This window comes from Coriobacteriia bacterium, from assembly GCA_030652115.1.
Classification (GTDB): Bacteria; Actinomycetota; Coriobacteriia; order Anaerosomatales; family Anaerosomataceae; genus UBA6100.
This window is the reverse complement of the sequence record JAUSBK010000010.1, coordinates 115,344-173,014: the sequence shown is the minus strand read 5'-3', so window position 1 is coordinate 173,014 and position 57,671 is coordinate 115,344. Positions and strand designations below refer to the sequence as shown.

Sequence of the window (57,671 nt, the reverse complement as noted above, 5' to 3'; positions counted from 1 at the left end):
CGTTTCCTCTGTACGTGCGCATCTCAATCTCCTTCTTCTGTTGGTCGTGGCCCCGGGCCGGCATCCAGTCGATTGACCGAGACGAGCAGTACGCCCAGATCACGCACCTTCGTGAGGAGTCCGTGCAGCGCGGCCTGATCGACCACGGCGCCGGTCAAGAGCGTGTCGCCGTCGTCCTCCAGCGCGATCGACAGGCCTTCGAACCAGCCCGTCATCGCGTGCCCGAGATGGCCTTCGACCCTGATCTGATAGACCGCAGGCCAATCCGGGTCTGTCCTCTGGCTTCGCCGCTCCGCCACTGTCCTCGTCGCCCTTTGCCACCGGTTGAGGCGTCTAAGTGCGCCTCCTCTAAGAGCATGGGGGCGTGCGAGGGCACTGACATCGGTCGAAGGGACTAACCGATGGGACTAATCTCAGTGGAGAGGCAGGATGCCAAGCTCCCGGGCCCTGGCGACGGCCTGCGTGCGGCTGTGGGCATCAAGCTTGTCGTAGATGCTGCGCGCATGGGCTTTGACGGTGTACAGCGAGAGATACAGCCGGGCGGCGATCTGCCGGTTCGTGAGTCCAGCTGCGATGTGCTGGAGCACTTCGACTTCGCGCTCGCTGAGGAGCTCCTTGGGTCCGGAGGGGTGGGCATCTCCTGCCTCCCGGAACGCTGCCAACAACCGCCTCGCGCTGTCTGGCGCTATTCCGCGGGAAGCGGCTTCAGTGAGAAGGCGGGCCATCGGCGGGCCCTCGCTCACAAAGACCCGGACGTAGCCCTCCGGTTCGGCCAGGGACAGGGCACGCTCCAGTGGTGCAAGGGCCGAGGACGTGTCGCCTTGCGCTTGGTGGGCGAGCGCCTGAAACGCCAGGATCTCGATCGCGCTCCCCGTCCTGCCGCCTTCTTCGGCCGCATGCAGGAGGCGCTCCAGCAGCCCTATGGCGTCGTGGACGGCACCATCCACGTGCTCGCTCTCGTACTGGGCGACGAGCACTCTCGCAAGGGTGACGTGTTCGAACTCGTGCAGGTAGCTGAGATCGTCGTCGACGGACAGCCCTCTTTCCCGCGCCCACTCCAGTGCTTCGGTCACCCTGCCCTGCGTAGCCCAGATCCGGGCCTTCAGAGCCGCCAGGGGGCGCGCGTCTGGCAGGGGCGTCCTGATAAAGAGGCGCTGGGCCTCGTCCAGCAGACGGAGAGCGCCCTCCGGATCGCCTTGTACCTCGTGGAGTCGAGCCTTCGCGACATGCCATCGCCAACGCCATACCGGCAACTCATCCTGCTCGCCCAGTTCCTTGCTTTTCAGTAGGTGTGCTGCGGCAGCAGTCAGGTCGCCCTGCTCGAGGACCAATTCCCCAAGCCCCCGATACAGATCGGCCGCTTCCGGAGGTAGGGGCTCGCCCTGGTCCACCACGACGTGCAATAACCCCGTGAGTGCGTCGATCGCCTCACGCAGACGACCCAGCGTCGGCTCGATGTCAGGCAGGACGGTCATCGCGCTGATCGCGACCAGGATGTTGCCGGCGGCGATTTGCCTTTGGCTGTAGTCGACAAACACCCGGTCGGCGGCTTGCAGATCGCCGCTGGCCCAACACGTCATCCCCATGAGCGCGATCGCCTGTTCACGCCTGGGGTGGTCTCCTTCGGGCAGGAGCTCGAGTACTCGCTGAGCGTGCTTCACGGTGCCCGGCACATCACCCAGAGAATGGGCACGGTAGGCACGGGCCACCGCTATGGTCGCCAGCAGAGACCGAAGCTGTTCTTGGTCCACGGAGACCGTCGGCTGCCCCGGCCCGGGCTCGAGCCAGCGCTCGGCGTCAGTCAGCCGAGCCTCAGCGGCCTCCAATTCGCCACTGCCCAACAACGCGTAGGCGTGCCAAACGCTAAGCACGGGCCGAGCGCGGATCAGCTCGTCCGGCAGCGACCGCGCCCAGTTGAGCCAGATAGCGGTCTGTGAGCTCGTCACCAGCATCGGACCGGCCCGCTCGATCAGGTCCGCAGCCCACTCGAAGTCCTCGGCGTACAGAGCGTGACGGACTGCGTCGGGCCGCGAGCCGTTCTCCTCGTACCAATCGCTGGCCCGTTTGTGCAGGGCCGCTAGCTGATCGGGCTGTTCCGCGCGCGCGAGCGCCTGCAGGACATCGGCGAAGAGGTGGTGATAGCGATACCATCGACGCTCGTCGTCGAGGGGGACGACGAACAGGTTGTCTCGCTCCAAGCGCTCGAGCATCTCCTTGCCGTGCTTCTGCCCGGTGACGGCATCGCACAGGGCACCGCACAGCGTGTCGAGAAGGGAGGTCTGCAGCAGGAAGCTGCGCGCGGCCTGCGGCTGACGCTGAAGGACCTCCTCGACCAGGTAGTCCAGTACGAAACGGTTGCTGCCCGTGAAGGCCTCGATGAAGCCGACGGCATCCGAATGCCCTTGAATGGAGAGCGCCGCCAACTGCAGGCCGGCGATCCAGCCCTCGGTGCGTGTCTCCAGTGCGCTGATGTCCTCCGCCGAGAGGTCGAGACCCATCGCCTGGTTGAGGAACTCGGCGCCTTCGGAGGCGCTGAAGCGGAGGTCGGCCGCGCGCAACTCGGTCAGTTGCCCGCGAGCTCGCCACCGGGCCAGGGGCAGGCGCGGGTCCTCCCGGGTAGCGATGACCAGGTGCAACTGCGGTGGCAGGTGCTCCAGTAGGAACGCGACAGCTCCATCTACCGGTTCGGAGTCGACGCGGTGGTAGTCGTCGAGAACGAGGACGACCCCGTGGGGGAGAGCAGCTATCTCGTTCAGCAGGGTCGCGAGCATCGTCTCGGTGGGTGGCGTTTGGGGGGACTGGAGCATGCCCAGAACCCCTTGGCCAACGTCCGCCGCAACCGTCTGCAGGGCGGCGACGAGGTAGGTGAGGAAGCGCGCCGGATCGCCGTCGCCTTCGTCCAGTGAGAGCCATGCAGTACGGACTTTCGGCTCAAGACGGCTGCCGCCCGCCGCCCACTCGCTGACTATCGTGGTCTTGCCGAAGCCGGCCGGGGCCGATACGAGGATCAGCCTGCTCCGCAGACCCACGTCCAGCCGTTCGATCAGGCGGGGGCGAAGGACCACGCTGGTCCGAGGCGGCGGGACGTAGAGCTTGGTGGCGAGAATCGGCGTCGACATGAGGCAATCATAGGACACAACCCACGAAAAGCCGCGTATGCGGAAGGGTAGGCGCGAGCGGCAGCGCAACGCCCCGTCTTCCTGCAACAGAAGACGGGGCGCCGATAGCGCGATTCGCCAAGAGCGGTCCGGTCTACGGCAACGTACGCACCTTTGGCTCGCGTGCCCACTGACGCGTTTTCGCGGCTTTGATGAACGCCTTGGGATCGGCGGTGTCGATGACACCTGGGTCGGCTTTGACTCCCGCAGCCTTGAGGAGTGCTGCGGCGCCTTCGTTGGCGGCGATCGCCTTGAGGTGGCCGAATGCGTCCCGAACAAAGTCGACTGCCGCGCCTTCTTTGGCGAGCTGCTTTGCGCCTGCGTCAGACAGGACTACCGCCACTGCGTCGAAGACGACCGAGGGCGTCCCGGCGAGCTGGTTCTCGATGACCTCGTACTTTCCGCCTCCGAGCTTGACCTCGCCGATCTTGGGCGCCACCACCTTGACGGCAGCCCCGGCACCGTGTGCAGCCTTGCGGATCGCGTCGATCGCCGCGCTGTCGGATCCGTCGGCAACCAGGATGCCCACTGTGCGGCCCTTGAGCGTGTCCTTCATCTTGCCGATGAGGCCCAGCGGCGGCGACTTCGGCAAGTCCTGAATGTGGGCGGCTGCATGAGGAGCCGCCGGTAGCTTAGACATGTTCAAGCTGGCGGCGACGCGCTTGGCCAGTGTGTCGTCGATGTTGCGCAGATGTCCGACAATCGCTTCTCGCACGTGTGGGGTCTCCACTTTGGACAGTTCGAACACGTACGCCGAAACGATGTGTGCCTGCTCCGCAGGACTCTGGCTGCGGAAGAACTGGCGGGGTTGGCTGTAGTGATCGGCGAAGCTCGCTGACCGGACGCGGCGCTTGGGTCCGAGATCGATTGAAGCCGCGGCGCTGGTGAATCCGTGAGGAGACTCGAGGGGCCGATCCGGCTCGAGTGATTGCGGCTCATAGTTGGTTCGGCCGTGTGGTACAGCCATCTGCATGTGCCCGTCGCGCTGGTTGTTGTTGACAGGGCACTTGGCTGCGTTGATCGGAATCTGGTGGAAGTTCACGCCCCCGAGACGCGAGAGCTGCGTGTCGGTGTAGGAGAAGAGTCGGCCCTGCAGGAGCGGGTCGTTGCTGAAGTCCATGCCCGGCACGATGTTGGCCGGACAGAAGGCGACCTGTTCGGTCTCGGCGAAGAAGTTGTCGGGCCAGCGATCCAACACCATTCGTCCGACCGGCGTGAGTGGCACGAGCTCCTCCGGAATCAGTTTGGTGGAGTCGAGGTGGTCGAAGGGGAAGTCGTCCGCCTGCTCCTGCGTGAACAGCTGCACGAGCAGCTCCCACTCGGGGTACACGCCGGCCTGGATCGCCTCGAACATGTCCCGGCGATGAAAGTCCGGGTCCGCGCCGGCGAGCTTGACCGCCTCATCCCAGACAGTGGACTGCAGTCCGAGCGAGGGGCGCCAGTGGAACTTGACGAACGTGCTGTGGCCGGAGCGGTCGATGAACCGGAAGCTGTGGACGCCGAATCCCTCGATCATACGCAGAGAGCGGGGAATCGCGCGGTCCGACATCGCCCAGATGACCGCGTGCATCGATTCAGGCGTGAGCGAGATGAAATCCCAGAAATTGTCGTGCGCGCTTGCAGCTTGCGGGAACCCGCGGTCCGGCTCCATCTTCACGGCGTGAACGAAGTCAGGGAACTTGATGGCATCCTGGATGAAGAAGACCGGGATGTTGTTGCCCACGATGTCCAGGTTGCCTTCCTCGGTGTAGAACCTCACGGCGAAGCCACGTACGTCACGAGGGGTGTCTACCGATCCCGATCCGCCGGCGACAGTCGAGAAGCGAGCGAATACCGGGACCTTGACGCCGACATGGGTGAAGATCTTCGCGGTCGTGACCTTGCTCAGGGAGTTGGTGAGCTCGAAGAAGCCATGCACTCCCGTGCCGCGCGCGTGCACGATGCGCTCCGGAATGCGCTCGTGGTCGAAGTGCATGATCTTCTCTCGGAGGACGAAGTCCTCGAGCAAGGTTGGCCCCGAGTCGCCGGCGCGCAGTGAGTTCTGGTCGTCTGAGATCTGCACGCCCTGGTTCGTCGTGAGCGGAGGGTGTTGTCCTCCAGCGTGTTGGTGCAACTCACCGGCATTACCGGTCTCGGGGGCACCTGTCCCGGTCGCCGCGCGCTTGCCCTTGGCGGGCATCCTCTTCTGGGCAGCCATCATGACCTCCTGCGGGTTTCAGTCTGAGCCGGGCCAAGCGACCCTGCCTGTACTGCCTACCCACGAGAGAACTGGAAGAATCGTGGCGAGCAAGCTGCCGTCCCATTCCTAGGGTCACTCTGACGTCAGCCAGTGCACTGAGTGTCCGAGTCGCGGGTTGGGTAGCGGGTACATACGCCCGAGAACCTTCAACCAGCAACTCGACGGGAGATCACAGTGGATCGCGAGTACATTGAGACCGTTCCCGATGTCGCCGGAAGCGCGGGATCCGTGTGGCTCGACGCCGAGGCGGCAGACTACCCATCGCTTGACGGTGAGCGCGACGCCGACATTCTGATTGTCGGCTGCGGCCTGACCGGAGCGTTGCTCGCTCGCAGACTCGTCGGCGAGGGACGAGTCGTCATGATGCTGGAACGGCGACGGATCGCTTCCGGCACCACGGGGCACTCGACTGCGAAGGTCACGGCGCTTCATGGCGACTCATGGCGCGCGTTGCTCGCGAAGAACTCGCGCGAGGATGTGTGTACTTGGGCTGCAGCGAACCTCGCGGCGGTCGAGGAGTTCTCGGCCATAGCGCTCGATCTGGGTACCACGTGCGGGCTACGCCGGGTGCCGGCGTACTTGGTGGCCGGCGACGATGAGGCGAGCGCCAGCATCCCGGAGCACCTCGAAGCGCTGGTCTCGGCCGGGCTGCCCGCTACGCCCGCAGACGCGCCTCGTCCGTTCGGCCGACCAGCGGCGCTTCTTCAAGACCAGGCACTGATCGACCCCGCCGCTTTTGTCCTGGAGCTGCTGGCTTCACTTGGGGCGCAGGTAGAGGTGCACGAACGCACTGCCGTCCGCTCACTGGAGCGCGACGGCGAGTTCTGGAGAGCGCTCTGTGATGGGGCTTCGGTCCGTGCGCCCATTGCCATTCTGGCCGATCACGTTCCCATGCACGATACTGGCGCGTTCTTCACTCGTCTCTTCCCGTATGCGCACTATGCACTTGAGTTCGTGCCGCAACACCCGCTTCCCGACGGCATGTGGATGCAGGTCGGAGGCGAGGCGCTCACGCTGAGACCGACGCTAGACGTTGACGGCACATGGATAGCGGGCGGGGAGCGGGTTCGGGTTGGATCGGAGGCGGACGAGCGAGCCGCCTACGGGAGACTTGCGGCCTCAGTTGCGCGCGTCGTCGGAGATGTGGAGGTTGTGCGCCACTGGTCTGCCCACGATCACGAGACGCCCGATGGCTTGCCATTCATCGGGGAAGCTCCGCTCGGCCGGAATCTGTTCATGGCCACCGGGTTCGCGGGGTGGGGTATGACCAAGAGCGTTGTGGCCGCCTCGGTGATTGCAGATGCAGTCGCCGGGCGCTCGGGTCCGCTCACTGAGATCGTGTCGCCCAGGCGCGGGCCAGGTCTGACGTCAGTTCCTTCCCTGGCCGCCGAGAACGCCACAGTCGCTCGCGAATTCATGGAAGGGCACTTGACGTCGAGGCGCGGGAAGGCGCACGAAGACTCGGCTGCCGGACGGTCGTGCACGCACCTGGGATGCGAGACCAAGTGGAACACCGCGGAAGGCACCGTTGACTGCCCATGCCACGGATCACGCTTCGGTCGTCACGGCGACGTGATCTATGGGCCGGCGTCTCGAGACATCGAATCGGAACCCTGACGCACGTGCGTCTTGCCTTGGTCACTGTCCCTGCGCATCCTCACGTGCGGTTTCGCCCTCGTGACCGTCTGCCTCATGGCCGGCGTGCTGCTCGTGGAAGGACTTGAACCTGTCCTCAAGCTTCTCAAGTGCCCTGTCGTCCATGTTCTCGAGGTCCACGAAGCCCGTCTCGGCGTCCTTGGTAGCCCGGAGAAGCTCGTCCAGCTTGAGCTGGATCGCCTTCTGGTCCCTGTTCTGGGCGTTCTGAATCACGAAGACCATCAAGAAGGTGATGATCGTGGTGCCGGTGTTGATGACCAGCTGCCACCTCTCCGAATAGCCGAAGAACGGCCCCGAGATCGCCCAGACAACGACCAAACCGGCGGCTGTGACGAACGCAAACGGTGAACCTACGGCCGCGGACACCCTCTTGGCCACCGTGGCAAAGAACTCACCCGTGCTGATTCTCCAATACAGCCCGAACTGCTCGGCACAGGCACTCGCAACTCATCCGACATCTTCTCCTGGCGGACGCGTTTGTAACCGCTGCCGAGAGGGAGCACCCGCTTGGTTCTCGAAACGGCTCGAGGCCGATCCTCCGGAGAGGCACCTACTCGCTGATTGCAGGAGAGACTGGGTGGGGAGTAACTTCGTTGACGGCATGGCGATGATTCCCGCCCAAGGGCGTAAGGGGTGTGTTCTTGAGCGACAGTGAACACCGTCAGACTCCGCAAGCCCGGTCGAAGGGCGGCAAGGCGGGCGGGACGGCCAAGGCACCACGTCGTGCGCGCGCGTCCGCCTCTGCGGACGGACCGGGCACGAGGGATGTCCGCTCCTCGTGCCCCATCGCCGGAATCGGCGCGTCCGCCGGGGGTCTTGAAGCGTTCACGAGGCTCCTTCGGGCGTTGCCCGCGCGCGTGGGGATGGCGCTGGTGCTGGTGCAGCACCTCGATCCCACACAGGACAGCATGCTGGCGGACATCCTCGGCCGGGTCAGCGAGATGCCTGTGGCGGAGGCCACCCATGCCATGCGGGTGGAGCCGGACCACATTTACGTGATGCCGCCGGACGTGTCCATCCGCGTCTTGAATGGCGCCTTCGTACTTGAGAAGCGCCCGAAGCCGCCGACTCAAGTCCTGCCGATAGACGTCCTCCTGCGGTCGCTCGCCGAGGAGTGCGAGAACAAGGCGGTGGGAGTCGTGTTGTCCGGCACGGGCTCCGACGGGACGCTCGGGTTGGCGGCGGTGAAGGCGGCCGGCGGGCTGACGATCGCGCAAGAGCCCTCCACCGCGGAGTATGACGGGATGCCGCAAGCGGCAATCGGGGCTGGTGCCGCTGACGCGGTGCTTGACCCCGAACACATCGCCGAGGAACTGGTAAGGCTGGGCCAGCATCCGGGTCTGAGGGAATCGAGACCCCGGAACGAGGCTGCCGAGGTGGTCGATGAGGAGTCCCTCGGGAAGATCCTGTCGCTGGTGCGCGAGACTACCGGCCTCGACCTCAGAAGCTACCGAAGGACGACTCTGGTGCGACGCATATCACGCCGCATGCTTCTCGAGGGCGTCACAACCATGAAGGACTACCTCGGCGCCCTCAAGGAGCGCCCATCTGAAGTTGAAGCTCTGTACCGGGACATCCTCGTCAACATGACGGAGTTCTTCCGTGATCCGGACGCGATCGACGCGCTGCGGCGCGAGGTCTTCCCGGAGTTGCTGAAGCGCAAGGGATCGGGTGAGACCATCAGGATCTGGGTGCCTGGTTGCGCAAAGGGGCAGGAGGCGTACAGCATCCTCATCACGCTGGTCGAGTTGCTCGATGGAACGTCGTCTCATCCCGAGATCCAGATGTTCGCCTCCGATGTGAACGAGTTGGACGTCAATATCGCACGCACGGGTGTTTACCCGCACGGCATCGTGAACGAGGTCTCCGCCGAACGCCTGGCGCGCTTCTTCGTTCAGGTGCCCGACGGCTATCAGATCGACCGCGCGATACGTGAGAAGTGCGTCTTCGCCGTCCACGACATCACGAAGGATCCTCCGTTCTCGAGGCTCGATGTCGTGAGCTTCCGCAACGTGTTGATCTATATGGAGCGCCCATTGCAGCAACGGGTGCTTCAAGTCCTCCACTATTCGCTTGAACCCGGCGGCTTCCTTCTGCTCGGCTCCTCCGAGACGACCGGCACGGAGTCGGCTTTCTTCTCGGTCGTTGACAAGAAGCATCGGATCTATAAGCGAAAGACCGGACCTGGCAAGCTGCTCTCGGCGTTGGCGCCGTCCGCGGGCGCGCTCGGTTTCGCACAGCGCGGCAACGCGGCGCAGCAGGAGGCGGCGTTCGACATCCTCGGCGAGGCGGAGAAGGTCGTACGAGGACGCTATCATCCCGCCGGGATACTCGTCACCGCAGATCTCGACGTCCTCCAGTTCCGCGGTCAAGTCGGCAGGTATCTCGATCCGGCTGAAGGGCCTCCCGAGTTCAAGTTGCCGCGGCTGATCGCTCCGGGCCTGTCCCTGACGGTCGAGGCTGTCATTCGTGAGGCCGCCAAGACGAAAGCCGCAGCGAAGCGGCAAGGGGCTGCGTTGGAAGACGACGGCGAACGGCGAGAGGTCGACGTCGAGGTGGTGCCGATAGCTTCGCCGGCAGGGGAGTACTACTACCTGGTGCTGTTCGAAGAACGACCGAAGGAGATGCCGGACTCCGTACCGCGGACGAAGCAGGGCAAGCAACGCGTCGCCGATGAGGGTGAGGCCCCCGCACTTCGTCAGCAGCTGGACGAGGCCCGCGAGCAGCTTGACGCCGTCGCCTCCGAGAAGGAGGCCGCCAACGCCGACCTGCGGGCGGCGGGCGAGAGATTCCAGTCGAGCAACGAGGAGCTGCGCACGATCAACGAGGAGTTCCAAACGGCGCAGGAGGAGCTGCAGTCGACGAACGAGGAACTCACAACGCTCAACGACGAGTTGAGGAACCGCAACACGGAACTCGGTCGGCTCGCGGACGATCTCAACAACGTCATCGAGGGCGTCGAGATACCCATACTCATCCTCGATGCTGACCTGCGCATCCGCCGATTCACTCCTGAGACGGATGTGATCGTCAGCATCGTCCCTACCGACGTCGGACGGCCTATCACCGACTTGCGCATGAAAGTCGGTGTGCCCGAATTCCAGGACAGGATCTGTGAGGTGCTGCAGGCCGGCGTCCCGCTCGAGACCGAGGTGCACAGCACCGACGGTCGCTGGTATTCCGTTCGCATCCGGCCGTACAAGACGGGCGAGGGAACGGTCGATGGCGTTGTCATCGCTTTCATCGACATCGACGAACTCAAGAAGAGCACGGGCATCGCCGAAGCTGCCCGCGAACACGCCGAAGCGGTCGTGCAGACTGTGCGCGAACCGTTGCTCACACTGGCAGCCGACCTGCGTGTTCGTGAGGCCAACGATGCGTTCTACCGGACCTTCGCCGTCACTCCCGAAGAGACGATCGGTGAGCTCGTGCACGAGCTCGGAGACGGGCAGTGGGACTTCCCCGAGCTGTCCTTCCTGCTCGAGCAGGTCCTTCCGGGTGACCGGGAATTCGCGAACCTCGAGGTGGAGCGGGACTTCCAACGGGTCGGCCACCGCATCATGGTGCTCAATGCCCGGCGCGTGAAAGAGCAGCAGGAAGAACCGTCGATCCTGCTCGCCATCGAGGACGCAACAGAGGTGCGGCACCGTGAGCGGTTGAGCACATCCCTCAACAACATCAGCGTGACGATCGGCTCGACGCTCGAACTCGACCAAGTCCTCGAGCAGATCCTCAAGGAGTCGACCGAAGCGTTGGGCGCTGAGTCTTCGGCTGTCCTCGTCAAGCAGGGCACCAAGCAGGTGGTGAAGAAGGCGTACGGGATGGCCCCTGAGGTAGTCGGGCGCGTCTTTGACGAGCAGGAACTTGCTGTCAGCATCACGCCCCCGAGGACGACAGCGCCCGCGCTGCTCGACCACATCGAGGCCGCGCGTATCGCTTCCAACTTCGACATCCAGCTGCTGGACGGCGGTTCGGTTCTTGTGATTCCGCTGCTGTTGCGCGAGGAGCCGATCGGGTGGATGTTGTTCTACTTCCATTCGGCCAACCTGACGCTGGGAGACAGCGAAACGGACTTTGCGAGGCGCCTCGGCACGCTCATGTCCTTCACGTTCGAGAATGCGATGCTCTACTCGACGCAGCGGGACATAGCCGACACGCTGCAGGCCGCGCTACTTACCGTCCCCCCGCGGATCCCCGGAACCGACTTCGGCTACCTGTATCGCTCGGCGACGGTGTCGGCAGCCGTGGGTGGTGACTTCTACGACGTGTTCGAGCTCGACGGAGACCGCGTTGGCATCGTTCTCGGCGACGTCTCGGGCAAGGGCGTGCAGGCGGCGACACTGACCTCCCTCGTCAAGAACACGATCAGGGCGCTCGCGTACGAGGGCGGGACTCCTGCCACCGTCCTCGGCAAGACCAGCGCGGTCATCTTGAAGGCGACGCACACAGAGACCTTCGTGACGATCGTGTTCTGCGTCCTCGACACTGCTTCGGGACATCTGGTCTACTGCAGCGCCGGTCACACCAAGGGCATCGTGAAAAGGGCAGCGGGCGACGCTGAGCTTTTCGAGGTCGGTTCGCCACTGGCGGGTGCGTTCCCGGACATGAAGTTCAAGAATGGCAAGACCGTGCTAGAGGGGGGTGACCTCCTGGTTCTCTACACCGACGGCGTCACTGAAGCCCGGCGGGACGGGGAGCTGTTCGGACAGAAGCGCCTCGTCGAGTTCATTCGGAGTATGGGTTCGCTACGCCCAAAGAAGGTGCCGCAGGCGATCTTTGATGAAGTCCTACGGTTCGCGGGGGGCACGCTGTCCGATGACGTCGCGATCGTGTCGGTGGCGAGGGCGCCAAAAGGGTAGATGGCATGAGCGGCCGTGGTCGGGCCTCGTCAGCCGCAGCGGTTACTGAGTCGCCCCTCAGTCCGATCACCGTGACTGCCAACTCCGGCTACATCCAGAAGTAGATGAAGGACGCGTTGCCCGACTGATCGCGCGAACGGGTATCGTCCCTGCAGACGCTCCGACAGCTGTTTCAGAAGCTTAGTGCACCACAGTCGAGGGAGGTACGACATGCGAAAGCACGGGAAGACCCTGGCGGTGATGCTCGCTGCAGCGCTGCTGTTCGGCGCGCTCAGCGGATGCGCCTCCTCCGAAGACGGGACTGACGCCGAAGAGCTCAAGGGCCCGGTCGTCATCGGGTCGAAGATCGACACCGAAGGAGAGCTCATCTCCTCGATCGTGAAGGTGACGCTTGAGGAGAACGGATTCGAGGTCCAGGACAAGAGTCAGACCGGCGCGACCGAGGTCGTGCGCAAGGCGCTCATCGCGGGGGAGATCGATATCTACCCTGAGTACACGGGCAGCGGGTTCTGGTTCTACGGCGACACGCTCAGCGATGACGAGAAGACGGCGTTCAAGGACGGCGAGGCCGGCTACGAGCTGGTCGCGTCACTCGACCTCGCAGAGCACGGCATCGTCTGGCTCGAGCCGGCACGCGCGAACAACACCTGGGCGATCGCCGTACGTGAGGACTTCGCCGAAGAGCAGGGGCTCGAGACGATGTCGGACTTCACGGAATACGTGAAAGCCGGCAAGACCACGAAGGTCGCTGCCAGCGACGAGTTCTTCACGAACCTCGACGCGAACCCCGAGTTCGAGCGGGTGTATGGCTACACGCTCACGGCCGACCAGCAGGTGCGTTTGGCCGGGGGCAACACCGCAGCGACTGAGAAGGCGGTGGCCGATGGGACCGACGGCGTTAACTTCGGCATGGCGTACGGGACCGACGGTGCGCTTGCGGACTTCGGCCTCGTCGTACTGGAAGACGACCGCGGGGCGCAGCTGGTCTACTGGCCCACGCCTATCGCCACCGGCGAGATCATGGAGCGGTACCCCGAGATCGCCGGCCTGCTGGAGCCCGTGATGGCATCGCTCACGATGGAGAAGTTGCAGGAGCTGAACGCGCGCATCCAGGTGAACGGTGAGGATGCCGACGAAGTGGCACGCGACTTCCTCATCGCGGGCGGCTTAATCGAGTAGGACGCAATGCCGTCGCGCGCAGCAAACACGGAGGTGCGTTCCGCGCGCAGACCGGGCGTGCACGCCGTCGGGATGACCGGCGCTGTCCTCGGGCTGGTGTCGCTCGTCGCGCTTCCATTCGCCACGTTCCGCTCGAGCCGCATCCAGACCGGCGATGACCTCTCGGCACTTGCATCCCTCGGGCCATGGTGGCTGGGAGCGATCGCGGCGGTATGGGTCGCGCTCGTGGTGCTCTCGCTCGGCAACGACCGGCGAGAGGCGGCATCGGCCGCTCGCGGGTTGCTCGGCGCCGTTGCGCCCCTCGGCACGCTGATGCTATCGGCGGTGGCCGCCGAGCGACTGCTGGCCGATGGCCCGGAGTTCGCGCGTGTCTCGATCGGCATGGGTGCCTGGGCGTGCATGATCGCGGGGTACATGGTCGTGCTGGCATCGCGTCGGGAGCTGGCGGATCGGCGCGCACTCGCCGCGGTGCTCGGCGCGCTCGCGCCAGTGGGCATCGTCGTGTTGCTCGCGAGCGGCACGCTTGCGAACCTCGGCATGCTCAAGGAGTACGCCAGCCAGAGCGAGCGCTTCTGGGCCGAGGTGGGAGCGCATGTGCTCTTCGCGGCGGTATCGATGGCGATCGCGATCGTTGCGGGCGTCTCGCTCGGTGTGCTCGCGTTCCGGCGCCCGCCTCTCAAGCGCCCCGTGTTCGCGGTCGTGAGCGTCTTCCAGACGATTCCCGGCCTGGCGATGGTCGGTCTGCTCTTCGCCCCGCTCTCGTGGCTGGGTGCGAACGTGGCGCTGTTCGAGCGCCTCGGCGTGGGCGGCCTGGGATGGGCGCCCGTGATCCTCGCACTCACGCTGTACGCACTGCTCGCGGTCGTGCGCAACACCTACGCCGGTCTCGAGGGCGTTCCGCCTGCGACGGTGGACGCCGCGCTCGGGATGGGCATGACCGAGTGGCAGGTGATGCGCAGGGTGCGGATCCCGCTCGCGATGCCTGCGCTCCTCGGCGGTGTACGGACGTCGACCGTGCAGACCGTCGGGAACGCGACGCTCGGCGCCTTCGTTGCCGCAGGCACGCTCGGGCTCTTCGTCTTTGGCGGCCTGTCGCAGCAGGCGAGCGACCTGATCATGCTCGCGTCACTCGCGATCGTGGCGATGGCGCTCCTGGCGGACGGCGCTCTGCGCGCCGCACAGCGGTTGCTTCTGCCGGCCCGGACCTCCGCCGAAGGGACGTGCGACCGATGATCCGGCTGGAGCACGTGAGCAAGCGCTACCCGGGCGCGGCAGGAGAGGCCGTGAGCGACGTGACGCTCGAGGTGCCCGAAGGCCTGGTGACTGCGCTCATCGGACCGAGCGGATGCGGTAAGTCGACGACGCTTCGGATGGTGAACCGTCTGGTCGAGCCTGACAGTGGAACCGTCCTCCTCGATGGACGTGACATCGGCGAGCTTCCCTCGGAGGACCTGCGTCGCCACATCGGCTACGCCATCCAGGGCGTGGGACTGTTCCCGCACTGGACGGTGGAGCAGAACATCAGCACCGTGCCGCAGCTGCTGAAATGGGATCGTCCGCGTATCAGCGCGCGTGTGCGCGAGCTCCTCGGCTTGATGGGGCTCGATGCGGATGCCTACGCGTGCAAGTACCCCTCGGAGCTCTCGGGCGGGGAGGCGCAACGGGTGGGCGTAGCTCGAGCGCTTGCGGCTGACCCGCCGGTGCTCCTGATGGACGAGCCGTTCGGCGCGGTCGATCCACTCACGCGCGAGCGACTTCAGTCGGAGTTCCTCCGCATCCAACGTGCGCTGCGCAAGACCGTTCTGTTTGTGACGCACGATATGGACGAGGCGGTCCGGCTTGCTGACTGGATCGTGGTGATGCGGGAGGGGAGGATCGTCCAGCGTGACACACCCGAGAGGGTGCTCGCATATCCGGTCGACGACTTCGTCGGTGGTTTCGTAGGCGCCGAGCGCGCCTTGAAGCGACTCTCGCTCGCGCCGGTGACCGAGGCGCTCGGCCCGGTGGATTCTTCGTGCGGGTCAGCGTGCGCGGTTCGCGCGTCGGCGTCGATGCGGGAGGCGCTCGCCCGGATCCTCGAGCACGGCGTGCCCGCGATCGCCGTGATCGACGACTCCGGCAAGCCGATCGGCAGCGTGAGCCTGGAAACGATCGTCGAGCGCTTCCGGCGGCCCCTCGGATGACGCGATTCAAGCCCTTCATCGCGCCCGTGCTCGGCCTGACGCTCTACCTGGCCATCGCCGCTGCGCCCGCCGTACTTGCGGGTGTCCTCGGCGCGCTGTTCCCGGGCGAGACGCGCGTGCTCTACCCCGACGCCACGCCGCTCGAGCTCGTCTGGCAGCACGTGCGACTCGTCGGCATCTCGAGTGCGCTTTCGGTACTCATCGGGCTGGGCATGGGCGTCTTCGTGACACGCCCCGCCGGGGCGGACTACTTCGACGTGGTCACCGATCTCACCAACCTGGGACAGACGTTTCCGCCGGTCGCGGTATTCACCCTGGCGGTGCCGCTGCTGGGCTTCGGCCTCGAGCCGACCGTGCTCGCGCTCACGCTGTATGGCGTGCTGCCGGTGCTCCGCAATACGGTGGCCGGCCTCACAGGCCTGTCGTCCGAGGTGATCGAGAGCGCGGACGGAATGGGGATGCGCCCCGCGCAGCGCCTGCTGAGAGTCGAGTTGCCGCTCGCCGCCCCGCTCATCATGGCGGGCGTGCGGATCTCGGTGATCGTGAACGTGGCGACCGCCACGATCGGAGCCGTCGCCAACGCCGGCGGACTGGGTGCGCCCATCATCAACGGACTCGTGAACCTCGATCCGGCTGTGACCCTTGAGGGGGCGGTGCTCGTCGCGGGTCTCGCGCTCATCCTCGACGCATTCCTGGTCGCCGCCGAGCGGGTCTGGGATCCAGCGGGGAGACTCCGCGCGGCCTGAGCGCGCACGTCGCGGGCGGTGCACAAGAGAACGCGGCATGGCGGCGCTCGGGCATCGGCCACTCTCTCGCCGTTTGTCAGCAGTCCCATCGCTGCTACACTTTTCGCTGACAATGCTCCGGAAGGCGGCAGATGGCGCGAGAGCGCAGCGCAGGTGACGATCGTCGGCGAGCGACGCGACGGACGTCTTCAGCAGCACGAAGCAACGAATCTGACCGGGCGGGGTCGCGCAGCAGCGGCCGTGCCTCAACGCGCACGCGTGCATCCGGAGACGTTGAGCGGCGAGTCGGGTCGCATTCCGCCGTACCCGAGGTAAGCGACGGGACCACCATGCCCGAGCGTCCGTCGCGAAGTGCGCGGCACGCGCGGGGGCAGTCACGGCGTTCGTCGGTCAGCAGCGGCGGTCGGCAACCGGCTTCATCCCGCGGACGCCACGGTGCGCCCAAGCGCGCCAGTGCTGTGGGCTCCGGAGGTCGGCGCGTGTGGGGCCAAGTGGTGCTCGGGGTGCTTGTCGTCATCGCGCTGCTTGCGGTGGCAGGCGTGGCCGTCGGCCGTTACCTGCTCTACCACCCCGAGACCGAGGTCGCCGCCGGTCAGCCGGTCCACGTGGTCGTCGAGCAGGGAGCCACCACCGCCGAGATCGCGGACATGCTGGCTGCCGCGGGCGTCGTCGACAGCGCGCTCATGTTCCGCTACCAGGCACGCGAGAGCGGTCTCGACGGCAGCCTGAAGCCCGGGGAGTACGATCTGGCGACCGGCATGCCGTACGACCTCGTGCTCGAGCGGCTCTCTGCCGGACCGCCGATCGTCACCATCGACGTGACCATCCCAGAGGGCTTCACAGCCCGGCAGGTGGCCGAGCGATTCGCCGCTCAGGCGGGCGTGCCCGCCGACGAGCTGCTCGCGCTCGTGACGACAGGCGCTCCCGAGTTCGCTGCGGAGCATCCGTACCTTGAGGGTGCGCACGGCGGGTCGCTCGAGGGCTTTCTCTTCCCGGCGACGTACACGGTGAAGCCGGGCGTCACCGCGCGGGATGTCGTCGAGATGATGCTCGATCACTTCGATCGCCAGATGACAGGCATCGACCTCGGCTACGCGCAGTCGCGCGGCCTCGACCTCGGCGATGTCGTCACCATCGCCTCGATCCTTGAGCGGGAGGCGCAGCTGGCCGAGGAGTTCCCGCTTGTCTCCTCGGTGATCTACAACCGCCTTGCCAAGCCGATGCGCCTTCAGCTGTGCGCGACGGTGCTCTACACGCTGCCGGCTGGCACCACGTCGCTCACGAACGACGATCTCGACGAGGACAGCCCGTACAATACGTACCTCCACGACGGTCTGCCCGTCGGCCCCATATCGAACCCCGGGCTTGCGGCGCTTACAGCAGCCGCTGCGCCGGCTGACACTGACTACTACTACTACGTGCTCACCGGCGCCGACGGCTCGCAGACGTTCACCAAGACGTACGACGAGTTCCTCAAAGCAAAGGCCTCGAGCACCGTCATCGGCAACTGACGCTCCGGACTGCGGAAGCGTTATGCTGGTGGCTGACGGCACATTAGTCGGCAGGGGGAGGGGTAGTGGCCAGGATCACGGCTCGTTGGATCGCCGAGGGCGTCTTGCGTTCGGACGGTCTAGACTCGATTCCGGCCGATTTCGTCGGCCCTGTGTGGGTCGACGTGAGCGAACCCGACGAGGCTGCTCTCAAAGCGGTGAGTGCTCGATTCCCACTGCCGACGCTCGCGATGGAGGACTGCCTCCACTTCCCACAGCGTCCCAAGATCGACACGTACCACGAGCAGACGTTCCTCATCTGGCTGTTGCCGCAGATGGTCAAAGGGGATGGCGTGCAGTCGCACGAATTGGACGTCTTCCTCGGCGAGGAGCACCTCGTCACCATCCACAGTGCCGATGTTCCGGCGCTCGATCGCATCCTGCAGCATGCAGACGCGCACCTTGCCCGTGGCGCCGAGTGGACGCTGCACGCGATCCTCGATTCGGCGGTGGACGAGGTCTTCCCTGTGGTCGAGGAGCTCTCTGATGAGCTCGAGCAGCTCGAGGACCTCATGTTGACCGACGGACGTCCCCAGTACCTACAGCGTCTGTACGCCGCAAAGCGCGGTCTCATCCGGCTGCACAAGATCGTGAGCCCCGAACGCGACGTAGTCCGGGGGCTTGCCAGGCTCGAGGCGTTCGTCGAACCGGATGCGTACATGTACTTCCAGGACGTGGGTGACCATCTCGCGCGGCTGGCCGACCAGATCGATACGTACCGAGACGTGGCGAACGGCACCATGGACATCTACCTATCGGTGCAGAGCAATCGCATGAACGGCATCATGAAGCAACTCACCGTGGTGTCGACGATCTTCATGCCCCTTACCCTCATCTCGGGCATATACGGGATGAACGTGCTCAAGGGGATGTGGCCGCCCTCGGAGGCGGGCTGGTCGTTTTCGGCCATCATCGGTTCGATGATCGTCATCTCTGTCTGGATGGTCTTCTTCTTCAGGAGGAGAGAGTGGTGGTAGAGGATCTTGATGCCCAGCCAGTCGTCGAGGAGGTCCACCACACGGTCTACTCGGTGGCGAACCTCATCACTATCATGCGCCTGCTGCTCGTCCCGTTCTTCTTCACAGTGCTTGTGGATGCCGACGGCGAGCGTGGACGCCTGACGGCCTTCTTCATTTACGCGATCGCGGCCTCGACCGACTGGATCGACGGCCAGATAGCGCGCCGGACCAATACGGTCACGCAGTTCGGCAAGATCGTCGATCCGCTGGTCGATCGCCTCCTGCTGGCGTCGGGCGTGTTGGGTCTGTACCTGATCGACGTGCTCCCGCTGTGGGTGCCTATCGTGCTCGTGCTTCGGGACGTGTATCTGTTGTACGGCGCGTACGTGCTGGAGCACTACCACATCATCCTGCCGGTTACCCGCATCGGGAAGCTCACTACGGCGGTGCTGTTCACCGGCTTCAGCTCGCTTATCGCCGGGTGGCCCGAAGTGGGGGGCGCCCGACTGATCGAGTCATCATGGCTTCCCGGGCTCGGGGCAGAGCCCGCGGCGCTCGGTATGTGGTTCGTCTACGTAGGCATCGCCCTGTCGCTGTCGGCGGCAGTTCAGTACACCGTGATCGCGCTCCGAGCTCGGGATGCAGCGATCGCAGCCGGACGGGGGTAGATCGGCGTGAAGGCTGTTGTGATGGCCGGTGGGGAAGGCACGCGCCTTCGTCCGCTCACGAGCATGCGTCCGAAGCCCATGGTCCCCATCGTGAATCAGCCGGTGATGGAGCACATCCTCGGCCTGGTGCAGCATCACGGGATCAACGAGGTCGTTGCGACGCTCGCGTTCATGCCGCAGGTGATCGAGGACTACTTCGGCGATGGCGATGAGTGGGGAATCGACATCAGCTACGCGATCGAGGAGACCCCGCTGGGCACGGCGGGGTCGGTGAAGAACGCCGCCGAGGCGCTCACGGAGACGTTCATCGTGATCTCGGGTGACGCGCTCACCGACATCAATCTCACCGAGGTCATCGACTTCCACAAGGCGCACGGCGGTGCGGTGACGATCGCGCTCAAGCGTGTTCCCAACCCGCTCGAGTTCGGCGTGGTCATCACTGACGACAACGGCAAGATCGAGCGTTTCCTGGAGAAGCCCTCGTGGGGGCAGGTCTTCAGCGACACCATCAACACCGGCATCTACGTGGTCGAGCCGCTGGTCTTCGACTACATCCCGGAGGGCAAGCCGTTCGACTTCTCCTCCGAGCTCTTCCCGCTGCTCATGAAGAACGGCCACGAACTCTACGGTTGCATCGTGGACGGCTACTGGGCCGACGTTGGCAGCCTGGAAGGCTACGTGGAGGTTCACCGCGACATCCTCGACGGCAAGGCGATGATCTACGTGCCGGGCGCCAGGACGAAGGACGACGTCTGGGTGGGACCCGGGGCGGACATCGATCCGTCGGTCCAGATCTCGCCGAAGGTCGTCATCGGCGCGAACACGACGGTCCGGGCAGGCGCGAAGCTCGGTTCATACACGGTGATCGGCGACAACTGCCTGATCGGAAACGATGCCGAGACGGACCACACCATCGTGTGGAACGACGCGTTCGTCGGCAAGCACTCGCAGGTCAAGGGCGCGGTGTTGTGCCGAAGCGTCGACATCCGTGCGGGTGCGCGTGTCGGCAACGGGGCGGTCATCGGCGATGAGAGTGTCGTCGGACATGGAGCGTCCGTGGGCAATGACGTCCAGGTGTACCCGTTCAAGCGCATCGACGCCGGCGCGATGGTGACCTCCTCGCTCATCTGGGAGTCTCGCGGTGTGCGTGCGCTGTTCGGTGCTGACGGCATCTCCGGGCTCGTGAACATCGACGTCACCCCCGAGCTTGCGCTGCGAGTCGCACAGTCGTATGGGACGCTTCTGCCCAGCCGGGGACACGTGGTGATCAGCCGCGACTCGAGCCGGGCGGCGCGCATGATGAAGCGCGCGATGGTCGCGGGCCTCAACTCGACCGGCTGTCACGCGCGCGACCTGCGGGTGGCCTCGCCGGCGATCACGCGCTTCACGACCAGAGACACGAGGGCCGTCGGCGGAATCCACGTGTGCGCGGCCGACAACGATCCGCAGTCAGTCGAGCTCCACTTCTACGACGAGTACGGGATCGATATCTCCACCGGTGTCGAGAAGAAGGTGGAGCGGCTCTACTTTCGGCAGGAGTTTCGCCGGGCCTTCTTCGAGGATGTGGGTGAGATCATCTATCCGGCTCGGGCGCTCGAGTACTACCTCAGCGGGTTGAGCGCCGCGCTCAACGGCTCCGATGTCCGGACACGCCGGTTCAAGGTGGTGGCCGATCTTGGGATGAGCCCGGCCTCGTTCGTGCTGCCGTCGGCGGCGGGAAACTGGGGGGTAGAGCTCATCACGATGCGTGCATATGTGGACTCGGAGCATGCTCGTGTCGCGCCGGACGAGCGGGACAGCCAGATCGGTCAGCTTGCGAACTCGGTCGACGTGTTCCAGGCGGACTTCGGCATCTCGATCGACTCCACCGCCGAGCGGGTCACGCTGGTGACCGGAAGCGGTGCCATCCTCGACCACGACACCGCACTTCACGCGATGGTGGCGCTGTGGTGCGACTCGGAGGTTCCGGAGGACATTGGAGGCGACGTCGCCGTGCCGGTGACTGCGTCGAGCGCGGTCGAGGCCATTGCGACTGCATGTGGGCGCGGCGTGCGCCGAACCGGCACCTCGCGTCGGGCGCTGTCAACGGCGGCCCTCAATCCAAGCATCGGCTTCGCGGGCTCTCGCCGAGGCGGCTTCGTGTTCCCGCACTTCCTTGCCGCCTACGACGCGATGATGTCCTTCGGCATGCTGCTGCGTATGCTCGATTCGCAGCAGACCACGCTCGATGAGGTGGTGGCCGGGCTGCCGCCGTTCAATCTGCGTCAAGAGAGCGTCTTCTGTCCCTTCGATCGCAAGGGGGCGGTGATGCGCACGATGGCGATGCTGGGCGAGGTCGGCTCGGTCGTGGAAGGAGTGCGGGTCCCGACCGACGACGGTTGGGCGCTCGTCTTGCCGCACGCCACGGAGGCGGTCGTCTACGTGCATGCCGAGGGCAGCACACCGGAGCAGGCCGATGCAACGCTGGCGCGCTATGTAGAAGCCGTCCACGAGGCGATCGCACACGGGTAGCGGTGTGACGGCCGGGCAACGCAAAGTGACGGAAGACCTCGGGCTGCGGTATCATCGCTGCTCGTGAGTGGCCGGTTTCTTGCTGCTCAACGCCACTGTCAGGACTGCAGGCAGAGCCCCGAAGCGGAAGCGCCCGATGACCAACGAACCGACCAGCGAAACGAGCACGACGCGAATCGCGCGACGCACAGCGCGTCAGCCGCGTTTCCGCCTGCGGATGCCCGGGTGGCTCGCGCGCTTGCCGCTACCGGCACGTATCGCGATCATCGCCGTCTCTGTACTGGCTGCCGTTGTCGTGATCGGTGCCGCTGCCGACGCGATCGCTTCGGCAGGACGGATTCACCCCGGGGTGTACGTCGGCGAGCTGGCGGTCGGCGGTCAGCGCCGCGACGAGGCGACTGCTGCTATCGCGGCGTACGTGTCCGAGCGAGCGTCCCTACCCGTGGCGGTCACCGCCGGGGGCGCGACGTGGGAAGTCGTGGCTGAGACCGTTGCACTCTCGGTCGACGCGACGGGGCTTGCTGGCGACGCCTATGCGGTAGGCAGGGGCGATGTTGCTCCCGCGTTCGTCGAACGGGTTCGCGCGGTGTTCGGCGGCGTGACCGTTCCCATGGAGCTCAGCTGCGACGACGAGGCGCTCCGCGCGCTGATCGACACGATGAACGCCGAGATCGCGACGCCTGCGGTGAACGCGGGCGTGACGGTCGAGGGCGCCTCGGTCACTCGCGTCGAGCCCGCCGACGGGATCGGTGTGGATTTCACGGATGCACGGGAACGGCTCCTTGACGCATTCCTCGCAAGCGAGCGGACGCTTTCGCTCGAGCTCGGCCCGATCGCGCCCGAGATCGATGCCGAGGGCGCCGAGCAGGCGTATCAGGATGCCCTCAAGATGGTCTCGGCGCCCGTGACGCTCTACTACGCTGAGAAGGTGTGGGAGGTCGCGCCGGAGACCATCGGCGGGTGGATCGGCTTCCGCAGACTCGATGGCGCAAATCCTCCGATGATCGAGGCGTACGTGGTGTCCGAGGATGTTTCGGCGACGGTGCTTCCCATGGTCGCCGAGGTCGGCAAGCCCGGTCATGACGCCGGTTTCAGCGTATCGAACGGCGTGGTCACGATCATCCCGGCCGAAGACGGCCTTGCGGCCGATGCGGACGACCTTGCGGTTCGGCTCACCTCCGTGCTCACAGGCGACGGCGAGCGCCGCGCCGAGCTCACGATGCACCGCGTGGAGCCCGAGATCACCACCGCCGAGGCCCAGAGCATGGGCATCGTGGAGCGCCTTTCGACGTTCACGACGGATTACGCCTCATCCAACAAGCCGCGTGTCAACAACATCCACACCTTGGCTGACGCCCTCGACGGGACGCTTGTCCCACCCGGCGGCACCTTCAGCTTCAACGAGACGATCGGGGAACGCACCGCCGAGCAGGGCTATCAGGAGGCCAACGCCATCGTCAACGGCGAGTTGGTCCCGCAGCTCGGCGGCGGCATCTGCCAGGTGGGCACGACGATCTTCAACACCGTGTTCTTCTCGGGGCTTCCGGTCGTGGAGCGCAAGAACCACTCCCTGTACATCAGCCATTACCCGACGGGGCGTGACGCGTCGGTTTCGTGGGGTGGGCCGGACTTCAAGTTCAAGAACGACACCGACAACTGGATCCTGGTGGCGACCGGCTACACGAACTCAACCGTTACGATCTCCCTGTACGGCACCAGCTCGGGCTACGAGGTGACGTACGACACGGGCGCCTGGACGAACATCGTCAACCCTCCGATCAAGGAGGTCCCGGATCCGACGCTCCCAGCGGGGAGCCGCGTCGTGGCTGAGAAGGGCGTAGCCGGGCGCACGATCGTCGTCGTCCGGCACGTGAAGAAGAACGGTGTGGAGATCCGCACCGACTCCTTCAAGTCGGTCTATCGTGCAGAGGAGGAGGTCGTTCGTGTCGGCACGGGGGCGGCCGGATCGTCAACGCCGACAACGACGTCGCCGTAGCAGTCGCGTCGGGAGGACCGGCGCGTGGGGAGGGGAGAGTTCTCGTGTTCCAGCCTGAGTTGGAGTCGATGGCGCGGCCGGATCTTGAGGCCTTGCAGCTCGAGCGTCTCAATGCGCTGCTTGCGCGCGTGTATGCCAACGTGCCGACGTATCGCGCGAAGTTCGACCAAGCGGGCGTCGCACCGGTCGTGAGCGGCCTCGAGGGTCTGGCAGATCTGCCCTTCACGGTGAAGGACGACCTGCGCCAGGCGTATCCGTACGGCATGTTCGCCGTCCCGCAGAGCGAGATCGTCCGGGTGCACTCGTCTTCGGGAACGACCGGGCAGATCACGGTCGTCGGCTACACGGCCGCAGACATCAGCAACTGGGCGGACCTCATGGCGCGCACGATCGCATCGGCCGGCGGCACGGCCGACGACATTGTGCAGATCGCCTACGGGTACGGGCTCTTCACGGGCGGTCTCGGGGCGCACTACGGGGCCGAGCGTCTCGGCGCGACGGCCATCCCGATCTCAGGCGGCAACACGAAGCGACAGGTGCAGGTGCTGAAGGACTTCGGCACCACCATCCTGGCGTGCACGCCGAGCTACGCGCTGCTGATCGGCGAGACCGCCACTGAGATGGGGATCGACATCCGGGAGCTGCCTATTAGGGCTGGGATATTCGGGGCGGAGCCGTGGAGCGAGAGCATGCGGACGCAGATCGAGGAGATTCTCGGTCTCAAGGCCATCGACATCTACGGCCTGTCCGAGGTCATGGGTCCCGGTGTGGCGGCCGAGTGCACCGAGCAGCACGGACTGCACGTGAACGAGGACCACTTCATCATCGAGATCCTTGACCCTGAAACGCTGCGCCCGGTGCCGGATGGCGAGCAGGGCGAGGTCGTCTTCACCACGATCACCAAGCAGGGGATACCTCTCGTGCGCTATCGCACGCGGGACATCTCCCGCATCGTCACCGGCGAGTGTGCCTGCGGGCGCACCTTCCGCCGCATGGAGCGGATCACCGGCCGAACGGACGACATGCTCATCATCCGGGGCGTTAACGTCTACCCGAGCCAGATCGAGCAGGTGCTCGTCGGCATTCCCGGTGTCGCGCCGCACTACCAGGTCGTGCTCTCGAAGCGTGGGAGCATGGACCACGTTGAGGTTCACGTCGAGGTCGGGCACGATGTGTCGTTCGACGAGGTGAAGACGCTCGAGCGGCTGCGCAATCGAGTCGCCGCCGAGATCGCATCATCGCTTGCAGTGAACCTCGCCGTGAAGCTTGTCGAACCGAAGTCGATCCAGCGTTCGGAAGGCAAGGCCAAGCGCGTTGTCGACCTGCGCAACGAGGGGAGTGAGTAGCCGATGGTTATGCAGCTGACGGTGTTCCTGGAGAACAGCCCCGGCAGACTGGCGGGGCTCACACGGGCCCTCGGCGATTCGGGTGTGAACATGCGGGCCCTCATGGTGGCCGACACGGCCGAGTTCGGCATCGTGCGCATCATCTGCGACCGTCCGGACACTGCGCGTCGCGCGCTCGAGGCTGCGGGCTTCAGCGTGAGCGTCGGGAACGTGATTGCGGTGGAGGTGCCCGACCGGCCCGGTGGTCTCGCGGACGTCCTTGAGGTGATCGGTGGCGTCGGCGCCAACGTGGAGTACGCCTACTGCTTCGTGGAGCCGAACGGTAACTCGGCGATCGATGTGTTTCGCGTCGAGGATGTCGCCGCGGTCACCGAGGCGCTGCGCCGTGCTGGTATGCGCGTCCTGAACGAGGACGAGATCTACGCCACCGGGTCCTGACTCGGATCGGTCTGACGGCGGCGGTCACCGGTGACGTCGAGAGGCGTGATCTCGGCTGCAGCTGGATTCAGCGCGTCGGCAAGCTTCTTGAGCTCTGGCGCACCACTGGACGCGCTGAGCATTGTGACTGTGACAGGCTCATCTCGTGCGTCAAAGAGACCTCGCACGCCTGACGCGAGTCGTTCGGCCACGACCACGGCGCCGACGCCGTCAGTGCGGGGCAGCAGCACGTAGAATGTCCCGGTCGCACCGGCGGCAAGATCGTCGACCATGCGGATGTCGTTGCGCACATATCCCGCGACCTGGCGCATGAGGTGTCTGACGTCCTTCGCCTTGAGGGCCGCGAATACGCCCTGGGCAAGGTTGATGGTCACGACCGAGTACTCGGTCTTGTAGCGCTCCCACTGCCCGACGCCCGAGATGATCGCGTCAGCCGCATAGCGGGCGCTGTAGACGCCCGTTTGGGGGTCGATGAGGCTGTCGTTCTCGAGCCTCGCGAAAAGGTACTTGATGCGTGCGGAGAGCTCGCCGCCGACGACACCCACGATCGCGTAGGTGACGGAGCGCGTCGCAAGAAGGGTGAGGACATCGTTCGAGAGGCCCTGGTCCTGCAGCAGTGGCACGCGCATCGCCACGTAGACCGCTATCGCCACGAGCGTTGCGAGGAATCCGCCGTTGCGTCCCCAGTGGAGTGCGCCCGCCAGTACGAGTATGAGCAGGAGTTGCGCGGTGATCTCCGCTGCCTGTGGGGCGACAGTCGGAGCTATGAAGATGCTCGCGATGATCGCGCCGGTTCCCAGGACGAGGGCGAGTGCCTCGAAGTGCGAGTACTTCACGTACGGCCTCCTTTGGCCTGGCGCGCTGGTCACTACCGGTGGTTGGGGCATGAGATGATGCCTGTTATGGCATCGAATTCTAGTGGGGTCCTGTCCTCGGGACAGGTGGTCTTGTCGTCGAAGTTCTTGATGTATGGCTCAAGGTCGGCAAGCTCATCGGCGGGCTCGCCGGTACTGGCGGCGATCGTCACGGCCTGGTTGAGAGCGTCCTGGTTGCTTCTGCATGCAGCCGCATTGGCAGCACCGGTCGAGGCTACGAACGTCGCGATGGCGATGCCGAGGAGGATGGACATGATGAGCACGACGAAGATGACCTCGAGCAGAGTGAACCCCTGATCGCATCGTAGTGCGGTCGCGCGTCGAGTCATCTGTCTCTCCTACAGTCGTGAGGACGTCAGTGATGCCTCCGTGCCCGGCGTCCTAGGCACAGTGTCGGCATTCATACCGTTGGAGTTGAGCATGCGTCTGGCACAGCAGACGCCGCGCGTGCGTGTCAGACCGCGAAACCGTACAATCACGATGCCCCCACCGATCGCGTACGAGAAGGAGTCGCACGTGTACCGTGCCCCCGAACCATCCGCTCGTGTGCTCTGGTTCATGATAGCGTTTTGTCTCGTCTGCGCGTGTCTCGGAGCAGGCTCAATGGGGGCTTCGGCCGCCGAATCGGTGGGCGGGGTGTCGATCGACGCCGATCCTGCGCTGGCCGCTGCTGTGCCCGCGGTATCTATGCCTGCGGGTGTTCTTCGCACCGCTGACGGGCGGACGCTGTGGGACCGCGACGCAGGCGCAGAGCGCGCTATGGCCTCCACGACGAAGATCATGACCGCGCTGGTGGTTCTGGACCGGACCGAGCTGACCGAACGGGTCACGGTGACGGGAGGTGCCGCCGGGGTGGGGGAGGCCGAAGCGGGTCTCGTTGCCGGGGAGAGCTACACCGTGCAGCAGCTACTCGAGGCGATGCTGGTGCGCTCGGGCAATGACGCTGCGTTAGCGCTCGCCGAGCATGTGGCCGGTGACGAGGACGCCTTCGTGGCGCTCATGAACGAGAAGGCTGTCGCACTGGGTCTGTCGGAGACGGCGTTCACGAATCCCCACGGTCTCGATGAAGACGGCCACCACACGTCGGCGGCGGATCTCGCCACGCTCACTACCGTTGCGATGGCCGATCCGCGCTTCGCGGCGATCGTGAACATGCTGCGTGTCAACGTGACGGCGGGTGGGCGCACCACCACGTTCGAAAGCTCGAACAAGCTACTGGGAACATACGAAGGAGCCACAGGCGTCAAGACGGGATGGACGAGCGACGCTGGCTACTGCCTCGTCGCCTCGGCACAACGAGGGAGCGTCTCGTTCATCGCAGTGGTGCTCGGGACGTCGTCCGAGGACGCCCGGTTCGAGCAGGCGCGCACGCTTCTCGACTGGGGTTTCGCGCACTACGCTGAGACTCAGGTGGCTGCGAAGGAGACGACAGCTGGACTCGTGCCGGTGACCGACTACCTCGATCGCACGGTCACCGCCAAGGTGGCCGAGGACGCGGTGGTGTCGGTCTTCGACCTCGACGGAGAGGTCGTCAGCCGCGTTGACATGATCGGCGAGGTCGAGGCTCCGGTCGTTGCCGGTCAGCGCCTCGGGACGCTGACGGTGGTTCAAGGGGAGCGACTGCTCGCGCAGGTGCCGATCGTGGCGGCGGGCGATGTTCCAGCACCGGACGCCTGGGATGCGGCCGGCATCTGGTTCACACGATTGTGGCGCAGGGTGTTCGGCGGGGACCTGCAGGCCTCCGCTGTTCCCGTGCTGTGAGAGGAGCGTACATGACGGAGGGCACTCGCCAGACACCGTTGTACGAGGAACACGTCGCGCTCGGCGCCCGCATGGTCGACTTCGCGGGCTGGCAGATGCCCGTGCAGTACGCCGGCATCATCGAGGAGCACAACGCCGTCCGCAGCGATGTTGGCATCTTCGACGTTTCGCACATGGGGGAGTTTCGGTTCTTCGGCACGGGTGCGAAGCCGGCGCTCCAGCGGATCATCACCAACGACCTCGACAAGATCGACGAGGTGGGGAGCGCTTTGTATACGATGATGTGCGACGACGACGGAGGCATCATCGACGATCTCATCGTCTATCACTCGGGGGATGCCGAGTACCTCATCGTCGCCAACGCGTCGAATCGCGAGACCGACTGGGACTGGATCACGTCGCACCTTCCCGACGGTGTCGAGGCGGTAGACGAGAGCGACCGGACGGCGCTCATCGCGGTGCAGGGGCCGCACGCACTCTCGGTCGTGCGTGAGCTCGCCGAGGAGGGGTGGGTCGCGCCCCAGCGTTTCGAACTCGCCGAAGCGACGCTCGGTGGCATCGGCGTACTGGCGGCGCGAACCGGGTACACCGGCGAGGACGGTGTCGAGCTGTTCTGCCACGAGGCCCAGGCTGTCGCCGTGTGGCGGATGCTGCTCAGCTTCCCCGAGGTGACGCCGTGTGGCCTGGGCGCGAGAGACACGCTGCGGTTGGAGATGGGCTATCCGCTCTACGGCAGCGACATGGACCGCGGGGTCGATCCCGTCTCGGCGGGTCTGGGCTGGGTCGTGCCGAAGGCCAAGACAGGCTTCATCGGGGCCGAGGCGATCGCCCGGGTGCGCGAGGCCGGCCCGGAGAACAAACTGGTCGGGCTCACGGTCTCCGAGGGTGTGCCACGGCACGGCTACACCGTGTTGCACGGCAGTGACGCGGTCGGTAAGGTGGCAAGCGGCACGTTCTCGCCGACCCTCGGTCACGGCATCGCGACCGCCTACGTGCCGGTGGCGCTTGCTGCCGAGGGAACGGAGCTTACGATCGAGGTTAGGCGCAAGGTGGTTCCGGCGGTCGTCACGCGCCCGCCGTTCGTGAAGGACACGTCGCTTTCGGCCACCCGGTCGTAAGCGCCCGGCTGCGAAGGAGCATGAGAGTCCCATGTATCCCAAGGACCTGAAGTACGACCGCGAGCACGAGTGGGTGCGCATCGACGGTGACGTGGCAACGATCGGCATCTCGCATTTCGCGCAGGACCAGCTCGGCGAGGTCGTGTACGTGGATCTGCCAAAGGCCGGCGACCCGATCAACGCTGGTGACACCTTCGGCGAGGTGGAGTCCGTGAAGTCGGTCTCCGAGCTCTATTCGCCCGTGTCCGGTGAGATCGTCGAGGTCAACGACGCGCTCGACGACGCGCCCGAGACCGTGAACGCCGAGCCCTACGGCGACGGTTGGATGATCAAAGTCATGCTGTCCGACCCCGCCGAGGTCGACGGCATGATGGATGCCGACGGCTACGAGGCGTTCCTCGCAGAAGAAGCCTGACCTATGCGCTTCATCCCGGTGACCTGCGAAGACCAGGCGCACATGCTCGCACGCGTGGGTGTCGGTTCGGTCGATGACCTGTTCGCCGATGTGCCCGAGGACGCGCGGCTCGCGCGTCCTCTCGCATTGCCCGAGCCGATGGGCGAGGTCGAGCTCTCGGCACATCTGATGTCGCTGGCAAAGGCGAATACCGACGCAAGCGATGTGGTGTCCTTCCTGGGCGGCGGATGCTACGACCACTACGTGCCGGCGGTCGTCGATGCAGTCATCAGCAAGCCGGCGTTCTTCACGGCGTACACGCCGTACCAGCCGGAGGTGAGCCAGGGCACCCTGCAGGCCATCTATGAGTATCAGTCGATGATCTGCCAGCTCACCGGCATGGAGGTCGCGAACGCATCGATGTATGACGGCGCGACGGCCTTCGCCGAGGCGGCGCTCATGGCGTGCCGGGTGACCAAGCGGCAGCGCGTCTTGGTGTCGCAGTCGGTGCATCCCGAGTGGCGGCAGACGCTCGCCACGTACGTCGAAGCGGGCACCGTGACCGTGACCGAGGTCGCCGGCGCGGACGGTCTGGCGGATGTCGAGGCGCTTGCCGCCGAGTTGGCCGACGACGTCGCGGCGATCATGGTCGCCTCGCCGACGTTCTACGGGACGCTCGACGACCTCGGCGCCCTGGGCGAGCTGGCGCACGAGGCCGGGGCACTGCTGGTCGTCGGCACCAATCCGATACTGCTCGGCGTCATGGAGCCCCCAGCGACCTATGGTGCCGACATCGTCGTCGCCGAGGGGCAGCCGCTCGGCAGTCCGATGTCGTACGGCGGGCCGGGACTCGGCGTCTTCACGTGTAGGCAGGCGCACCTGCGGCAGATGCCCGGACGCGTCGCCGGTCGCACGACCGACGTGGACGGCAAGACCGGTTTCGTGCTCACGTTCTCCACGCGCGAGCAGCACATCCGTCGCGAGAAGGCGACCTCCAACATCTGCTCCAACCATGCGCTCAACGCGCTGGCGGCAGGCGTCTACCTTTCGGCGGTCGGGCGTGAGGGTCTCCGGGGGATTGCCGAAGCGTGCGTCGCCAAGGCGCACTACCTTGAGGCCGCGCTCGTGAGCACGGGCCGTTTCGAGCGCGCGTTCGCGGCGCCGTTCGGTTACGAGTTCGCGCTGCAGTACCGCGGTGACGTGGCTGAGATGCAGCGCACGCTCGTGGCCCGCGGCTTCTTTGCCGGGCTTGACCTTGCAGCCTTCTCGCCGGACGACGCCGGCCTCGTGCTCTTTGCCGTGACCGAGAAGCGTACGCGTGCCGAGCTCGACCGTTTCGTGGGGGAGGTGAGCGCGCTGTGACCGGGACCGATGCAACCCCCATGCGTGAGCCGCTCACCGGGACGCTGATCTTCGAGCGCGGATCGGCCGAATCGCGTTGCGTTGAGGCGCCTGCGCTCGACGTGCCGTCAGTGGATCTCGATAGCGCGCTCGGTGGCCGTGCCCGCACGGTGCTCCCGGCGCTTCCGCACGTCACCGAAGTGGACATCGCACGGCACTACGAGCGACTCGCGAGCGCCAACTTCGGCGTGGACAGCGGGTTCTACCCGCTGGGCAGCTGCACGATGAAGTACAACCCGAAGATCGACGAGTGGGCATGCCGGCTGCCCGGCTTCGCTCTCACCCATCCGTATCAGCCCGCGTCGACCGTGCAAGGCGTCCTCGAGCTCATGTGGACGCTGCAGGAGTCGCTCGGCGAGATCGCAGGCCTGCCGGCGGTGACGCTTCAGCCGGCCGCAGGCGCGCACGGTGAGCTGACAGGACTCCTGACGATCCGCGCGTACCACACAGCCAACGGTGATCCGCGCAAGCGCGTGTTGGTTCCCGACTCTGCCCACGGCACCAACCCGGCGACCGTCGCGATGTGCGGCTACGAGGTCGTGCAGGTGCCAAGCGACGAGCGGGGAGGGGTGGACCTCGCCGCCCTTCGTGGACTACTCGACACCGACGTGGCCGCGATCATGCTCACGAACCCGAACACCCTCGGCCTATTCGAGGAGAACATCCTCACGATCACCGCGGCCGTGCACGAGGTCGGTGCGCTCGCGTACTGCGACGGCGCCAACTTGAACGCCATCCTCGGCAAGACGCGACCGGGCGACATGGGCTTTGATGCGCTGCACATCAACGTCCACAAGACGTTCGCCACGCCGCACGGCGGCGGGGGGCCGGGAGCAGGCCCTGTTGCGGTCACCGATGCGCTGGCGCCGTTCCTGCCCGGACCCGTGATCGGACGAGCCGAGGACGGCGGGTTCAGCCTCGTCACGCCCGAGCTCTCCATCGGCCGCGTGCGTTCGTTCCTCGGCAACGTCGGCGTGCTCGTGCGTGCGTATGCCTACATCCGCGCGCTCGGCGGATCCGGCGTGACCGAGGTCGCCGAGCAGGCGGTTCTTTCGGCCAACTACCTCAAAGAAGTGCTGCGAGAGGCGTTCCCGGTGCCGTACGACCGCATCTGCAAGCATGAGTTCGTGCTGTCGGGCAGCGCTCTGCGCAAGGAGTACGGCGTGCGCACCCTGGACGTCGCGAAGCGTCTGCTCGACTACGGTTTCCATCCGCCGACGATCTACTTCCCGCTGATCGTGGACGAAGCCATGATGATCGAGCCGACCGAGACCGAGGGCAAGGGGACACTCGACCGATTCGCCGAAGTGCTGATGCGCATCGCCGAAGAGGCTGCGGCCGATCCGGATCTCCTGCATGGCGCACCGTACTCGACACCTGTTCGCCGTCTCGATGAGGCCGCAGCGGTCAAGCAGCCCGATCTTGCATGGCGACCGGCGGAGGACGCGGAAGCCTAGATGACTGCCACGTGGCGTCTGATCATCGACGGTGCGGGCGACGGCGCGTGGAACATGGCGGTCGACCGGGCCATGCTGGACGCGCACGAGTCCGGGAGCGTTCCGCCGACCTTGCGTCTGTACCGCTGGGAGCGTCCGACGGTCTCGCTCGGTCGCTTCCAGAAGGTCGGTGACGTGGACATGGGGGTCTGCGCGGCCGAGGGCATCGGCGTGTGTCGACGGCCCACCGGTGGGCGCGGGGTGCTCCATGATGACGAGATCACCTACTCGATCGTGGCGGGCGTACGTGACGGCCTGCCCCGCGGGGTGAGCGCAAGCTACCGCGTGCTGTGCGGCGCATTGGTGGAGGCGTACCGGGAGATCGGCGTGCCGGCGGACCTCACACCGCGGCCGAGGGGAGATCGGGGGAGCGGCGCGTGCTACCTGCATGCGACCGCCGCCGATCTGTCACTGGGCGCGGCGAAGCTGTCGGGAAGCGCGCAGGTTTGGAGTGGTGCAAGCTGTCTCCAGCACGGCTCCTTCGTGATCTCGCGCGATGCCGCTCGCGAGGCGCGGGTGTTCCGCCTCGGCGAAGCGGGCGCTGATGCGCTCGATCGCCAGACAGATACCATCAGCGGCGCGCTCGGAGCACGCCCCGGGGACGTCGATCTCACCGATGCCTTGCTGCGCGGTCTGGGGCGCGGGCTGGACGCGACTCTCACGCTTGGCACGCTCGGCACCCCGGAATCGCGGGAAGCCGAACGGCAGGCCGATGCGTTCCACATCGCGAGGGCATCCGGGTAGGGGATGAGAGCGTGGAACGTGCACGCCTGCGGGTGGATATCGAGTAGAGGTTGAAGCCGTGGTGTCGTCGGCGTCTGCTACAATAACGCCTGATGAGACAGGGCGATTTTCGCCCCATCGGCTGAGGAGGAACGGTGAGCGACAGAGGTGCCACCGACGACGCACTGCTGAATCTCCGGGAGCGGTCGCTCGACGAACTGCGCCAGCTGCTCGATGAGCTCTACGAGGAGGAGCAGAAGACCAGCTACCGGCGTCGTGTCCTGCACGGAAAGATCGACATCCTGCGCGCCGAGTTGGTACGCCGCCTCAAGGAAGACCGCGATGCCGGCAAGGGCATCGTGTCCGGCAGCGATATCGAGCGGCTGATTGAGATCCTCGCGAACGATCTGCACGGGGTTTCGCGGTACGACGTGGCCGCTGACGAGGACGATGAGGACGACTGACAGGCCGCCAGGACGCAAGCCTGTTGTGAGAAGGAGGCCCGGGTGCCGAGTGTCGCCGAGAAGATCCACGAGTTCCTGAACGATCTCGCCGTGGATGCGGTCGAGGAGCGCGTGGTCGAGTACGTGATACGGGAGGTCCACACGGGGCGCAAGCTCACCGACGCGTTGGCCGACCCCTACGTGAAGAACCGCCTGAGCGAGGAGCGGCTGGCGAAGGTGCTCGAGACGCCTGAGGTTGTCACGGCGCTCGAGGAGCAGATCGCGCAGTCGTTCAAGTCCCGCGACTTCGGACTGCTGAGCTGACGACAACCGGGTGTCATCGCTGACGCCCGCGAGGAGATGGTGAGCATGGAGCAGTGCCCCGCCTGCGGCGCCCAAGCGCTCGAGGGCGGCGTGTGCGCCGAGTGTGGCGCCACCGCTGAGGGCGCGACCGCCTCCTTCGAGGTCGTGAGCGAGATCTCGGAAGCGTCGTACGAGTCCGAGATCGGCGTTGCCGAGGTACCGGTCCTGATCGTTCGCAAGGGAGTCGAGGTCGGCGAGCGTTTCTACCTCGAGCTGCCGAAGATCACCATCGGCCGCGACCCGGAGAGCGACATCTTCCTGAACGACGTGACTGTGTCGCGCGTACACGCCGTCCTCCACGTGAGCGGCGGCGAGGTGCGACTCGAGGACGTCGGCTCGCTCAACGGGACGTACGTCAACGACGTGATCGTCACCGATGCGACCCTGAGGAACGGCGACACCGTGCAGATCGGCCGCTTTCAGATGGTCTTCATGAGTGGGGGAGGCTCGTGAGATGAGCCCGACAGTGCGTGACTATCTGACAATCGGCGAAGTCGTCGACAAGTTGCTCCCCGCGCATCCGGACCTGACGATCTCGAAGGTCCGCTTTCTCGAGGATGAGCGCCTGATATCGCCGGAGCGGACTCCGGGCGGCTACCGCAAGTACCATCCCACGGACGTCCAGCGGCTGGAACTCGTTCTTCGGCTCCAGAAGGAGCACTTCATGCCGCTTGCGGTGATCCGCGAGAAGCTCGAGGACCTCGACCGCGGGAAGATGCCCCCGGAGCTGCGACCTGCGGTCGATCATGCCGAGGCGATGACCCTGCCACTTGAGAACGCCGAGACGATCCCGCTCGAGCGGGTGCCGGAGATGCTCGGCCTTCCGACCGCGTTCATCAGGGAGCTCGGGTCGTTCGGCATCGTCACGCTCGTGGAGGGCGATCACGGCGAGGAGCTCTCCGGACCCGATGTCGCGGTGGCCCATACCTGCTGGGAGCTGCGCAGATTCGGCATCGAACCCAGGCATATGCGCATGTACGAGACGTTCGCCGAGCGCGAGGCTGCGTTCTATCAGCAGATCCTCATGCCCGGGATGCGGCACCGCACTCCTGAGGCGCGTCAGAAGCTGGTGGAGACGCTGGTGGACCTGATGGGAAAGACCGGTGAGCTCAAGGACCACATGATCCGTCGAGCCGTCGGCCGGCTTTTCGAGGACCTGACCTGAACACGATGACTGACGCTGCACACGACGAACCGCTCGAGAGCATCGCGGAGGACCTGCCGCTATCGGACAAGGTCGCCAGGACCGCGTTCGCGCACCCGAGCGAACGAGTGGCGGCGCAGATCCTCGACTACTACCGCATCGCCTGGGAGTACGAGCCCACGACGTTTCCGCTCGAGTGGGACAAGCAGGGCAACGTACTTGCATCGTTCTCTCCCGACTTCTACCTTCCGGAGTTCGACCAGTACATCGAGCTCACGACCATGAGCCAGAAGCTCGTGACGAAGAAGAACCGCAAGGTCAGGCGCGTCAAGGAACTCTACCCCGAGATCTCAGTGCGGATTCTCTACCAGCGGGACTTCCGAAAGCTGCTCTTCAAGTACGGCATCCCTGTGGTCGAGCGCGATCACGCGGACGGTGGCGGGCTGGACGCGGTCACCGACGGCGAGCAGTAGGCATGAGGGCGCACGTCTCCGACTCGCGGATCGACAGGATCCTGCTCACACCCGAGGAGATCGCCGAGAAGGTCGCGCTCCTGGGTGCCCAGATCACCGCGGACTATCAGGGTCGTGACCTGGTCCTCATCACGGTGCTCAAAGGGGGTCTCATCTTCCTTGCCGACCTGTGTCGGCGAATCGACCTTCCTCACACCGTGGACTTCATGGCGGTGTCCTCGTACGGTCCCGGCGCTGCCGGATCGGTCCGGATCACCAAGGACCTCGACGATACGATCGAGGGCCGAGACGTCCTGATGGTCGAGGACATCATCGATACGGGCCTCACACTCAACTACCTCCTACGCGTGATGCGTGCCCGCAAGCCGGCGAGCCTTGCCGTGTGCACGCTGCTCGACAAAGACGTTCGCCGGATCATGGACCTGCCGATCGAGTACCGCGGGTTCGCCATCCCGGATCGGTTCGTGGTTGGCTACGGACTCGATCTCGAAGGCGTTTGGCGCAATCTGCCCTACGTAGCTACGCTTCACGACGAGATCTGGGACCGCTGATGCGCCGCGCGAAGACCGCCGCGCTCCTGCTGTTCGCCGTGCTCCTCGGGGGGACGCTCGGTTACATGGTCATCGAGGGCTGGAGCGTGCTCGACAGCGCGTACATGACCGTCATCACGGTGGCGACCGTCGGCTTTCGCGAAGTCCACCCGCTGTCGACCGCCGGCCACTGGTTCACGATCGCCCTCATCTTCGCGGGTGTAGGTGGCATCGCGTACTCGATCGGCACGATCGCCGATTTCATGGTCGAAGGCCATCTGAGGGAACTGCTGGAGGGACGGCGAATGGCAAAGCGCATCGAGGAGCTCCGTGACCACTACGTGGTCGTCGGCATGGGTCGTGTGGGGTCCGTCGTTTGCCGCACGCTTGGTGAGCAGGGCGTCCCGTTCATCGTCGTGGACCAGTGCGAAGAGTGCATCGCTGATGCCGAGGAGCACGGCTGGCTCTATCTGCAGGGCGACGCGACGAGCGAGGAGGTTCTTGAGGCTGCGGGAGTCACGCGTGCCAAGGGCCTGGTGACCGCACTCGACACCGATGCGGACAACCTCTTCGTGGCGCTCACGGCGCGCGGGATGAACTCGAGGCTGTACATCGTCGCGCGTTCCTCATCACTCGCCTCCGAGAGTAAGATCCTGCGCTCGGGCGCAGACCGCGTGATCACGCCGAACGTCATCGGCGGCCGTAGGATGGCCACCAGCCTGCTGAACCCGGCAGTCTCGGACTATCTGGACACGGTGACCCACAGCGTCGAGTTGGAGTACCGTCTGGAGGCGCTGAACATCGGCGAGTCGTCGAGTCTCGCCGGACGTGCCATCGGTGAGGCGCGGGTGAGAGACGTGACAGGCGCCTTCATCCTCGCTGTCTCCAGTGGCGGGGTCATGGACAGCAACCCGTCCTCAGGGCGGGTCCTGCGTGCGGGAGACGAGCTGGTCGTGCTCGGCACCAGGAGTCAGCTGGATGCGCTCGCTGCGATGATGTGAGCAATGTCGCGGCCCGGCGCTGCGCTACACTGGGACGGTCGTCAACACCATAGGAGGAGCGCGTGGACCTCGAGCAGTACATCAGGGACATTCCGGACTTTCCTTCGGAAGGCATCGTCTTCAAGGACATCACGCCGCTTCTGGCGAGCGCGGACGGCTTCCGTGGCGCCATCGACACTATCGCGGACGCGTACGCAGACGCCGGGATCACCAAGGTGATGGGCGCCGAGGCCCGCGGCTTCATCTTCGGCGGCGCGCTCGCGTACAAGTTGGGCGCCGGCTTCGTGCCCGCGCGCAAGCCCGGCAAGCTGCCGTGGAACACCACGTCGTACAGCTATGCGCTCGAGTACGGCACGGACTCGCTCGAGGTGCACACAGACGCGTTCGCCGAAGGCGACGTGGTGCTCATCGTAGACGACGTGCTGGCGACCGGCGGCACTGCCGCGGCTAAGGCCGTGCTTGCCGAGAAGATGGGCGCGACGGTAGCGGGATTCGCGTTCCTCATCGAGCTCGACTTCCTCGGTGGACGCACGAAGCTCGGCGAGCCACAGATCGTGTCGCTGATCCACGTTACCTGATCCGAGTCGCTGTACCCTCCGCAGCCGTCCGGTGATTCCGGGCGGCCGCGTCTGTTACTCGGCGGGAACGACGATCTCGACCTGCACGGTCGCAACGCCGCCAAAGCCGAGCGCGGTTGCGGCCGCCTTTGAGAGGTCCAGGTCGCGGCCATCGATGTACGGACCCCGGTCGTTCACGTACACGATGATCCGTCGGTCGCCGCGCGTGAGCGCGAGCACGGTGCCGAAGGGGAGGGTGCGCGATGCGCATGTGAAGTCGTCCTCGTTGAAGATCTGCCCCGAGGCGGTGCCGCGCCCGTTGAATCCCGGGCCGTACCAGCTGCAGACCGCCGGGAAGGACTCGCCGGTGGAGCGGTAGTGGCGGGGCATGTAGCCGGATATCACGTACTCGAGGCCGGGGTGGGCGTCTACGGTGGCGGTCGCCCGGGGGATCTCCGTCCCGATCGGGATCGATGCGTCGCGCCACTGTTGGCGCGTGGACGCGTTGAGCTTCCGGGCCTGGAGCAGCGCTTCGCGAGCCTCAACCGTCAGCTGCACGACAAGCACCTCCTGCTCGGCGAGCAGGGTGTTCAGTGAGGCGATGCGCTCCTCGAGCGCCTGCTCGAGCGCGCGGTCCTGCGCCTGAAGGTCGGCCATGACGGTCTGCTGGTAGCGGGCATCGGCGGCGGCGACATTCAGGTCGGCGACCACGCGGCTGTCCTCTTCAACGATGCGCGTGAGCAGCGCCATTCGCGAGGCGAGCTCGGTCAGGGTGTCCGAGGAGAGCAGCAGCTCGAGCACGTCGTAGGAACCGCGCTTGTAGACGCCGACGATTCGCTCGCGGAACCGCATCTTGGCCTCGACCAGGTAAGCGTCCGCCTCGTCTACCGCGAGGCCTTGTTCGATGAGCCGCTGAGCTGTCACCGCAAGCCGTTCCTCGAGGGCGCGCCGGTCTTCATCGAGGCTGGTCATCTGCTGTTCGAGCTCGAACGCGCGTGCGGTGGCTGCATCGAGCTCGTCGCGGATGCCGGTGACATCGGCGGAGAGGTCGGCGAACGGGATGGAGAGCGCCGACGGCAGCGGGGAAGGCGTGGCCGGGACCGACGGGTCCGGCGGTGCAGTCTGCCCGTAGGCGGGTGCGGCGAGGACTGCGACGAGCGCGATCGCCGAGGCACGGCTGATGAGGCGGATCCGACGCATCGACCCTCCGGTCACGGTGCCGGTCACACGCACGGCAATCAATGGTAGCAGAAGGCGAATGGGGTGGTGTGATACACTCAGAAGGCAGCGGCAAGCACGGGCGGGCCACTGTTGCGGCCTCTGGACACACTATCAATCGCAGCACGGAGGTTGGGATGCGGATCGCCACCGCAAGGGCATCGCGCAGCGCGGCGGTTCTTCTCGCGCTCTCACTCCTCGCATCGCTCGTTCCGGCGGCTGCATTCGCCGCGCCCAGCACACCGGAGATCGAAGCCAAGCAGGCTGAGGCATCGGTCGCGCAGGCCGAACTCGAGCGGATGAACGCCGAACTCGAGGTCCAGATCGAGGAGTACAACGCCATCACCGAGTCGCTCGATTTCACCCGTGAAGATATCCGGGTCACCGCCGAACAACTCGAGTGTGCCAAGCAGGATCTCACGGAGGCTAGTACGACGCTGTCCGAGCGTGCGACGAGCATCTACAAGCGGGGCGGAACAAGCATGCTCGAGGTGTTCTTAGGTGCGCGCACCTTCGATGACTTCATGGCCCTGCTCGACCTCGCAGTGCGGATCAACCGCTCGGACGCCGAGATGGTCGTCGGGGTCAAGGAGGCCAAGGCGCGCGTGGAGTCCACCGCGCTCGCGCTCGAGCAGCGACAGGCCGAGCAGATGGCCCTCCAATCCGAAGCGAGCGCGCGCGCGGCGAGTATCGAGGCCAACGTGGTTGCACAGGAGCGTTTCGTCAGCGGACTCAACGGCGAGGTCAGGTCGCTCATCGCAGCAGAAGAGGAGCGACAGCGTCTGTTGGCCGCCGAGCGTGCGAGGCAGGCGGCGCTTGCAGCTGCCAATCGGTCGAAGTCATCGGCGGGCGATCGCGCGGCAAGCGATCCGTCAGCGCTCGGGTCGGGACACCCCGAGGTCGTGACCGTGGCGCTCGGGTACCTCGGCGTGCCGTACGTCTGGGGCGGGTCATCGCCGAGCGGTTTCGACTGCTCGGGGCTCACGCAGTACTGCTACCGGCAGATCGGCATATCGCTTCCGCGCACCAGCCAGTCGCAGTACCAGACCGGCCAGCACATCGCCCGTGACCGGCTCGATCTGCTGAAGCCCGGCGATCTCGTGTTCTTCGGCACCGGCGGCGACGGCGATCGTGTCCACCATGTGGGCATGTACGTCGGCGACGGCAACTACGTGCATGCGCCGTACACGGGGACGCTCGTCCGCGTGGATTCGCTGACGGCGCGGATCTCGAGCCGCGGCGACTACGTCGGAGCCTCGCGCTTGTAGCGCTTCCCACCCATCTGACCAGGCATAAGTCGGCTCGTGCATCCCCGTTGATGCATGTGCGCTGTGCTATGATTCTTCGAACTTCGCCATTCGGTCGCAGTGTATCCGTACGGAGGTGCTTGTGGCACGTGTGCTGATGTCGGGGAACGAGGCGATCGCGCGGGGCGCCTGGGAGGCCGGTGTGGCGGTCGGAGTCGGGTACCCCGGCACGCCGTCGACCGAGGTGCTTGAGAACCTGGTCGGCTACGACGGCGTCACGTGCGAGTGGGCTCCGAACGAGAAGGTGGCCGCCGAGGTCGCGGGAGGTGCGTCGTTCGGCGGCGTGCGCGCGCTCGTTACCATGAAGCACGTAGGACTGAACGTCGCCGCTGACCCGCTGTTCACCCAGGCATACACGGGCGTCACCGGTGGACTCGTGTACCTCGTTGCGGACGATCCGGGCATGCACAGCTCGCAAAACGAGCAGGACACCCGGAACCTTGCGATCGCCGCCCATGTCCCGGTCCTCGAGCCTTCGGACAGCCAGGAGGCGCTCGAGTTCGTTCGGGAGGCCTTCGACCTCTCAGAGCGCTGCGACATCCCGGTGATCGTGCGCATGACCACACGCGTCTCACATGCGAAGTCCCTCGTGCAGACCGGCGAGCGTACCGAGCGTCCGGTGGTTCCGTACGAGAAGAAGCTGCAGAAGTACGTCATGATGCCCGGCATGGCACGCATGAGGCGCGTGGATCTTGACGCACGCTGGAGCGCACTCAGCGCAATCGCCGAGGAGACCGGACTCAACCGCGTGGAGATGCGGGACCCGGTGCTCGGAATCGTGACCTCCGGCATCGCGTATGAGTACGTTCGCGAGGCCCTTCCCGAAGCTTCGGTGCTCAAGCTGGGGATAACAAACCCGCTGCCGGACAACCTCATCCTCGACTTCACCTCGAAGGTAGAGCGCGTAGCGGTTGCCGAGGAGCTGGGGCCGTACTTGAGCCTGAGGCTTCGCCTTCTCGGGGTCGAGGTCGTGGAGACCGGACTTCCGGCGATCGGCGAGCTCTCACCGGTAGCGGTGGGGCAGGCGTTCGGCATCCCGGCGCCCGATACCCGCGCTGCCATCCCGGACCTTCCGCCGCGACCGCCGCTGTTGTGCCCCGGTTGCCCGCACCGTGGGGTGTTCCACGCGCTGGGCAAGATGCGGGCCGTGGTCACGGGTGACATCGGGTGCTACACGCTCGCGGCCCTTGCGCCGCTCAAGGCGATGGACAGCTGCGTCTGCATGGGCGCGAGCATCGGCATGGCGCACGGGACGGAGCTTGCGGGAGGCGCCGAAGGTCCGGTGGTCGCGGTCATCGGTGACTCGACATTCGCTCATTCGGGCATGACGGGCCTGCTCCACATGTCGTACAGCGGGAGCACGGGCACCGTGGTCATCCTCGACAACCGCACGACGGCGATGACGGGTCACCAGGGCAACCCCGTGAGCGGCGTGGCGATCGGTGGCGGTACCGCACCGGCGGTCGATCTCGAGCAGCTTGCCCGTGCACTCGGTGCGGCGTCGGTGCGTACCGTTGATCCGCACGATCTCGCCGGAACGCTCGAGGTTCTGAAAGAGGAAACATCGGCCGACCACCTCAGCGTGGTCATCGCCAAGGCGCCATGCGTCCTCATCACCAAAGATCGCAAGGAGCCGTACGCGGTCGACGAGGAAGCGTGCACCAAGTGCGGGGTCTGCGTGCGTTTGGGGTGCCCGGCCATCTCGCGAGACGAGAACAACCGAGCGGTGATCGATACGTCGCTGTGCGTGGGTTGCGCGCAGTGCGTTCAGGTCTGCAGGTTCGACGCTATCGTGCAGGTCGGCCCGTCGTGCGACCTCGGAGGTGCATCGTGAGCGTGACCACGGTCGTCCTCGCCGGAGTCGGCGGACAGGGGACCATCCTTGCGGGAGACGTGTTGGCCAAGGTCGCGGTGGCCGAGGGCTACGACGTCAAGCTCTCCGAGGTCCACGGGATGGCGCAGCGTGGCGGCTCGGTGGACACGGTGGTTCGCTTCGGCGATGTGGTGCATTCACCGGTGGTCGACCCGGGCGTGGCTGACCACCTGATCGCCTTCGAGATCATCGAGGCCGCGCGCACGCTGAGGTACCTGCGCCCCGGAGGCCGGCTCGTCGTGAACAAGCGCACGGTGGCGCCGCTACCGGTGCTTATCGGCGATCTGCCCGCTCCCGAGGGTTTGGAGCCGGCGCTCGATGCCGAGGGCGCCATCTTCCTCGATGCCGAGGCGCTTGCGTGTGAGGCCGGAAGCCCGCGGTCGGCGAACATCGTGCTGCTCGGCGCGGCCTCCTATGGCCTTCCGTTCGCCATCGAAACCTGGCAGCGGATCATCGAGGGCCGGGTGCCGCCCAAGACCGTGGAAGCCAATCTGCGTGCTTTCCAGCTTGGTTCGGACGCCTGTGCGGAAGGGGTATGCGAGCTATGACCGAGAACACGTACGTGCGCCAACTGTCCGTCTTCATCGCCAACGAGGCGGGACGGGTGAGCGAGGTCACCGGCCTGCTCGGTGAAAACGGCATCAACATACGGGGCTTCTCGGTCTCGGACACCGCCGACTACGGCATCTTGCGCCTGGTGGTGGACAAGCCCGACGACGCGCTCGATACGCTGAAGAAGGCGGGATTCACGGTTCGCGAGAACCCTGTCATCTGCATCGACCTGCCAGACAGGCCCGGCGGCCTGGCGAGCGTGCTGAAGATCGTGGCCGATGCAGGGGTCAACATCGAGTACGTCTACTCTCTCGTCTCCACGTTCGTGGTGATCAACGTGGCTGACGTGTCGCGCGCACTTCCCCTGCTCGCCGACCGGCCGGTGCGGCTGGTCTCGCAGGATGACATCGCGGCGGTATGACCGCACGGAAGGCCTGAACGCGACCGGACATCGCGACAGACCGACAACTAGGAGGGGTGATGGGGATGGGTGTACGGAAATGGCTCGCACTCGCGCTCGCTATCGCGCTCGTGTGCATGCCGCTCGTGGGGTGCACAACTGATGGCGAGGACGAAACGACCGAGGAGACGACCGAGGAGGAGAAGGAGCCGTACGTCGTTGGCGCGGTCCTCTCGCTCACCGGCGCTCAGTCGGGGCTCGGCGCGCCGGAGAAGAACGCGATCGACATGGAAGTCGCGCGCATCAACGCCGAGGGTGGCATCAACGGTCATCCGCTCGAGGTGATCATCGAGGACGATGCGAGCAACGTGGACCAGGCGATCGCCGCCACCACGAAGCTCATCGAGCAAGACGAGGTGCTCGCGATCATCGGTTCGACCGGCACCGGGCAGACAATGGCGATGCGCGATCAGATCGATGCCGCCGGGATCCCGCAGGTGTCTCTGGCGGGTAGCCTGGTCATCACCAAGGAGTTCGACCCGCTCGTGTTCCAGACCCCGTGGTCCAACGCGCTGGTGGTCGCGACGACACTCCAGTACCTCGAAGACGAGGGCTTCACCAGCGTGGGCCTCATCACCGAGGACACCGGCTTCGGCAAGGACGGGCGTGACCTTGTGAACGCGACCGCAGCCGAATACGGCCTCACCGTGGTGAGCGACCAGGTATTCAAGCCGACCGACACCGACATGACCGGTCAACTGACGGTCATCAAGAGCGCGGGCGCGGATGTCGTGCTCATGTGGTCGTCGGTTGCGGCTTCGTCGATCGTGCCGAAGAACATGGCGCAGCTTGGCATGGCTGTCCCGCTCGTGGGTAGCCACGGCATCGCGCGCCAGGAGTTCGTTGACAGCGCCGGCGACGCCGCCGAGGGTACGGTCATGTTCGCCGGCAAGGTGCTCGCGCCCGAAGCGTACGGTGAGGGCACGCCGAGCTACGAAGCGGCCACCGGATTCATCGATCGGTACACCGAGGAGTATGGCGAGGCCCCGTCGAACACCTTCGCGGGACACGCCTACGACGGTCTGTACCTGGTCGTTGAGGCGATGAAGCGACTAGACGAGGGGTTCACCTCGGCTGACCTGCGCGATGAGATCGAGAACACGAGCGAGTTCGCCGGCATCGGCGGGCTGTTCACGTTCTCGGAGACGGACCATAACGGCATGACCGCCGACGACCTCGTCGGCTACAAGGCAGCCGGGGCAGCTTGGACGCTGCTCGAATAGCGGACGACCCTGCGGGCGCGGTTGCGGACGAGTGAGTCGGATGCAGCCGCGCCGCAGACAATGACGGCGGATCCAGGTGGACGGGGGATACGGACAGATGAGCACGACGAAGCGACTGGCGGCTTGTGCGCTTGCGGTGATCCTGGCGCTCGGCATCATGCTGCCCGCAGGCTGTAGCGAAGAAGAGAGCGGAAGCGGCGATACCGAGGAGGCTACGAAGGACCCCTACGTCATCGGCGCGGTTCTGTCACTCACCGGCGCGCAGTCGGGCCTCGGCACGCCCGAGAGGAATGCCATCGAAATGGAAGTGGCGCGTATCAACGCCGACGGTGGCATCAACGGGCATCCGCTCGAGGTGCTCATCGAAGACGACGCGAGCGATGTGGATCAGGCGATCGCGGCAACCACGAAGCTGATCGAGCAAGACGAGGTGCTCGCGATCATCGGCTCGACCGGTACCGGGCAGTCTATGGCGATGCGCGATGAGATCAACATCGCACAGGTGCCGCAGGTGGCGCTCGGGAGTGGGAGCATCATCACGCGTGAGTTCGACCCGCTCGTCTTCCAGACGCCGTGGACGGCCGACCTGATCGTGCCGCTCGCGCTTGAGTACCTCAAGGACGAGGGCTATGAGAAGGTCGGGCTCATCACGGAAGACACGAGCTTCGGCAAGGACGGGCGCGAGCTCGTGAATGCGACGGCCGCCGAGTACGGCCTTACCATCGTGAGTGACCAGGTCTTCAAGCCGACGGACACCGACATGACGGGTCAGCTGACGGTGATCAAGGGCGCGGATGCCGAAGTGGTGCTGATGTGGGCATCGGTCGCCGCCGCATCCATCGTTCCCAAGAACATGCAGCAGCTGAACATGGATCTCCCGCTCGTGTGCGCGCACGGTGTCGCCAAGCAGGAGTTCATCGACGGCGCGGGTGACGCGGGCGAGGGCGTCATCGCGTTCGCCGGCAAGGTGCTTGCGCCCGAGACGTACGGCGAGGGGAGCGAGGCCTACGAGGTCGCGACCGGGTTCGTCGAGCGCTACACGGAGGAGTACGGCGTCAAGCCAGACCACTTCGCAGGGCACGCGTACGACGGCCTGTACATCGTTGTGGAGGCCATGCGTCGCCTCGATGAGGGTTTCACACCCACAGACCTCAGAGACGAGATCGAGCGGACGTCGGAGCTTCCGGGAATCGGCGGCACGTTCACCTTCTCGGCGACCGACCATAACGGCATGAGCGGCAGCGATATCGTGATGTACCGCATCGAGAACGGCGAATGGGTGCTTGCGGAGTAACCTGCGACGTAGGCCGCGACCGGGCGGAGTGTGAACGCTGTTGGATGGCTCGGAGCTCCTGCAGCTCGTGATAGCTGGTCTCAAGAACGGATCCATCTACGCGCTGCTGGCGCTGGGCTTCACGATCGTCTATGCAGCGACGAACGTGATCAACTTCGCCCAGGGCGAGTTCTACATGCTGGGCGGGATGCTCGGTGTCTTGGGCTTCGATCGGCTCGGCCTGCCGATGGTGCTTGCGGTGCCCCTTGCGGTGCTGCTGGTCGCCGCTATCGGCATGCTCTTCGAGTTCACGGCGATCCGACCACGCAAGGATGCCGAGCCGATGGCGCTCATCATCATCACCGTCGGCGGCTCGCTTGTGTTTGCGTCTCTCGCACGACACCTGTTCGGGAGCGATGCGTTGTCCCTGCCCGAGTTCACGGCAGGGCCGTCGCTCGCGGTAGCCGGAGCGGCCATCGAACGCCAGACGCTCTGGATCTGGGGGCTGATGCTCGCTGCGGTCGCAGGACTCTCGTTCCTGTACAGCAAGACGCGTCTGGGACGGGCGATGCGTGCGTGTATGCAGAACCGTGAAGCCGCTCGACTGATGGGCATCGATACCGCGCGCGTGGTGATGATCAGCTTCGGGTTGGCCGCAGCGCTTGGCGCGCTCGCGGGCGTGGCCGTTACGCCGCTCACGTCGACCAGGTTCGACATAGGGACGGGCCTGGCGGTGAAGGGTTTTGCTGCCGCGATCCTGGGCGGGTTGGGCAGTCCGCTCGCTGCGGTTGCAGGCGGGCTGTTGCTGGGTCTGATCGAACAGGCCGTCATCCCGTTCTCGTCTGTGCTGAAAGACGTGGTCGCACTCGCGCTCCTGCTCGCTGTGCTCTTCATCCGTCCGCAGGGCCTCTTCCAGCGTGCACGCAAGGACAAGGTGTAGGCGTGGCGGGCGTGAAGCGACAGACAGCGCTGCGAAGCGTGATGATCGTGGCGGGCGTTCTGCTCGTACTGCTGGTGCCGCTCGCGGTCAGCGACAAGTACCTTCTGCGCATCCTCACGTACGTCGGGATCAATCTCATCATGGTGACCGGTCTGTCGTTGTTGTTCGGGTACGCCGGTCAGATCTCGCTCGGCCATGCCGCATTCTACGGTCTGGGGGCGTACACGTCGGCCTACCTCGCGAAGGCCGGAGCCCCGTGGATCCTCGCGCTCATCGGAGGAGTTGGTTGCGCAGCGCTCGGTGGGCTGTTGCTCGCGCTGCCGAGTCTCCGTCTCAAAGGCCACTATCTCGCCATGGCCACGCTGGGCTTCGGGGAGATCATGCTGTTCTTCTTCACCGAGACCGAGGCTGTCACCGGCGGTTCGAACGGGCTTCGAGGCATCCCCCCGGCGGGCATCGGACCGCTCGTGGCGGACACACCTGCCGCGAAGTACCTGCTCGTTTGGGGTGTGGCCTGTGCGGTGTTGGTGCTTGCGGCCAACATCGTCCGCCACCGGCCCGGACGCGCGCTGCGCGCGATCCACGGCTCGGAGATGGGTGCCCAGGCCTGCGGCATCGACACGGTGCGCGTGAAGGTGCAGATCTTCGTGCTTTCCGCGGCCCTCGGCGGGCTGGCAGGCGTGCTCTACGCCCACTACGTGGGTTTCGTGTCACCCTCTACCTTCACCCTGCACTACTCGGTCGTGCTGGTGACGATGGTTGCGCTCGGAGGGGCAGGGTCGCTCGGCGGGGCGATCGCGGGAACCGTTCTGCTCACGCTGCTGCCGTATGTGGACGCCATCGTCCCCGGGCTGCCTCGCGGCGTGGTCGAGTGGCTGCAGGACTGGGAGAGCGATATCCACGGCATCGTCCTCATCCTTGTGATGCTGTTCATGCCACGTGGGCTGGCCGGATGGGTGCGGTCGGTCGTTTCCAGGATCCGCGGACGCAATGCTCCGGCGGTCGCCAAGGCCGGTGATGCCGCATGAGCATGCTGTCGGTGCACGGCATCACCAAGCGTTTCGGCGGCCTCACCGCAGTCGACCAGGTCTCCTTCGAGGTGTTCGAGGGCACCATCCACGCCGTGATCGGACCCAACGGCGCCGGCAAGAGCACCGCATTCAACCTGCTCACGGGCTTCGAGAAGCCTGACGCGGGCACCGTCATGTTCGAGGGCACCAAGCTCACGGGCTTGCGACCTCATCGCATCGTGAAGCTCGGCGTGGTGCGTACGTTTCAGAACACGATGCTGTTCGACGAGATGACGGTCCTCGACAACGTGCTCGTGGGCATGCACGTGCGTATGCGCACCGGCTTCCTGGCGGCTTCGATCGTGTTGCCGAAGGTGCGCACAGAAGAACGTCTTGCGCGCGAAGAGGCGCACCGGTTGCTGCGGCTGGTGGGGCTCGACGGCATCGCCGACGTGAAGGCCGGCGATCTCCCGCACGGCCAGCGGCGGCTGCTCGAGATCGCGCGCGGTCTCGGCGCGCAGCCGCGGCTGATGCTGCTCGACGAACCTGCGGCAGGCCTGAACAGCGCGGAGACGGCCGAGCTTGCCGACACGCTCAGGCGGATCCGCGACACCGGTGTGACGCTGGTGGTCGTTGAGCACGACATGGGCCTCGTCATGGATGTGAGCGATGAGATCGTCGTTCTCAATGAGGGCAGAAAGATCGCCGAAGGACCCCCGCGGCTCATCCAGAAGGACCCTGTCGTGATCGAGGCGTACCTCGGTGAGGAGGCCGCCGATGCTTGATGTCGAGGGCGTCATCGCCGGTTACGGGCGTATTCCCGTGCTGCACGGGGTCTCGCTTCGGGCGGGGAGGGGAGAGATCGTCACGCTCGTGGGTGCGAACGGCGCGGGCAAGTCGACGCTCCTCAAGGTCATCGCGGGCGTGCTACCGGCCCGTGCCGGACGCGTGATGCTCGAGGGCGCCGACATGACGACAGTTCCCGTGCATCGTCGCGTAGGACGCGGAATCGTACTCGTCCCGGAGGGGCGCATGCTCTTCGCGTCGATGACGGTGGAGGAGAACCTCGCCCTCGGGGCGTATCTGCGGACCGGCCGCGAGGCGAAGCGCGCACTCCAGGCTGACCGCGAGCGCGTCTTCGAGCTGTTCCCGGTACTCGCCGACCGCCTCAGGCAGCCGGCAGGCACGCTCTCTGGCGGCGAGCAGCAGATGCTGGCGATCGGCAGGGGGCTGATGTCCGATCCGTCGGTCCTATTGCTCGACGAACCGTCGCTCGGTTTGGCGCCGAAGGTCATCGCCGAGATTTTCTCGGTACTCGACCGCCTCCGGGAGTCCGGGCTCACGATGGTGCTCGTGGAGCAGGATGCAAAGCTCGCGCTCAGGTATGCCGAGCGCGGATACGTTATGCGTACGGGTTCTGTCGTTCTGGAGGGACCGTCCGCCGAACTGCTCGGCAACGATGATGTGCGCCTGATCTACCTCGGCGCGTGGCACAACAAGGAGTAGGAGAGAGACCCTCATGCCCATCTGGAACCCGGAATACGAGACCATGAGCCGGCCCGATCTCGAGGCACTCCAGCTGCGACGGTTGCAGTCGACGGTAGCCTGGGTCTACGAGCGCGTGCCGTACTACCGGGAGCAGCTCGACGCCTTAGGTGTGAAGCCGCGCGACATCAAGTCGCTTGCGGACCTGCGGCACCTCCCGATGACGGACAAGACGGCGCTTCGCGACACATACCCCTTCGGGATGTTCGCGGTGCCGCTCGAGCAGGTGGTTCGAATCCACTCATCGTCCGGCACCACCGGCAAGCCGATCGTGGTGGGGTACACCAAGGGCGATCTCAACACCTGGTCGGAGCTCACAGCGCGTATCGCCTCGGCGGCAGGCGTGACCGAGCGCGACCGAGTGCAGATGGCCTTCCTCTACGGTATGTTCACCGGCGGCTGGGGCATGCACTACGGCATGGAACGCGTGGGTGCGACCGTGTTTCCGGCAGGGTCGGGCAACACCGAGCGGCACCTGATGATGATGCAGGACTTCGGTACGACCGTGATCGTCTGCACGCCGAGCTATGCGCTCTACATCGCCGAGGTGGCCGAGAAGATGGGTATCGATATGCACGCGCTGCCGCTCCGCGTCGGCCTGTTCGGCGGCGAGCCCTCCGGTGAGGGGATGCGCGACGAGATCGAGCGGCGTTTGGGAATCCTTGCCACCGACAACTACGGCCTCTCCGAGGTGATGGGTCCCGGCGTCTCGGGTGAGTGCGAGCATCAGTGTGGGCTGCATATGGCCGAGGACCACTTCCTGTTCGAGGTAGTGGATCCGGTGACCGGGGAGCCGCGCGCGGAGGGGGAGGAGGGGGAGCTCATCATCACCTCCCTCACCAAAGAGGCGTTCCCGGTGCTCCGCTTCCGCACGCACGATCTCACCGTCATCGACCGCACGCCATGCGAGTGTGGTCGCACGAACGCCCGCATGAAAAAGGTGCGTAAGCGCACGGACGACATGCTCATCATCCGCGGTGTGAACGTGTTCCCGAGCCAGATCGAAGACGTTCTGCTGAAGGTCGAGGGCGTGGAGCCACACTATGTCATCATCGTTGACCGTGCAGGCGCGCTCGACCAGTTGGAGATCCAGATCGAGGTCGCCGAGGAGATGTTTTCCGACGTGATGAAGGACATGATCGTCTTCACGCGGACGGTGAGCGACCAGATCGCCTCGGCTGTAGGTTTGCACGCTAAGGTAACGCTGGTCGAGCCTGGTACTATAGAGCGGACGGCAGGCAAGGCCCGCCGTGTCATCGATCGGCGGCAGTTCCAGTAGCGGGTTCCGCACGAAGGTAGGAGACGGCGTGCTGGACGGATGGACTCCCTACGCGATCATCGCGGGCACCGCGGCCGTTCTCACGGTCGCTACCATCGTGTTCGCGCGTATGGCCTGGCGGCGCCAGGTGCGTCGATATCTGGTCGGCCTGCTTGGCCGACGCGAAGCCGTGGGCGCGGCCCTCAAGACCGCTGACGGTGAGGTTCGCGCGCTCGCGGGTGGCACGGTGGATGACCTGCTCGCATTCGCAGACGCCGCGTCCGAGGAGCGTCGGGCGGTCCGTGAGATCGCCGAGCGCATGAGGATCGAGGCCGCGGAACTCGCGGACCTCGCGCTCCCGAAGAAGCTTTGGCCGCTCGCTGACAGCCTGGGTGCTGCGGCGTCATCGCTTGCCGAGCAGGCCGGCAGGGTAGGGGACGGAGAGGGCGAACCGGTACTCGACGCGCTCATTGAACTTGATCTGGAACCCGCGCGCGTAGCGCTTCTTGAGGCCGACGGCCACATCGCGGCGGCATCGACCGCGTACGAACTGACTGATTCATCCGTGTACGGTGGGGGCCTGTACATCTAACGGGGGACGAGGGGAGTGCCATGCCATACGACGACCGCTCATCTTTCGCGAGGACCGGGATACGTATCGTGCGGGTGGTCGTGCCCTGGGTCGGGCTCCTGATCGTGCTTCTCGTGCTGTGGTCGTTCGTGACCGACTATCGCACTGCGGCGGATTCGAATGAGTCGACGGCGACGGTCGAGGCCACCCAGACACCAGGCGTGGTGCTCGCGGGCGAGCCGTACGTGCAGGTTCTCAGTGATGGTCTCAACCTCAGGGCGGAGCCGTCCACGACTGCAGCAGTCGTGAAGGTGCTTTCGGCGGATCAGCAGCTCGCGTTCATCGAAGAAGGCATCGGATGGTACCGCGTTCGTGACGCGGAGGGCATCGAGGGTTGGGTGGCCGCCGGCGGACGCTACACGGAACTCATTCAGCCGTAGAGGAGTATGCACGTGAGCAGGGCCATCGGGGCGGCATCGGACTTCTACCGGCTGCGGGTGATGACGGTCGACACGACTGACGCAGTCGACTTCGAGTGGCGAGAGGACATCCTCTACCGCAGACCACCAAACGCCGACATCGTGGACGACCGGGCACACACGGTTGAAGCGGTACTGCTCGACGATGACGAGATCGCCTTCCCGCTCAAGACCTTCGACGACCCCGCCGAGGCACGCGTGTGGCTCGAGGATCGGGAGGGGGAGCTCGAGGAGATGACCAAGTCCGAGTTTGAGGGCGCTTACTTCCCTGAAGGCTGGGTCTGATCTCTCCGCATCACACCGCACGTACGCTCGTTGCCCCGGCGCGGTGCATCGGGTTTGCCCCGCCTCCGCAACAGGCATGGAGCACCAGGGAAGACCTTTCAACGCCCCGCATTCGCGTCTTCCTGGTATGCGTACTCTACAATTACCATAAGATACATTATCGGGCGTAGTAGTCGACCACGGAGAGATCGTGTGGTGCGGGTTGTGCCCGGTATCAGCCGAACTCAACGTCTGACCTCAACCCTGCGTTGTGGACGTATCAACGGCCGCATGACGTCCTGTGGCCTGCACACGGCGCTCTGAGTGTCGCCCGACGCTCTGCGTCCGATCACTGCGGCGTGTCCAACTGCGTGTAAGGCTCGGCCCCGGGTTCGAGCCTTGATACTCGCACTGAATGTCCTGCGCGTGGCTGTGCTACCTGCCACGTTGCCCGGTGAAGCCCAGGTGCCCTGGTATGACACCTGCGGCACCTTCTCGCGGGTGTCCGGGGTGCAGCCTGCGATGAAGCGACGGCCGGCGGTATCGGAGAGAAGTCCTAGGGACGGGCCGGGATCAAGGCCGAGCCAGCCGCACCACTCATTGCACATTCCAGTACAGTTACCATAAGATAGATGGGTGGTCGGTATGCTCTCCTTCGGCGCTTGCCGATGCTCAGCGCCGGGAGCTGAAGCGGCCCCGGGCCGCGGTGTTCGCAGTCCGGGGCCGTCAGGTCCCGCATACGCCTGGGTGCGACGTATGAATGGGTCTCCCCTACGCTTCTGCGGCTTCCTCGGCCAGTTCGGCTGAGAAGTCCGGTGAATCGAGAGCTAAGCCCTTCGACTCCCGTGGCAGAATCAGGTTGAGCAGGATGCCGAGGAACGTCGCGGTCGCCATGCCTGGGAGCACATAGTCGCCGAGCGGGATCGTTGTGCCGGTGGTCTCCATCCCGATGCCCACGACGAGTACGACACTCGAAAGAATCAGGTTGCGGCTGTGACCGTAGTCGATACCGCTCTCCACGAGCATCCGCAGGCCGGAGCTCGCGATCAGGCCGAACAGGAGAAGCGAGATGCCTCCCATGACCGGCGTCGGGATCGACTGGATGAGGAACTTGAGCTTCGGTACGAAGCCACCGATCACGAACGCGAACGCGCCTGCGTACCAGAAGATCTGCGTCGCATAGACCTTCGTGACGGCCATGACGCCGATGTTCTCCGCGTATGTGGTCGACGGGGAGCCGCCAACCATCGCGGAAAGCGCGGTGGCCAGCCCGTCGCCGGCGAGCGACTCGGGCAGCAGCGGGGTGAAGTCCTTTCCGACGATCTCGTTCACCACGAGCAGGTGGCCGATGTGCTCGATTATCACCACGAGCGCCACCGGTGCGATGATGAGGATCGCTCCCAGGTCCCATTCCGGGAAGACGAGTGTGGGGAGGCCGACCCAGGCGGCGTCGAGCACCGGCTGGAAGTCGACCATACCCATGGGAATCGCCGCTACGTAGCCGACGATGATGCCCAGGAGCACCGGTATCGTGGAGAGGAAGCCCTTGAAGTAGCTCGAGAAGGCTATGGCTGCCCCCAGGGTGATGAGAGCGATGATCAGGTTCTCGATTGCGAAGGTGTCTCCTGCTCCCTTGGTGGCCATGCCGACCGCCACACCGGCCAACCCGAGACCGATGACGATCACGACCGCGCCCACGAGGGCCGGCGGCAGGACCTTGTTGATCCAACCCGTGCCGAATCCCTTGATGATGAGGGCAACGACGACGTAGAGCAGGCCGCCGACCACCAGACCGCCGAGAGCAGCAGGAATGCCCTTGGTGGCCGCTACCGCGGCAATCGGCCCGATGAATGCGAAGGACGAGCCGAGGTAGCTCGGAATCTTGTTCTTGGTGAGTATCAGGTACAGGATCGTGCCCGCGCCGGAGGTCATGATTGCGAGCGACGGGTCGAGCCCCGTGAGGAGCGGAACGAGCACGGTGGCACCGAACATGGCCATCAGATGCTGCAGCGCAAGCGGGATCGCCTGAATGATAGGCAGCTTCTCGTCAGTCTGTATCACTTTGCGTTCAGCCACGTCAGCCACCTATCCGATCGCAGCCTGGATGCTGGGCAGGATGAAGGCAACGACGAAGGCCACGCTCACGACGTACATCAGCCAGTGGATCTCGCCCGCCTTGCGGTTGAGGAGCTTGATGAGTACGTAGCTGATGAAGCCAAGGCCGATGCCGTAGCTGATGTTGTACGTGAGCGGGATGCCGACGATCACCAGGAACGCCGGGAACGCGTTCTCAAAGTCGGTCCACGGAATCTCCTTGATATTGGTCATCATGAGGAAGCCGACCACGATGAGCGCCCCAGCGGTTATGGAGGTCGATCCGCCGACCATGGCGATGAGCGGTGTGAAGAACACCGTCAGCGCGAACAAGACGCCCGTGACGACCGATGTGAGGCCTGTGCGTCCGCCTTCGGCCACGCCAGCAGCAGACTCGATGTAGGTCGTGATCGAGCTGGCACCGAAGAGGCCGCCGACTGCCGCAGCGGCAGAGTCGACCGCGAGGATGTTGCGGATGCCGGGGACCTTGCCGTCTTTGCCGACGAAGCCGGCCTGCTCGCCCACGGAGAGCACCGTGCCCATCGTGTCGAAGAAGTCCGTCAGCATGACGGCGAACACGAACAGCAGCAGCGTGGGGGTGAAGACCTGCAGCAACGCGATCGAGTCGGTCCCCTCAGGCGTCTGGAACGGCGCAAAGAAGGTAGCGAAGTCGGGCGTCGCGACGATTGCGGTGGGAAGGCTCGTGACCTTGAAGATGAGGGCGGCCACGGCTGCAACAAGGATGCCCCACAGGATGTCGCCCTTCACCTTGAGTGCCATGAACGCAAAGATCGCGACCAGGCCGATCAGGGTGACCCAGACCGCAGGCTTGCTGAAGTCGCCGAGCTGGACGAGCGTGGCCGGGTTGGCAGTGACGATGCCGCCGTCGACCAGGCCGATGAAGGTGATGAACAGGCCGATGCCCACGCCGATCGCGCGCTTCAGGTTGATCGGGATGGCGTTCATGATGGCCTCGCGCAGCCCGGTGAGCACCAGCAGGAGGATGACGATGCCTTCGACGAAGACGACCGACATACCCACCTGCCACGGAACGCCGGCGCCGAGGATGATGCTGAACGCGACAACGGCGTTGAGGCCCATGCCCGACGCGAGCGCGAGCGGCCTGTTCGCGATCAGGCCCATCGCGATGCACATGAGGGCCGCACCAAGGGCGGTGGCGGTAGCGAGAGCGGGGATCCAGTCGGCACCGGTCTCGCCGAATGCCGCCGAGAGGATGCCCGGGTTTACGAAGATGATGTACGCCATGGTCATGAAGGTCGTGATTCCCGCGATCAGCTCGGTCTTGAACGAGGTGCCGCGTTCACTGAACTTGAAGAACTTCTCCACAGCATCAGCCTTTCTCATTCGCAGTCTTTGTGGGTTCCCACCCGAGGCCGATCCCTCCGGACGGGCATCGGGGCGGGTTTGGCGAGCGGGTCCTTCGGGACGCAGCGCTCACACGATCAGGCGTCATGCCGGCAGTGGCGATCCCCCCTCCCGCAGGCTGTGGCGAATACGGTGATCTGAGCGCGAAGGCCCTGACAGGCTGCGGTGCGACCGCGGGAGCTGCGAACGGGGTCAGACACCCGTGCTCCCGAATCCCTGGTCTCCGCGAGCCGTCTCGTTGAGATCGTCGACCTCAACGAGGGTGGCCTGCTCGACGCGCTGGATGACGAGTTGTGCGATCTTCTCCCCCCGCGAGATCGTAAGCGGCTCGGTGGGGTCGAGGTTGATCGCGATGACCTTGATCTCTCCGCGGTAGTGCGAATCGATCAGGCCGGGCGTGTTGACGAGGGACAGACCGCGCTTGAGAGCGAGTCCACTGCGGGGCTGAACGAAGCCGGCGTGACCCTCGGGTATCGCGATCGCGATCCCGGTCGGGATGAGTGCGCGCTCCAGAGGCGCGAGCGAACGGTCTTCAGCCGCGTAGAGATCGAGCCCGGCATCGCCCTGATGAGCGTACGTGGGCAGTGGAAGATCGGGGTCGAGGCGCTTGATGGCGATCGTGACGGGTGACATGGGGTCAGTTCGCCAGTACCGCGCGCAGATCGGAAGGATCAGGAGTGGTGCCGCGCCACGCCGCGACCTCTCGACCCGAGGAGTCAACGACAACGATAGACGGCACGCCGGTGACGCCGAGGAGCGACGCCTCCGTGATGCCGCTGACGTCGCTCACGTCATAGATCGAGAGATTGGAGATCCCCTCACAGGCTGCGCGTGCTGCGGGGCACTCGGGACAGTCATCGCGTACGAAGAGCTTCACTTCCATGGCCGGAGTCCCGTTGTCCCTTCGTCAGCTGCGTGTGCGAGCGGTTATCCGAGCTTCTTGAGTTCTGATGTGAAGCCGTCCAGGTCCGCGAACTCCTTGTAAACGGACGCGAACCGGATGTACGCGACCTTGTCGAGCTCGAGCAGCCGGACGAGGACCATATCGCCGAGCTGCTTTGCAGGGATCTCGTACTGCATCGCGTTGTGCAGCTCGGACTCGATGTCGTCGATCAGGGCTTCAAGGATAGTGGGCGTCACGGGGCGCTTTGCCGTGGCCACCGCCAGGCCGCGGAGGAGCTTGCCGCGATCGAACGCTTCGGTGGAGCCGTCCTTCTTGAGGACCATGAGCGGCATATCTTCGCGTCGCTCATACGTCGTGAAGCGCTTCGCGCATTCAAGGCATTCCCGACGTCGGCGGATGGCGTCCTGAGCGTCAGAATCGCGGGAATCGACGACCTTGGTCTCGCTGTGACCGCAAAACGGGCACTTCATCGGCGTATCCCCCATATCTAGGACTGGCGAAAGCCTAGCACACAAGATATGGGGCGACAACACCAGGGGCCGCCGGGGTCGACTTGTCGGCGAGGTGGTTCTGAGCTGCGGGAATCCGCTAGCGCTGTGCGAGCGCCGTGGCGCACGAGGACGTAGCCGGAACGAGCAGGGTATCCCCCACCTGCAGCATGCCGGTGGCAAGCCCGTTCTCCTGCGCGATGAGCTGTACGGTCTCTGGGGTGGAGAGTCCCTCCACCGGATGCGCGGATGCGAGGGTCCACAACGACGCGTTCGGCTCAATGGAGACGCTGGTCCAGCCTGTCGGAGCGGGAGGCTGCGGATCGGCCAGCATCGCCAGTGCAGCGACTGACACAGATGCGATCACCAGTGCGACGACGGCGGCAGTGGCAAGGGCGCTTCTGCGCTCAAGCGTCAGCCGCGAACTGCGAAGGGCGCGCCGCGCGCGCCGCGAACGCTCGCCGACAGTCGGTGCAGTGACCGGTACTCCGTGCGCGGATGTGATGCCGATGATGTGCTGCATGACCCGTACCTCCCATTCGTGCGGCTACAGCGACACCCTAACCGCCGGGTCTGACACGCGTTCTCCGTACGGCCGAACATACGTTCGCTCTCTACGATACCGAACACCTGTTCGCTGCGCAAGAGCAAATACGAACATGTGTTTGCACCACAGAACCCCGTGACGTACACTGATGCGCAGAACCCGTCCTTCAGCGCAGGGGGTCTCCATGGCATACAAGCGCGAGCTCACCGCGCGGCAGCGCGAGATACTGGACTTCATCCGTGCCGAGATCCACCGACGCGGGTTTCCGCCGTCGGTCCGGGAGATCGGTCAGGCGGTCGGGCTGTCCTCCTCGTCCACCGTTCACTCGCACCTGGCAGCGCTGGAGGCAAAGGGGCTGATCAGGCGCGACCCCTCGAAGCCGCGCGCGCTCGAGGTCCTGGATTACCGCGACACCGAGCGAGGTATCGACTACGAGCGTGTCCAGGCCGTTCCGCTCGTAGGACAGGTGGCTGCGGGCTCCCCGATCCTCGCGGCGGAGAACATCGAAGCCA

Annotated in this window: 56 protein-coding genes (2 of these 56 cut by a window edge); 42 read left to right on the top strand and 14 right to left on the bottom strand. The window is 65.4% G+C overall.

The annotated features are described in order from the left end of the window. The 4 genes from Q7W51_08770 to Q7W51_08755 form a co-directional block, all read right to left on the bottom strand. On the bottom strand, positions 1 to 22 hold the 5' portion of the coding sequence (locus tag Q7W51_08770) for a DUF4386 domain-containing protein (protein ID MDO8848462.1). Its footprint begins 683 nt before the window's first position; 22 of the gene's 705 nt are visible here — the first part of the coding sequence; the start codon lies at positions 20 to 22; its stop codon lies off the left edge, out of view. A gap of 1 nt (position 23) precedes the next feature. Then, complete coding sequence (locus Q7W51_08765; GenBank protein ID MDO8848461.1) at positions 24 to 299, bottom strand: hypothetical protein; 276 nt, start codon at positions 297 to 299, stop codon at positions 24 to 26. Positions 300 to 413: 114 nt separating this feature from the next. After that, complete coding sequence (locus Q7W51_08760; protein ID MDO8848460.1) at positions 414 to 3,119, bottom strand: LuxR C-terminal-related transcriptional regulator; 2,706 nt, start codon at positions 3,117 to 3,119, stop codon at positions 414 to 416. Positions 3,120 to 3,252: 133 nt separating this feature from the next. Continuing rightward, entirely contained in the window at positions 3,253 to 5,355 is a 2,103-nt protein-coding gene (locus Q7W51_08755; GenBank protein ID MDO8848459.1) for a catalase, read from the bottom strand. Between the two features lie 216 nt (positions 5,356 to 5,571). Here Q7W51_08755 and Q7W51_08750 point away from each other — a divergent pair, with 216 nt between their 5' ends. Next, on the top strand, positions 5,572 to 7,014 hold the full coding sequence (locus tag Q7W51_08750; GenBank protein ID MDO8848458.1) for an FAD-dependent oxidoreductase: 1,443 nt from the start codon (positions 5,572 to 5,574) through the stop codon (positions 7,012 to 7,014). A gap of 21 nt (positions 7,015 to 7,035) precedes the next feature. Here the strand turns inward: Q7W51_08750 and Q7W51_08745 are convergent, their stop codons facing one another. Beyond that, entirely contained in the window at positions 7,036 to 7,431 is a 396-nt protein-coding gene (locus tag Q7W51_08745; GenBank protein ID MDO8848457.1) for a low affinity iron permease family protein, read from the bottom strand. Positions 7,432 to 7,694: 263 nt separating this feature from the next. On the opposite strand from Q7W51_08745, the gene Q7W51_08740 reads away from it, so the two are divergent. From Q7W51_08740 to Q7W51_08685, 12 genes are all read left to right on the top strand, one after another. Further along, entirely contained in the window at positions 7,695 to 11,912 is a 4,218-nt protein-coding gene (locus Q7W51_08740) for a chemotaxis protein CheB (protein ID MDO8848456.1), read from the top strand. Positions 11,913 to 12,122: 210 nt separating this feature from the next. Beyond that, positions 12,123 to 13,091: a glycine betaine ABC transporter substrate-binding protein gene (locus Q7W51_08735; GenBank protein ID MDO8848455.1), complete on the top strand. Its 969-nt coding sequence runs from the start codon at positions 12,123 to 12,125 to the stop codon at positions 13,089 to 13,091. A gap of 6 nt (positions 13,092 to 13,097) precedes the next feature. Then, positions 13,098 to 14,324, top strand: a complete 1,227-nt coding sequence (locus tag Q7W51_08730; protein ID MDO8848454.1) for an ABC transporter permease — start codon at positions 13,098 to 13,100, stop codon at positions 14,322 to 14,324. Further along, the gene (locus tag Q7W51_08725; GenBank protein MDO8848453.1) at positions 14,321 to 15,274 is read left to right on the top strand and encodes an ABC transporter ATP-binding protein; all 954 of its coding nucleotides are present in this window, start codon (positions 14,321 to 14,323) and stop codon (positions 15,272 to 15,274) included. Before Q7W51_08730 ends, Q7W51_08725 begins: the two co-directional genes overlap by 4 nt. After that, a complete protein-coding gene (locus Q7W51_08720; protein MDO8848452.1) occupies positions 15,271 to 16,020 on the top strand; it encodes an ABC transporter permease in 750 nt (249 codons plus the stop codon). The genes Q7W51_08725 and Q7W51_08720 overlap by 4 nt, the downstream gene beginning before the upstream one ends. 479 nt (positions 16,021 to 16,499) lie before the next feature. After that, the gene (gene mltG, locus Q7W51_08715; GenBank protein MDO8848451.1) at positions 16,500 to 17,531 is read left to right on the top strand and encodes an endolytic transglycosylase MltG; all 1,032 of its coding nucleotides are present in this window, start codon (positions 16,500 to 16,502) and stop codon (positions 17,529 to 17,531) included. Between the two features lie 65 nt (positions 17,532 to 17,596). Continuing rightward, entirely contained in the window at positions 17,597 to 18,547 is a 951-nt protein-coding gene (gene corA / locus Q7W51_08710) for a magnesium/cobalt transporter CorA (protein ID MDO8848450.1), read from the top strand. Further along, positions 18,541 to 19,197: a CDP-alcohol phosphatidyltransferase family protein gene (locus tag Q7W51_08705; GenBank protein ID MDO8848449.1), complete on the top strand. Its 657-nt coding sequence runs from the start codon at positions 18,541 to 18,543 to the stop codon at positions 19,195 to 19,197. The genes corA and Q7W51_08705 overlap by 7 nt, the downstream gene beginning before the upstream one ends. A gap of 21 nt (positions 19,198 to 19,218) precedes the next feature. Then, complete coding sequence (locus Q7W51_08700; GenBank protein ID MDO8848448.1) at positions 19,219 to 21,708, top strand: sugar phosphate nucleotidyltransferase; 2,490 nt, start codon at positions 19,219 to 19,221, stop codon at positions 21,706 to 21,708. Positions 21,709 to 21,844: 136 nt separating this feature from the next. Further along, positions 21,845 to 23,704, top strand: a complete 1,860-nt coding sequence (locus Q7W51_08695; protein MDO8848447.1) for a VanW family protein — start codon at positions 21,845 to 21,847, stop codon at positions 23,702 to 23,704. A gap of 68 nt (positions 23,705 to 23,772) precedes the next feature. Beyond that, positions 23,773 to 25,050: a phenylacetate--CoA ligase gene (locus Q7W51_08690; protein ID MDO8848446.1), complete on the top strand. Its 1,278-nt coding sequence runs from the start codon at positions 23,773 to 23,775 to the stop codon at positions 25,048 to 25,050. A 3-nt stretch (positions 25,051 to 25,053) separates the two neighbouring features. Beyond that, positions 25,054 to 25,488, top strand: a complete 435-nt coding sequence (locus tag Q7W51_08685) for an ACT domain-containing protein (GenBank protein ID MDO8848445.1) — start codon at positions 25,054 to 25,056, stop codon at positions 25,486 to 25,488. Here the strand turns inward: Q7W51_08685 and Q7W51_08680 are convergent. Together Q7W51_08680 and Q7W51_08675 are read right to left on the bottom strand one after the other, a co-directional pair. Then, complete coding sequence (locus tag Q7W51_08680) at positions 25,470 to 26,324, bottom strand: hypothetical protein (GenBank protein ID MDO8848444.1); 855 nt, start codon at positions 26,322 to 26,324, stop codon at positions 25,470 to 25,472. The two genes, Q7W51_08685 and Q7W51_08680, sit on opposite strands and share 19 nt — an antisense overlap. A gap of 32 nt (positions 26,325 to 26,356) precedes the next feature. Then, the gene (locus Q7W51_08675) at positions 26,357 to 26,692 is read right to left on the bottom strand and encodes a prepilin-type N-terminal cleavage/methylation domain-containing protein (GenBank protein ID MDO8848443.1); all 336 of its coding nucleotides are present in this window, start codon (positions 26,690 to 26,692) and stop codon (positions 26,357 to 26,359) included. A 274-nt stretch (positions 26,693 to 26,966) separates the two neighbouring features. Here Q7W51_08675 and Q7W51_08670 point away from each other — a divergent pair, with 274 nt between their 5' ends. The 14 genes from Q7W51_08670 to Q7W51_08605 all read left to right on the top strand — a co-directional run bounded on the left by Q7W51_08670 (position 26,967) and on the right by Q7W51_08605 (position 37,788). Next, the gene (locus Q7W51_08670; GenBank protein ID MDO8848442.1) at positions 26,967 to 28,124 is read left to right on the top strand and encodes a D-alanyl-D-alanine carboxypeptidase family protein; all 1,158 of its coding nucleotides are present in this window, start codon (positions 26,967 to 26,969) and stop codon (positions 28,122 to 28,124) included. Positions 28,125 to 28,135: 11 nt separating this feature from the next. Next, positions 28,136 to 29,242, top strand: a complete 1,107-nt coding sequence (gene gcvT, locus Q7W51_08665) for a glycine cleavage system aminomethyltransferase GcvT (GenBank protein MDO8848441.1) — start codon at positions 28,136 to 28,138, stop codon at positions 29,240 to 29,242. A gap of 31 nt (positions 29,243 to 29,273) precedes the next feature. Next, the gene (gcvH, locus tag Q7W51_08660) at positions 29,274 to 29,657 is read left to right on the top strand and encodes a glycine cleavage system protein GcvH (protein ID MDO8848440.1); all 384 of its coding nucleotides are present in this window, start codon (positions 29,274 to 29,276) and stop codon (positions 29,655 to 29,657) included. A 3-nt stretch (positions 29,658 to 29,660) separates the two neighbouring features. Beyond that, positions 29,661 to 30,998, top strand: coding sequence for an aminomethyl-transferring glycine dehydrogenase subunit GcvPA (gcvPA, locus tag Q7W51_08655; GenBank protein ID MDO8848439.1), 1,338 nt, complete (start codon positions 29,661 to 29,663; stop codon positions 30,996 to 30,998). A 20-nt stretch (positions 30,999 to 31,018) separates the two neighbouring features. After that, positions 31,019 to 32,494: an aminomethyl-transferring glycine dehydrogenase subunit GcvPB gene (gcvPB, locus tag Q7W51_08650; GenBank protein MDO8848438.1), complete on the top strand. Its 1,476-nt coding sequence runs from the start codon at positions 31,019 to 31,021 to the stop codon at positions 32,492 to 32,494. Next, positions 32,495 to 33,277: a lipoate--protein ligase family protein gene (locus tag Q7W51_08645; protein MDO8848437.1), complete on the top strand. Its 783-nt coding sequence runs from the start codon at positions 32,495 to 32,497 to the stop codon at positions 33,275 to 33,277. 134 nt (positions 33,278 to 33,411) lie between these two features. Next, on the top strand, positions 33,412 to 33,720 hold the full coding sequence (locus Q7W51_08640) for a hypothetical protein (GenBank protein MDO8848436.1): 309 nt from the start codon (positions 33,412 to 33,414) through the stop codon (positions 33,718 to 33,720). Between the two features lie 42 nt (positions 33,721 to 33,762). After that, a complete protein-coding gene (locus Q7W51_08635) occupies positions 33,763 to 34,023 on the top strand; it encodes a hypothetical protein (GenBank protein ID MDO8848435.1) in 261 nt (86 codons plus the stop codon). 45 nt (positions 34,024 to 34,068) lie between these two features. Continuing rightward, entirely contained in the window at positions 34,069 to 34,515 is a 447-nt protein-coding gene (locus Q7W51_08630; protein ID MDO8848434.1) for an FHA domain-containing protein, read from the top strand. A 1-nt stretch (position 34,516) separates the two neighbouring features. Beyond that, the gene (locus Q7W51_08625) at positions 34,517 to 35,227 is read left to right on the top strand and encodes a MerR family transcriptional regulator (protein MDO8848433.1); all 711 of its coding nucleotides are present in this window, start codon (positions 34,517 to 34,519) and stop codon (positions 35,225 to 35,227) included. A gap of 5 nt (positions 35,228 to 35,232) precedes the next feature. Further along, entirely contained in the window at positions 35,233 to 35,679 is a 447-nt protein-coding gene (locus Q7W51_08620) for a hypothetical protein (GenBank protein MDO8848432.1), read from the top strand. 2 nt (positions 35,680 to 35,681) lie between these two features. After that, positions 35,682 to 36,230, top strand: coding sequence for a hypoxanthine phosphoribosyltransferase (gene hpt, locus Q7W51_08615; GenBank protein MDO8848431.1), 549 nt, complete (start codon positions 35,682 to 35,684; stop codon positions 36,228 to 36,230). Then, entirely contained in the window at positions 36,230 to 37,210 is a 981-nt protein-coding gene (locus tag Q7W51_08610) for a potassium channel protein (GenBank protein MDO8848430.1), read from the top strand. Before hpt ends, Q7W51_08610 begins: the two co-directional genes overlap by 1 nt. Positions 37,211 to 37,272: 62 nt before the next feature. Next, entirely contained in the window at positions 37,273 to 37,788 is a 516-nt protein-coding gene (locus tag Q7W51_08605) for an adenine phosphoribosyltransferase (protein ID MDO8848429.1), read from the top strand. 54 nt (positions 37,789 to 37,842) lie between these two features. On the opposite strand, the gene Q7W51_08600 is transcribed toward Q7W51_08605, so the two are convergent. Beyond that, complete coding sequence (locus tag Q7W51_08600; GenBank protein MDO8848428.1) at positions 37,843 to 38,967, bottom strand: septal ring lytic transglycosylase RlpA family protein; 1,125 nt, start codon at positions 38,965 to 38,967, stop codon at positions 37,843 to 37,845. Between the two features lie 155 nt (positions 38,968 to 39,122). Between Q7W51_08600 and Q7W51_08595 the strand changes: the two genes are divergently transcribed. From Q7W51_08595 to Q7W51_08530, 14 genes are all read left to right on the top strand, one after another. Further along, on the top strand, positions 39,123 to 40,253 hold the full coding sequence (locus tag Q7W51_08595; protein MDO8848427.1) for an NlpC/P60 family protein: 1,131 nt from the start codon (positions 39,123 to 39,125) through the stop codon (positions 40,251 to 40,253). A gap of 136 nt (positions 40,254 to 40,389) precedes the next feature. After that, positions 40,390 to 42,126 (top strand): indolepyruvate ferredoxin oxidoreductase subunit alpha, encoded by a 1,737-nt coding sequence (gene iorA, locus Q7W51_08590; protein MDO8848426.1) that lies wholly within the window; start codon positions 40,390 to 40,392, stop codon positions 42,124 to 42,126. Further along, positions 42,120 to 42,713: an indolepyruvate oxidoreductase subunit beta gene (locus Q7W51_08585; GenBank protein ID MDO8848425.1), complete on the top strand. Its 594-nt coding sequence runs from the start codon at positions 42,120 to 42,122 to the stop codon at positions 42,711 to 42,713. The genes iorA and Q7W51_08585 overlap by 7 nt, the downstream gene beginning before the upstream one ends. Beyond that, entirely contained in the window at positions 42,710 to 43,138 is a 429-nt protein-coding gene (locus Q7W51_08580; GenBank protein MDO8848424.1) for an ACT domain-containing protein, read from the top strand. Before Q7W51_08585 ends, Q7W51_08580 begins: the two co-directional genes overlap by 4 nt. Positions 43,139 to 43,197: 59 nt before the next feature. Next, entirely contained in the window at positions 43,198 to 44,400 is a 1,203-nt protein-coding gene (locus Q7W51_08575; protein ID MDO8848423.1) for an ABC transporter substrate-binding protein, read from the top strand. 97 nt (positions 44,401 to 44,497) lie between these two features. Then, complete coding sequence (locus tag Q7W51_08570; protein MDO8848422.1) at positions 44,498 to 45,694, top strand: ABC transporter substrate-binding protein; 1,197 nt, start codon at positions 44,498 to 44,500, stop codon at positions 45,692 to 45,694. 40 nt (positions 45,695 to 45,734) lie between these two features. Beyond that, complete coding sequence (locus Q7W51_08565; protein MDO8848421.1) at positions 45,735 to 46,613, top strand: branched-chain amino acid ABC transporter permease; 879 nt, start codon at positions 45,735 to 45,737, stop codon at positions 46,611 to 46,613. Between the two features lie 11 nt (positions 46,614 to 46,624). Further along, positions 46,625 to 47,641 carry a branched-chain amino acid ABC transporter permease gene (locus tag Q7W51_08560; protein ID MDO8848420.1) on the top strand — a complete coding sequence of 339 codons (1,017 nt, stop codon included), beginning with the start codon at positions 46,625 to 46,627 and terminating at the stop codon, positions 47,639 to 47,641. A gap of 2 nt (positions 47,642 to 47,643) precedes the next feature. Beyond that, positions 47,644 to 48,408, top strand: coding sequence for an ABC transporter ATP-binding protein (locus Q7W51_08555; GenBank protein MDO8848419.1), 765 nt, complete (start codon positions 47,644 to 47,646; stop codon positions 48,406 to 48,408). Continuing rightward, positions 48,401 to 49,129, top strand: coding sequence for an ABC transporter ATP-binding protein (locus tag Q7W51_08550; GenBank protein MDO8848418.1), 729 nt, complete (start codon positions 48,401 to 48,403; stop codon positions 49,127 to 49,129). Before Q7W51_08555 ends, Q7W51_08550 begins: the two co-directional genes overlap by 8 nt. 13 nt (positions 49,130 to 49,142) lie before the next feature. Continuing rightward, on the top strand, positions 49,143 to 50,447 hold the full coding sequence (locus Q7W51_08545; GenBank protein ID MDO8848417.1) for a phenylacetate--CoA ligase: 1,305 nt from the start codon (positions 49,143 to 49,145) through the stop codon (positions 50,445 to 50,447). A gap of 28 nt (positions 50,448 to 50,475) precedes the next feature. Further along, positions 50,476 to 51,018, top strand: coding sequence for a hypothetical protein (locus tag Q7W51_08540; GenBank protein MDO8848416.1), 543 nt, complete (start codon positions 50,476 to 50,478; stop codon positions 51,016 to 51,018). Between the two features lie 20 nt (positions 51,019 to 51,038). After that, a complete protein-coding gene (locus Q7W51_08535) occupies positions 51,039 to 51,437 on the top strand; it encodes an SH3 domain-containing protein (protein ID MDO8848415.1) in 399 nt (132 codons plus the stop codon). Between the two features lie 12 nt (positions 51,438 to 51,449). Then, positions 51,450 to 51,761, top strand: coding sequence for a hypothetical protein (locus tag Q7W51_08530; GenBank protein ID MDO8848414.1), 312 nt, complete (start codon positions 51,450 to 51,452; stop codon positions 51,759 to 51,761). Between the two features lie 750 nt (positions 51,762 to 52,511). Here Q7W51_08530 and Q7W51_08525 read toward each other — a convergent pair. The 6 genes from Q7W51_08525 to Q7W51_08500 form a co-directional block, all read right to left on the bottom strand. Then, complete coding sequence (locus Q7W51_08525) at positions 52,512 to 53,825, bottom strand: solute carrier family 23 protein (GenBank protein ID MDO8848413.1); 1,314 nt, start codon at positions 53,823 to 53,825, stop codon at positions 52,512 to 52,514. Further along, on the bottom strand, positions 53,826 to 55,199 hold the full coding sequence (locus Q7W51_08520; GenBank protein MDO8848412.1) for an NCS2 family permease: 1,374 nt from the start codon (positions 55,197 to 55,199) through the stop codon (positions 53,826 to 53,828). It abuts the gene before it with no gap. A gap of 213 nt (positions 55,200 to 55,412) precedes the next feature. Further along, entirely contained in the window at positions 55,413 to 55,853 is a 441-nt protein-coding gene (gene dut, locus Q7W51_08515) for a dUTP diphosphatase (protein ID MDO8848411.1), read from the bottom strand. Positions 55,854 to 55,857: 4 nt separating this feature from the next. Then, positions 55,858 to 56,103, bottom strand: coding sequence for a thioredoxin family protein (locus tag Q7W51_08510; GenBank protein MDO8848410.1), 246 nt, complete (start codon positions 56,101 to 56,103; stop codon positions 55,858 to 55,860). 44 nt (positions 56,104 to 56,147) lie between these two features. Next, on the bottom strand, positions 56,148 to 56,594 hold the full coding sequence (nrdR, locus tag Q7W51_08505; protein ID MDO8848409.1) for a transcriptional regulator NrdR: 447 nt from the start codon (positions 56,592 to 56,594) through the stop codon (positions 56,148 to 56,150). Positions 56,595 to 56,712: 118 nt separating this feature from the next. Next, entirely contained in the window at positions 56,713 to 57,135 is a 423-nt protein-coding gene (locus Q7W51_08500) for a LysM peptidoglycan-binding domain-containing protein (protein ID MDO8848408.1), read from the bottom strand. 208 nt (positions 57,136 to 57,343) lie between these two features. Between Q7W51_08500 and lexA the strand changes: the two genes are divergently transcribed. Next, positions 57,344 to 57,671, top strand: partial view of a transcriptional repressor LexA gene (gene lexA / locus Q7W51_08495; GenBank protein MDO8848407.1) — the 5' portion only. It continues 305 nt past the right edge of the window; the window shows 328 of its 633 coding nt (coding positions 1-328); the start codon lies at positions 57,344 to 57,346; its stop codon lies off the right edge, out of view.

Bases quoted from the DNA above. Each gene is read 5' to 3' on its own strand.
- Q7W51_08760 (MDO8848460.1), bottom strand. From the start codon at position 3,119: ATGTCGACGCCGATTCTCGCCACCAAGCTCTACGTCCCGCCGCCTCGG.
- Q7W51_08755 (MDO8848459.1), bottom strand. From the start codon at position 5,355: ATGGCTGCCCAGAAGAGGATGCCCGCCAAGGGCAAGCGCGCGGCGACC.
- Q7W51_08735 (MDO8848455.1), top strand. From the start codon at position 12,123: ATGCGAAAGCACGGGAAGACCCTGGCGGTGATGCTCGCTGCAGCGCTG.
- Q7W51_08730 (MDO8848454.1), top strand. From the start codon at position 13,098: ATGCCGTCGCGCGCAGCAAACACGGAGGTGCGTTCCGCGCGCAGACCG.
- Q7W51_08725 (MDO8848453.1), top strand. From the start codon at position 14,321: ATGATCCGGCTGGAGCACGTGAGCAAGCGCTACCCGGGCGCGGCAGGA.
- Q7W51_08720 (MDO8848452.1), top strand. From the start codon at position 15,271: ATGACGCGATTCAAGCCCTTCATCGCGCCCGTGCTCGGCCTGACGCTC.
- Q7W51_08700 (MDO8848448.1), top strand. From the start codon at position 19,219: ATGGCCGGTGGGGAAGGCACGCGCCTTCGTCCGCTCACGAGCATGCGT.
- Q7W51_08695 (MDO8848447.1), top strand. From the start codon at position 21,845: ATGACCAACGAACCGACCAGCGAAACGAGCACGACGCGAATCGCGCGA.
- Q7W51_08690 (MDO8848446.1), top strand. From the start codon at position 23,773: ATGGCGCGGCCGGATCTTGAGGCCTTGCAGCTCGAGCGTCTCAATGCG.
- Q7W51_08685 (MDO8848445.1), top strand. From the start codon at position 25,054: ATGGTTATGCAGCTGACGGTGTTCCTGGAGAACAGCCCCGGCAGACTG.
- Q7W51_08675 (MDO8848443.1), bottom strand. From the start codon at position 26,692: ATGACTCGACGCGCGACCGCACTACGATGCGATCAGGGGTTCACTCTG.
- Q7W51_08670 (MDO8848442.1), top strand. From the start codon at position 26,967: ATGGGGGCTTCGGCCGCCGAATCGGTGGGCGGGGTGTCGATCGACGCC.
- gcvT (MDO8848441.1), top strand. From the start codon at position 28,136: ATGACGGAGGGCACTCGCCAGACACCGTTGTACGAGGAACACGTCGCG.
- gcvH (MDO8848440.1), top strand. From the start codon at position 29,274: ATGTATCCCAAGGACCTGAAGTACGACCGCGAGCACGAGTGGGTGCGC.
- gcvPA (MDO8848439.1), top strand. From the start codon at position 29,661: ATGCGCTTCATCCCGGTGACCTGCGAAGACCAGGCGCACATGCTCGCA.
- gcvPB (MDO8848438.1), top strand. From the start codon at position 31,019: ATGCGTGAGCCGCTCACCGGGACGCTGATCTTCGAGCGCGGATCGGCC.
- Q7W51_08645 (MDO8848437.1), top strand. From the start codon at position 32,495: ATGACTGCCACGTGGCGTCTGATCATCGACGGTGCGGGCGACGGCGCG.
- Q7W51_08630 (MDO8848434.1), top strand. From the start codon at position 34,069: ATGGAGCAGTGCCCCGCCTGCGGCGCCCAAGCGCTCGAGGGCGGCGTG.
- Q7W51_08625 (MDO8848433.1), top strand. From the start codon at position 34,517: ATGAGCCCGACAGTGCGTGACTATCTGACAATCGGCGAAGTCGTCGAC.
- Q7W51_08620 (MDO8848432.1), top strand. From the start codon at position 35,233: ATGACTGACGCTGCACACGACGAACCGCTCGAGAGCATCGCGGAGGAC.
- hpt (MDO8848431.1), top strand. From the start codon at position 35,682: ATGAGGGCGCACGTCTCCGACTCGCGGATCGACAGGATCCTGCTCACA.
- Q7W51_08610 (MDO8848430.1), top strand. From the start codon at position 36,230: ATGCGCCGCGCGAAGACCGCCGCGCTCCTGCTGTTCGCCGTGCTCCTC.
- Q7W51_08600 (MDO8848428.1), bottom strand. From the start codon at position 38,967: ATGCGTCGGATCCGCCTCATCAGCCGTGCCTCGGCGATCGCGCTCGTC.
- Q7W51_08595 (MDO8848427.1), top strand. From the start codon at position 39,123: ATGCGGATCGCCACCGCAAGGGCATCGCGCAGCGCGGCGGTTCTTCTC.
- iorA (MDO8848426.1), top strand. From the start codon at position 40,390: ATGTCGGGGAACGAGGCGATCGCGCGGGGCGCCTGGGAGGCCGGTGTG.
- Q7W51_08580 (MDO8848424.1), top strand. From the start codon at position 42,710: ATGACCGAGAACACGTACGTGCGCCAACTGTCCGTCTTCATCGCCAAC.
- Q7W51_08575 (MDO8848423.1), top strand. From the start codon at position 43,198: ATGGGGATGGGTGTACGGAAATGGCTCGCACTCGCGCTCGCTATCGCG.
- Q7W51_08570 (MDO8848422.1), top strand. From the start codon at position 44,498: ATGAGCACGACGAAGCGACTGGCGGCTTGTGCGCTTGCGGTGATCCTG.
- Q7W51_08555 (MDO8848419.1), top strand. From the start codon at position 47,644: ATGCTGTCGGTGCACGGCATCACCAAGCGTTTCGGCGGCCTCACCGCA.
- Q7W51_08550 (MDO8848418.1), top strand. From the start codon at position 48,401: ATGCTTGATGTCGAGGGCGTCATCGCCGGTTACGGGCGTATTCCCGTG.
- Q7W51_08545 (MDO8848417.1), top strand. From the start codon at position 49,143: ATGCCCATCTGGAACCCGGAATACGAGACCATGAGCCGGCCCGATCTC.
- Q7W51_08535 (MDO8848415.1), top strand. From the start codon at position 51,039: ATGCCATACGACGACCGCTCATCTTTCGCGAGGACCGGGATACGTATC.
- Q7W51_08520 (MDO8848412.1), bottom strand. From the start codon at position 55,199: ATGAGAAAGGCTGATGCTGTGGAGAAGTTCTTCAAGTTCAGTGAACGC.
- dut (MDO8848411.1), bottom strand. From the start codon at position 55,853: ATGTCACCCGTCACGATCGCCATCAAGCGCCTCGACCCCGATCTTCCA.
- Q7W51_08510 (MDO8848410.1), bottom strand. From the start codon at position 56,103: ATGGAAGTGAAGCTCTTCGTACGCGATGACTGTCCCGAGTGCCCCGCA.
- nrdR (MDO8848409.1), bottom strand. From the start codon at position 56,594: ATGAAGTGCCCGTTTTGCGGTCACAGCGAGACCAAGGTCGTCGATTCC.
- Q7W51_08500 (MDO8848408.1), bottom strand. From the start codon at position 57,135: ATGCAGCACATCATCGGCATCACATCCGCGCACGGAGTACCGGTCACT.